Below are 57671 nucleotides of genomic sequence, written 5' to 3' on the forward strand. Positions count from 1 at the left end.
GGGGGCCCCCCCCCCCCCCGCCCCCCCCCCCCGGGGGGGCGGGGGGGGGCGGCGGGGGGGGGGGGGGGCCCGCGGGGGGGGGGGGGGGGGGGCCCCCCGCCCCCCCCCCCCCCCCACCGCGGGGCGTCAGCGCGCGCTGGCCTCGTGCACGAAGGCGACCAGGCGACTGAGCGCGTCCGGGTCCATGGACGGCATCACGCCGTGCCCGAGGTTGAAGATGTGGCCGCTGGTGCCGAGCGCCTGGGCGGCGTGCAGCACCTCGCGGGCCTTGGTCTCCACGACCTTGGTGGGCGCGAACAGCACGGCCGGGTCGAGGTTGCCCTGGAGGCCCTTGCCGGGGCCGACCCGCTCGGCGGCGACGTTCAGCGGCACCCGCCAGTCGACGCCGACGATGTCCGCGCCGGCCTGGCCCATCAGCCCGAGCAGTTCGCCGGTGCCGACGCCGAAGTGGATCCGCGGCACCCCGTAGGAGGCGACGGCGTCGAACACCTTGGTGCTGGCCGGCATGACCGAGCGGCGGTAGTCGTCGGGCGCGAGCGAGCCGACCCAGGAGTCGAACAGCTGGACCGCGGAGGCGCCCGCCTCGATCTGCACCTTCAGGAAGGTGGAGGTGATGTCCGCGAGCCGGTCCACCAGGGCGGCCCACAGCTCGGGCTGCCCGTACATCATGGCCTTGGTGTTCTCGTGGTTCTTGGACGGCCCGCCCTCGACCAGGTAGCTGGCCAGCGTGTACGGCGCACCGGCGAAGCCGATCAGCGGGGTCTCGCCCAGCTCGTCGACCAGCAGGCCGACGGCCTCGGTGATGTACGGGACGTCGTCGGGCTCCAGCGGGCGCAGCCGCCCGAGGTCCTCGAAGGTGCGGATCGGATCGGCGATGACCGGACCGACGTGCGGCTTGATCTCGACATCGATGCCGACGGCCTTGAGCGGCACCACGATGTCGCTGAAGAAGATCGCCGCGTCGACCTTGTGCCGGCGCACCGGCTGCAGGGTGATCTCCTTGACCAGCTCGGGCCGCATGCAGGACTCCAGCATGGGGATGCCCTCGCGGACCTTCAGGTACTCGGGCAGCGAGCGGCCGGCCTGGCGCATGAACCACACCGGCGTGTGCGGCACCGGCTCGTGCCGGCAGGCGCGCAGGAACGCGGAGTCGTGCGCGGCGCCGCGGCGCGCGGGGGTGGATCGGCCGTCGGGGGTGGCCGCCGTCGGGTCTGCCGTAGTCTCGCTCACGGGCAAATCTTCGCATGCGCCGGAGCCGCGCCTCCTCGGCCGGTCTCGTCGGTTCCTCCAAGATCTGGCCGGGTTTGCCGTTCCGGCACGCCGCTCGGACGGAAATTGCGGCGATAACCCGGGTTTTCGACCTAGTCTTCGGGTCATGGCAGCGGTCGGCGGGCACCCCGCACAGGGTGGCGGAACAGGTGGCGGAACGGGTCGGGAGGGGGCGCCGAGCGAGTTCCGGGCCGCCGTGGAGGCCCTCGAAGGGGCGCGGCTGCGGCCGGAGCTCCAGCTCTCCCCCGCGCCGGCCCCGCGCCGGCTCGCCCCGTACGCGTTCGCCCTGACCGCCGCCGTCGAGGTGGACGGCGAGGAGCTGGCCGACGGCCGGCTGGTGCTGCTGCACGACCCGGCCGGGCAGGAGGCCTGGAACGGGGAGTTCCGGGTGGTCACCATGACCCGGGCCGAGCTGGAGCCGGAGATGGCCGGTGACCCGATGCTCTCCGAGGTCGGGTGGGCCTGGCTGCTGGACGCGCTGCAGGCGCACGGCGCCGGGTACGCGGAGCCGTCCGGCACGGTGACCCACTGCGCCTCGCAGTACTTCGGCGGCCTGGCTGACCGCCCGTCCTCGACCGAGATCGAGATCCGGGCCTCCTGGACGCCGGCCGACGGCCGGTTCGAACGGCACCTGGCGGCCTGGGGGGACCTGCTCTGCATCAGCGCCGGGCTACCGCCGGCCGCTCCGTCCCCGCAGGGCCCGTCCGAGGTCACGTCACTCGGTGGAGTGGTCCCGATGCCCGCACGGCGACGCCCGCGGTCGCACTGACGGGTGGCGTCCGGGCCGGACGGCACCTTGCGCCCCGACGCCACCCCCAGGACTGACGGAGTGTGCCTTCGGTCCTGCTCTGCGTCAATAAAGTGGTCAGAGTCGACCGATCCAGGACGAAACTGATCGATTTTGTGCGAATTCCGGGCATGTCTCATCAGTCATATGCGCGATTTGTCCGTATTGTTACTCACTAGATCGTGATCTTTCGCTAAAGCCGGGCACGGTAGCTGCCGAAGCAGACTGTGACCCTTTCCGAACGCGGAACACTCCGACCGCCCCCTCGGGGTTCCGTCCGCCACTCCCCGCAGGAGGCCTGGTGTCGGTCCTTCTTGAGCATCCCGCAAACGTGGTCGCCTACCGGCCGACCAAGCCCACCGCCATGGTGGTCATCGCCGATCCCCGCGTCCGAAACACCGTCACCCGTCACCTGTGGGCGCTAGGCGTCCGCGACGTGATCGAGGTGTCCTCGATCGCCGAGGCCCGTCCCCGGGTCTCCACCCCGCGCGACATCTGCGTCGCCGACGTGCACCTTCCGGACGGTTCCGGACTGACCATCCTCGCCGAGACCCGCGCCGCGGGCTGGCCCAACGGCCTGGCCCTGTCAGCCGCCGACGACATCGGCGCGGTCCGCAGCGCACTGGCCGGCGGCGTCAAGGGCTACGTGGTCACCGGCACCCGCACCAATGTCGCGATGCCCGGCCGCCCGGGCCTGCCGCTCGGCGCCGGACTGGCCGGCCGGATGCGCCGCCCCGGGATGCCAGGCATGCCGGGTGCCGCAGGAGCTCCGGGCGCGCCCGGGGCCCCCGGTGCACCGAGCCCGCAGCAGACCGCCTACCGCGAGCTGTCCGGCCGCGAGGTCGAGGTGCTGCGGCTGGTCGCCGAGGGCCAGTCGAACAAGGCGATCGGCGTGGCGATGGGCCTGTCGGCGCTCACCGTGAAGAGCCACCTCGCCCGGATCGCCCGCAAGCTCGGCACCGGCGACCGCGCCGGGATGGTGGCGGTCGCGCTGCGCACCGGCATCATCCACTGAGCCGACCGGGGCCGAACCGCTCTCCGGAACCACGGCGGCCCAGGAGGAACGTTCCTCCTGGGCCGCCGCACGCGCGCGTGCGCGGGGTACCTGACCAGTCCGACAACACTCCCAGTTCCGGGGACCGTCGTACCCTTGGGGGGTGACCGACGCCGTAGCAGCCATCCCAGAAGAAGCAGCCCCGGTCCCGCTCCTCGAGCCGAAGGAGGGGATCCCGCCCGTCGTGGCGGACGAGCAGGCGCTGGCCGCCACCATCGCCGCCTTCGCCGCGGGCACCGGACCGGTCGCCGTCGACGCCGAGCGCGCCTCCGGCTACCGCTACGGGCAGCGGGCGTACCTCATCCAGCTGCGCCGCGCCGGCGCCGGCTCCGCCCTGATCGACCCGATCGCCTGCCCCGACCTCAGCGGGCTGGGCGCCGCCATCGCGGACGCCGAGTGGGTGGTGCACGCCGCCACCCAGGACCTGCCCTGCCTGGCCGAGGTGGGCATGAGACCCACCCGGCTGTTCGACACCGAGCTCGCCGGGCGGATCGCCGGTTTCGCCCGGGTCGGACTCGGGCCGATGACCGAGAACGTGCTCGGGCTGAGCCTGGCCAAGGAGCACTCGGCGGTGGACTGGTCCACCCGCCCGCTGCCCGAGCCCTGGCTGCGCTACGCGGCTCTGGACGTCGAGGTGCTGGTCGAGCTGCGTGACGCACTCGAACAGGAGCTGGACGCCCAGGGCAAGCTGGACTGGGCCCTGGAGGAGTTCGCCTCTATCGCCGCCGCGCCGCGCCCGGCCCCGCGCACCGACCCGTGGCGCCGCACCTCGCAGCTGCACAAGGTCCGCCGGCGCCGCCAGCTGGCCGTGGTGCGCGAGCTGTGGCTGACCCGCGACCGGATGGCGCAGGAGCGCGACGTCTCCCCCGGGCGGGTGCTCTCGGACGCCGCGATCGTCAACGCCGCGCTGGCCATGCCGCTGAACATCGCCGCCCTCCAGGCCGTGCAGGGCTTCGGCCCGCGGCTGCACCGGCGCCAGTTGGACCAGTGGCTGGCGGCCGTGCAGCGCGGCCGGGAGGTCCCGGAGGACCAGCTGCCGCCGGCCGCCGCGCCGCACGACGGACCGCCGCCGCCGCGGGCCTGGGCGGAGAAGGACCCGGTGGCCGCCGCCCGGCTCTCCGGCGCCCGCGCCGCGGTCGGCGAGCTGGCCGAGCGTCACCACCTGCCGGCCGAGAACCTGATCACTCCGGACCTCGTGCGCCGGGTCTCCTGGGAGCCGCCGGCCGAGCCGAGCGCCGAGGGCGTGGCCGCCGCGCTGCGCCGGCTCGGCGCCCGGCAGTGGCAGGTCGATCTGGTGGCGCCGGTGATGGCCGCCGCGTTCGCCACCGCCGTCGCCACGGCCCAGGGCTGATCCGCCCGGCCGACGCCGACCGGGCTCCGAAAGGGGATGTTGTCCGTACGGACGGCATCCCCTTCGGCGTTCCCGGGGAGGCTTCCTGGTCGGACGTGCCGTCGGACGTGTCGCGGGACACATGGTCAGAACCCTCCGAGGGGCCTGGGCAGGCTGGTTACCGACCGGTAGCATGGCCGTGACGCGGCGCCGCTCGGATGTTTCCCGGCGGCAGCCTGCCCACCTCGAAATGTTGGTCCCTGGGAGGAGAGCCCCCGTGCCTCGTACCGCGAGGGACGTCGTCTTCGTCGATGGCGTCCGCACCCCGTTCGGCAAGGCCGGCCCGAAGGGCATCTACCACGAGACGCGCGCCGACGACCTCGTCGTCAAGTGCATCCGGGAGCTCGTGCGCCGTAACCCGAACCTGCCCGTCGAGCGCATCGACGAGGTCGCCGTCGCGGCCACCACGCAGATCGGCGACCAGGGCCTGACCATCGGGCGCACCGCCGCCCTGCTGTCCGGTCTGCCGAAGTCCGTCCCCGGTTACGCGATCGACCGCATGTGCGCCGGCGCCCTGACCGCCGTCACCACCACCGCCGGTGGCATCGCCTTCGGCGCGTACGACGTGGTCGTGGCCGGCGGCGTCGAGCACATGGGTCGCCACCCGATGGGCGAGGGCGTGGACCCGAACCCGCGCTTCGTCTCCGAGAAGCTGGTCGACGAGTCCGCCCTGTTCATGGGCATGACCGCGGAGAACCTGCACGACCGGTTCCCGCACCTCACCAAGGAGCGCTGCGACGCCTACGCCGTGCGCTCCCAGGAGAAGGCCGCCAAGGCGTACGCCAACGGCGACATCCAGCCCGACCTGGTGCCGATCTCGATCCGCAACACCAACCCCGAGGTCGGCGAGACCGGCTGGGGCCTGGCCACCGTGGACGAGCCGCTGCGCCCGGGCACCACGATGGAGTCGCTGGCCAACCTGAAGACCCCGTTCCGCCCGCACGGCAACATCACCGCGGGCAACTCGGCCGGTCTGAACGACGGCGCCACCGCCTCGCTGCTGGCCGCCGAGGAGGTCGCCGAGGAGCTCGGCCTCCCGATCAAGATGCGCCTGGTCTCCTACGCCTTCGCCGGCGTGGAGCCCGAGGTCATGGGCATCGGCCCGGTGCCGGCCACCGAGAAGGCGCTGGCCAAGGCCGGTCTGACCATCGACGACATCCAGGCCTTCGAGGTCAACGAGGCCTTCGCCGTCCAGGTGCTGTCCTTCCTGGACCACTACGGCATCGCGGACGACGACGAGCGGGTCAACCCGTACGGCGGGGCGATCGCCTTCGGCCACCCGCTGGCCTCCTCGGGCGTGCGCCTGATGAACCAGCTGGCCCGCCGTTTCGAGCAGCGCCCGGACGTCCGCTACGGCCTCACCACGATGTGCATCGGGTTCGGCATGGGCGGCACCATCATCTGGGAGAACCCGCATTGGAGCGGAGCGGAAAAGTCCTCCGAGCTCGAGGGTGGTAAGTGACCATGAGCAACACCACTGAGCTGCTCCAGCACGGCGCCGAGCTGTTCCCGGGCGAGGTCGTCACGACCGCGCACGTGCGCCACCTGGACCTGCCGCTGCAGGCCGGCAAGCTGGCCCTGATCACCCTGGACAACGGCTTCGACCACACCAAGCCGACCACCTTCGGCCCGGGCTCGCTGCTGAAGCTTTCCGAGGCGCTGGACCAGGTCGAGGCCGAGGCCGCCGAGGGCAAGATCGTCGGCGCCGCGATCACCGGCAAGCCGTTCATCTTCGCCGTGGGCGCCGACCTCAAGGGCGTCGAGCTGCTCAAGCAGCACGCGGACGCGCTGGCCATCGGCAAGGGCGGCCACGAGGTCTTCAAGCGGATCGCCGCGCTGCCCGTCCCGACCTTCGCCTTCTACAACGGCGCGGCCATGGGCGGCGGCGTCGAGGTCGGCCTGCACTGCGACTACCGCACGGTCTCCGCGGGCGTTCCGGCCTTCTCGCTGCCCGAGGTCTTCCTCGGCCTCGTCCCCGGCTGGGGCGGCTGCACCATCCTGCCGAACCTGATCGGTGCCGGTAAGGCCGTCAAGGTCATCATCGAGAACTCGATGAACCAGAACAAGCAGCTCAAGGGCAAGGACGTGTTCGAGCTGGGGATCGCCGACGCGATCTTCGAGCCGGCCGACTTCCTGGAGCAGTCGCTGCTGTGGGCCGCCAAGGTCCTCAAGGGCGACGTCGTCGTCGAGCGCGAGGCGATCGACCGCGGCAAGGCCTGGGACGACGCCGTCCTCTGGGGCCGCATGGTCGCCGACGGCAAGGTGCACGGCGCCGCTCCGGCCGCCTACAAGGCACTGGACATCATCGCCGCCGTCAAGGACGCCGACCTCGCCGACAAGGCGAGCCTCCAGGCCGGCTTCGACGCCGAGGACGCGGCCCTGGCCGACCTGATCATGAGCGGCGAGCTGCGCGGCGGCATCTACGCCTTCAACCTGGTGCAGCGTCGGGCCAAGCGCCCGGTCGGCGCCCCGGACAAGTCGCTGGCCCGCCCGGTCTCCAAGGTCGGCGTCGTCGGCGCCGGTCTGATGGCCTCGCAGCTGGCGCTGCTGTTCGCCCGCCGTCTGGAGGTGCCGGTGGTCCTCACCGACATCGACCAGGAGCGCGTCGACAAGGGCGTCGGCTACGTCCACGCCGAGATCGACAAGCTGCTCGGCAAGGGCCGGATCGGCCAGGACAAGGCCAACCGCCTCAAGGGCCTGGTCACCGGCTCGCTGGACAAGGCCGCCGCCTTCGGCGACGCGGACTTCGTCATCGAGGCCGTGTTCGAGGAGATGGGCGTCAAGCAGACCGTCTTCGCGGACCTGGAGGACGTGGTCTCGCCGACCTGTGTGCTGGCGACCAACACCTCCTCGCTGTCGGTCACGGAGATGGCCTCGAAGCTGAAGCACCCCGAGCGGGTCGTCGGCTTCCACTTCTTCAACCCGGTCGCGATCCTGCCGCTGCTGGAGATCGTCCGCGGCGAGCAGACCGACGACGCGTCGCTGGCGACCGCCTTCGCCGTGTCGAAGAAGCTGAAGAAGACCTCGGTGCTCTGCAAGGACGCCCCGGCGTTCGTGGTGAACCGGATCCTGACCCGCTTCATGGGCGAGATCCAGAACATCATCGACGAGGGCACCCCGATCGCCAGCGTCGAGAAGGCCGTCGAGCCGCTCGGCCTGCCGATGTCCCCGATCATGCTGCTGGAGCTGGTCGGCCCGGCCATCGCCCTGCACGTCTCGGAGACCCTGCACGGCGCCTTCCCGGAGCGGTTCACCGTCTCCGAGAACCTCGGCAAGGTGGTCAAGGCCGGCAAGCGCGGCTTCTACACCTGGGTGGACGGCAAGCAGGTCCTCGACCCCGAGGTACTGGAGCTGCTGACCTTCGGCGACACGGTGCTCACCGAGGAGCAGGTCCTCGGCCGCGCCCTGGAGGCCGTGGCGCAGGAGATCGGCCTGATGCTGGCGGAGGGTGTCGTCGCCGAGGCGCAGGACATCGACCTCTGCATGATCACCGGCGCCGGCTGGCCCTTCCACCTGGGCGGGATCACCCCGTACCTGGACCGCGAGGGCATCTCGGAGCGGGTGAACGGCAAGAGGTTCCTCGCCCCCGGCGTGGCCTCGGTGCCCGCGTAAGGCGCGGCGCAACGCGTGGAGCCCCCGGCGACCTGGTCGCCGGGGGCTCCTTCGTGCGCGGGGCCGTCGGGCCTCAGTGCTTGAGGCGGTAGACGACGGTGTCGCCGATGACGCCGATCATCTCGTAGTGGGTGTCCAGCAGGTTCTCGATCCGGGGGACCAGCACCGGCTGGTACGGGGCGATGCCGGAGTCGTCCACGAAGACCTCGGGCAGGCCGTTGGCGAGCTCCTTGTCGAAGGTCTGCCAGGCGTTGTTGACGCTGAACTGCTCGCCCACGTTGGCGCTGCCGTCCTTGCCGCCGCTGTAGTTGGTGAGGAAGCCGGCCGTCAGATAGCGGCTGGCGGGCTTGCGGTCGGCCAGCCAGTACAGCTCGGGGTGCATGCCCCAGACCAGCACGGTGTCCTTGGGGGTGGTCTGGGCGGCGACCGCGGTGGCGACCTCGGTGTTGCGGCTCATCTGCTCCCCCGGCCAGGCCAGCGCCAGGCCCCAGAACACGGTGGCGGCGACCGTGGTGTACACCAGGACGGGCTTCCAGCGGATCGCCGAGGTGGCGACCGCGCCGGTGCCCAGCAGCACCAGTGGGGGCATCAGCTGGAGGTAGTAGTGGCCGAAGAAGTGGAAGCCCACGCTGACAGCGACGGCCGAGGAGAGCAGCCAGACCCACAGGTCGGTGGTCGAGCCGTACTCCTCGCCGGCCACCGGCAGCGGGCGGTGGCGGTACTTGAACCAGAGCCGGCGGCCCACCGGGTACAGGAAGCCGAGGCCCGCCGCGGCCAGGATGCCCAGGTTGCCGAAGGCCCGGCCGAGCATCTGCAGCCAGGCGCCGCCGAAGGAGGCGTAGTCCCCGCTGCCGGTGACCACCCAGAAGAGGAAGCCCTTGGGCTTGGTCAGGATCACCGCCACCAGGGCTATCGGCACCGCGAAGCCGAAGCCGATCTTGAACAGCGCGGACGGCCAGCGGACCCCTCGTCGGCGGGCGTCCTGCAGCAGCATCCAGAGCACCGGCAGCAGGACCGCCCCGCCGGTCTGCTTGGTCAGCGAGCAGAGCGCGACCGCGATGCCCGCGGCCAGCCAGCGGCGGCGCTCGGCGTAGCGGAAGGCGGCCACCATCGCGGGCAGCATGAAGACCTCGAAGGTCGCCGCCTGGGTGTCCTCCGGGGAGAGCCCGATGGAGACCAGCAGGTAGAGCAGTCCTGCGCCGGCCCCGGCCCGGTTGCCCCAGCGGCCGCGGGCGATCGAGGCCAGCAGGATCGCGGTGACCAGGTGGGCCACCACCGCGAGGGTGCGCAGCGGCCACAGCGAGGCGGAGCCGAAGAGGGCGAAGCAGGCCTGGTAGAGCCAGGGCAGCAGCGGCGGCTTGCGGTCCACGACGGTGTCGTAGAGCACCCCGCCGTCCGCGAGCATCCGGGCCTGGGTGGCCAGGAAGCCCTCGTCCGGGCTCCAGACCGGCCGGGCGAAGGACGGGACGTGGGTGGCCAGCGCGACCAGCGTGAGCAGCGGCACCAGCCTGGTCCAGTACCCCTGACGAAGATGGGTACGGGCGCGCTCGGGCAGGCGGTCGGCCAGGCCGGCGAGGCGGCGGCGGGTGGGGGTCGGCACGGTTGACAACCTACCGGGCGGGATCGGCGCGGACGGCGCCGGTCCCGCCATTCAGTGCGATTGTCAGCTTGTTCCGCGACGAACTGTTACGGAGTTACGACGAACAGTCGTCGGCGGAACGGGCCAGGGCGAGGTGCGCGGCCGTGGTCCGTTCCGCCGACCGCCCTCTCAGGCCTTGACCGGCGCCGCGTCCAGCTTGGCGACCAGGGCGGCCACCCGCCGGGCGATGTCGGGGGCGTTCAGGCCGATCTCGGCCAGGATCTCGTTCCGGCTGGCGTGGTCCAGGAACTCCTGCGGGATCCCGAAGTCGCGCACCGGCAGGTCCACGTCCGCGTCCCGCAGCGCCTGCGCGACGGCTGCGCCGACGCCGCCCACCCGGCCGTTGTCCTCGATCGTGACGACCACCCGGTGCTCGGCGGCCAGCCCTGGCAAGGCCGGGTCCACCGGCTTGACCCAGCGCGGGTCCACAACGGTGGCGGTGATCCCCTGGGCGGCCAGCAGGTCGGCGACCTCCAGGCTGGTCGGGGCCATCGCACCGACCGAGACGATCAGCACGTCGGCGCGGTGGGCGCCGGAGGACTCCTCGGCGGCGCGCAGCACGTCCATGCCGCCGACCCGGCCGACCGCCGGGACGGCCGGGCCGACCGTGCCCTTGGAGTAGCGGACCACCGTCGGTGCGTCCAAGACCTGGACGGCCTCGCGCAGCTGGGCGCGGACCTGGTCGGCGTCGCGCGGGGCGGCCAGCCGGAGGCTCGGGATGACCTGGAGGATCGACATGTCCCACATGCCGTTGTGCGAGGCGCCGTCCGTACCGGTGACCCCGGCCCGGTCGAGCACGAAGGTGACGCCCAGCTTGTGCAGGGCGACGTCCATCAGGACCTGGTCGAAGGCCCGGTTCAGGAAGGTCGCGTAGACCGCGAACACCGGGTGCAGCCCGTTGGTGGCCAGGCCGGCGGCGCTGGTGACGGCGTGCTGCTCGGCGATGCCGACGTCGAAGATGCGGTCCGGGAACTCCTTGGCGAAGGGGGCCAGGCCGACCGGGTGGAGCATCGCGGCGGTGATCGCGACGATGTCCTCGCGCTCGTGGCCGAGCGCGACCATCTCCTCACCGAAGACCGAGGTCCAGTCCTTGCCCGAGTTCTTGACCGGCAGACCGGTGTCCGGGTGGATCACGCCGACGGCGTGGAAGCGGTCCTCGTCGTTGTTCTCGGCGGCGTGGTAGCCGCGGCCCTTCTCGGTGAGGCAGTGCACGATCACCGGGCCGCCGAAGCCGCGCGCCTTGGTCAGCGCGGACTCCAGGGCGGTCAGGTCGTGGCCGTCGATCGGGCCGATGTACTTCAGGCCGAGGTCCTCGAACATGCCCTGCGGGGCGATGAAGTCCTTGAGGCCCTTCTTGGCGCCGTGCAGCGTCTCGAACAGCTGCTGGCCGACCACCGGGGTGCGCTGCAGGGCGTCCTTGCCCCAGGAGAGGAAGCGCTCGTAGCCCTGGGTGGTGCGCAGCGTGGCGAGGTGGTTGGCCAGGCCGCCGATGGTCGGCGAGTAGGAGCGCTCGTTGTCGTTGACGACGATGACGACCGGGAGGTCCTTGGCGTCGGCGATGTTGTTGAGCGCCTCCCAGGCCATGCCGCCGGTGAGCGCGCCGTCACCGATCACGGCGACGACCGGGTCCGCCTTGCCCTGGATCTTGTTGGCCTTGGCCAGGCCGTCGGCGTACGAGAGGACCGTGGAGGCGTGCGAGTTCTCGATCACGTCGTGCTCGGACTCGGCGCGGGAGGGGTAGCCGGACAGGCCGCCGCTCATCTTCAGCCGGGAGAAGTCCTGGCGGCCGGTGAGCAGCTTGTGGACGTAGCTCTGGTGGCCGGTGTCGAAGAGGATGCGGTCGCGCGGCGAGTCGAACACCCGGTGCAGCGCGATGGTGAGCTCCACCACGCCGAGGTTGGGGCCGAGGTGGCCGCCCGTCTTGGAGACCTCGGTCACCAGGAAGGTCCGGATCTCCTGGGCCAGTGCGGCCAGCTGTCCGGGCGTGAGCCGGTCGAGATCGCGCGGTCCCCGAATGCGGGTCAGCAGGGCCACCCGTTCCTCCTCGTTCAGTGTTCGCGGACCACGGACGGTCCGACGGGCGTCGCTGCCCGGTCCGGCGGCAGGCCGGTGGTCGCGGCCGGTACCGACCGGTCGAGTCTAATGTCCGCTTGCCGGGCACCGAGCGGCGCGCCCGGTGCCACCGACCGGTTACCGCCATTCCGGGAGGTCGGTCGGGGGGTCAGGGTCAATCCGTGTTGACGAACGGGCGTTCCGGTCGGGGGTGGTCGCCGGTGAACCGCCGAGTCCTTCCGTTCAGTGGCGGCCGAGGGCACCGGACTCGCCCATCTCGCTCATCACCAGGGCCAGCGCGCCGAGCACCTCCGCGCGGCCGCCCAGGGTGCCGGGGACGACCGACAGCTGGCGGGCGGCGCTGGGGATGGCGTAGCGGGCGACCGAGTCCCGGATGGGGGCGAGCACCAGCTCACCGGCCTCGGCGAGGTCGCCGCCGAGGATCACCCGGCGGGGGTTGAGCAGGTTGCACAGGGTCGCCACGCCCGTACCGATCTGGCGGCCGGCGTCGGCGATCACCCGGCGGCAGCCGAGGTCGCCCTGGTGGGCCAGTTCGACCACCCGGGGCAGCGAGAGGTCCGGACCGAGGGTGGAGGTGAGCAGCGAGAGCAGGTAGCGGGAGCCCACGAAGGTCTCCAGGCAGCCCCGGTTGCCGCAGCGGCAGACCGGGCCCGCCTCGTCCAGGGTGATGTGCCCGATCTCACCCGCGGTACCGCCCGGGCCGCGGTAGATCTGGCCGTTGACCACCAGGCCGGCGCCCACCCCGCTGGCGACCTTGATGTACGCGAGGTCGCTCAGGCCCCGGCCCGCGCCCCAGACCAGCTCGCCGAGCGCGCCCAGGTTGGCGTCGTTGTCCACGTGCACCGGCATGCCGAGCCGCTCCGCCAGCTCCCGGCCCGGGGCGATGCCCGTCCAGCCCGGCAGGATCGCGGTCGAGCCGAGCGCGCCGGTCTCCACGTCGATCGGGCCCGGCACTCCGAGGCCCACGCCGATCACCTTCTCCGGGCGGAACCCGGCCTGCTCCAGCAGTCGCTCGACCATCGCCTCGGCCCGGTCGAAGCCCTGGGCGGCGGAGACGTCCACGTCGATCGGGGCGCTCTCCTCGGCCAGCACCCGGTGCGCGAGGTTGCCGACGGCGACGCGGAGGTGGGTGTGGCCGAAGTCGATGCCGACCACGATGCCGGCGTCACCGCTGAGGGAGACGCTGCGGGCGCGGCGGCCGCCGGAGGAGGTGTCGGCGACCACGACGGTGCCGCTCTCCTTCAGTTCCCGCACGATGTTGGAGACGGTGGCCGCGGAGAGGCCGGTGCTGCGGGCGATCTCGGCCTGGGTGAGCGAACCTGCCATCCGTACCGCGCGGAGCACCCGTTCCAGGTTCGCCCGGTGCAGGGACGACTGTGAGCCCGGTGTGTCCGTCGACATGATCCACCCTCCCAGGGTGGGGAACCCTCCGCCGGGTGTCCCCTTCAACTCCTGAAGCCTACGGCTCGGGGGGTTCGGTGGGGTGGGGGGTGGTTGTCGGGAGGCTCTCGGGAGGGCGGGTGGCCGGGGCGCGTCCCTCTCGCCTGGGTCGGGTGAGGGGGGAGGGGGAGGGGGCTGGCGTGGGGGGGGGGGGGGGGGGCCCCCCCCCCCCCGCCGCGGGGGGGGGGGGGGGGGGGGGGGGGGGGGTGGGGGGGGGGGGGGGGGGGGGGGCGGCCGCCCGCGGGGGGGGGGGGGGGGCCAGTGAAGGTGTTGCGTGGTCAGGGTGTGTCGGAGTGGGGCGGGCGGTCCTGGCAACGGCTGAAAACCCACCCGCCACTACCATGGTGCCGAATCTCACCCGTCCCACCGGACCGTGGACGGTATCGGCAGGGGGACGCTTCCAGACATGACGGGGAATCAGATGGCAGGGGATCACCCTACGCCGGGTGCGGGCGACGCATCCGGCAGCGGCCCGCAGGACAACCGGGGCGTTTCGTTCGGGCGCCCGGCAGGCGGCGTGGATCCCGCCGCCGTCGCGGACCAGATGACACAGCTCGACGGCTCGGCGGTCCCGGGTCAGGCCGGGCCCGTCGGGCCGCCGCCGCCGGCCCAGCCGCCCGCGCCGCCGGCGCAGCCGCCGATGGGTGGTGCCGACTACGCGGCGTACGCGCCGACCGCGGCCGGCGGGTTCCCCGCGCAGGCGCCGCCGCCCGGTGCGCCGATCGGTCCGTACGACCCGGTGCCCGGTTACACCCCGGCGGACCCCTCCCAGGGCTACGGGTACGAGTACCAGCAGCAGGCCGGGTACACCTACCCGGGCATGCCGGTGCCAGCGGCGCCCAAGCAGCGCAACCCCGTGATGCTGTGGGGCGGGATCATCGGCGGCGTGCTGGCGATCGCCATCGTGGTCGGGCTGGTCGTCCTGCTCAAGAACGACCCCAAGCCCGCCCCGGGCCCGGGGCCGGTGGCCGACTCGGGCAACTCCAGCACCGTCTCGGGCGGCACCAGCGGGACCGTCACGCCGGACGACAACAACAACAAGACCAAGGCCACGTTCAACGTCGCCTGGTCCGCTCCGGCGCCCGCCAACACGGACGCCACCAACCAGATGCTCGGCATCTGGGGCACCGACAAGTACGCGGTGCGCGTCGACGGTGACGGCGTGAAGGCCTTCAACCTGACCGACGGCAAGCCCGCGTGGAACATCCCGGCCCCGGCCGGCAGCAAGGAACTGTGCAGCGCCTCGTACACCGCCAACTCCAAGAACATCGCGGCGGTCTCCTTCAACACCGGTGACAGCGACTGCTCCACGGTCGGCGCCGTCGACCTGTCCTCGGGCAAGCTGCTCTGGACGGTCAAGGCCACGGCCGACCGGTTGTCCCAGCCGACCCTGAGCGTGACCGACAACGTGGTCGTCGTCGGCGGCAACGCGGTCGCCGGGCTGAACGTCTCCAACGGCCAGCCGGCCTGGCAGTACCAGCCCCGCGACAAGGACTGCACGATGCGCGCCCGTGCGGCCGGCAACCAGATCGCGATCAGCGACCGGTGCTACATGACCAGCGGCCCGAAGTCGCAGCTGGTCATCGTGAACGCCGACACCGGCAAGCCCGTGAGCAGCCCGGTCACCCTGACCGGCAGCATCGAGGAGGTCGACTCGGTCATCCAGGACAAGCCGCTGGTCCTGCTGATCACCAACGGCCCGAACGGCGACTACATCCTGCCGTTCGACAAGGACAACAAGCCGGGCAACCAGATGTCCGTCAAGGAGCCCGGCTCGGACAGCCTGCGCCTGTCCGGCCAGGACAACGCCTTCACCCGCAACGTGGTCAGCGGCACCACGCTGTACGTCCAGGTCAACCCCACCAAGCCGGCCATCAACGCCTACGACCTGACCACCGGCAAGCGCCTGTGGGCGGCCAGCCCGGGCTCGGCCAGCGGCAGTGACATCCGGCTGGTCACCGGTACGGACAAGGACGGCAAGGTCCGCGCCATGGTGTCGCAGGGCTACGACAAGCCGGCCCGCCTGGTGACGCTCTCTCCGACCGACGGTTCGATGACCGACATCGGCACGGTCGCGAACCCGAACGGGAAGTACGACCTCGACATGAGCACCTCGGTGTACTACGTGTCGGACGACGGCAACGCGGTGTACGCCTTCCGCCGCTACACCGGCACCGACGGTCCGCTGACCAAGTGGAAGAAGTGACGTCGGGACACTGACGGCTCGTGGTGGGCGGGGCGGGCGCGGACTTCGGTCCGGGCCCGCCCCGCCTCCCGTTTTCCGGCCGGAGGGGTTGTCGGGCATGCGAGGATTCGGTCCATCAGCCTGACGAAGGAGTGCAGCGAGTGCCCGGCACCAACCTGACCCGCGAAGAGGCCCGTACCCGGGCCGACCTCATCCGGGTGGACGCGTACGACATCGAGCTCGACCTCGGCTCGGCCCGTGACGGCGGCACCTTCCGGTCCACGACCGTGGTCCGGTTCACCGCCACCACCCCCGGCGCCGACAGCTTCATCGACCTCGTCGCCCCCGGCGTCGAGGAGATCACCCTCAACGGCACGGCGCTCGACCCGGCGAGCTTCGCCGACAGCCGCATCCCGCTGCCCGGCCTGGCGGCCGAGAACGAGCTGCGGGTGGTCGCCAACTGCGCGTACAGCAACACCGGTGAGGGCCTGCACCGGTTCGTCGACCCGGTCGACGGCGAGACCTACCTGTACACCCAGTTCGAGGTGCCGGACGCCCGGCGGGTCTTCGCGAACTTCGAACAGCCGGACCTGAAGGCCACGTTCGCCTTCACCGTGACCGCCCCGACCGGCTGGGTCGTGGTCTCCAACTCGCCCACCCCCGAGCCGGTCGGCGAAGGCGCCACCCAGGTCTGGAAGTTCGAGCCGACCGGCCGGATCTCCAGCTACATCACCGCGCTCGTCGCCGGCCCGTACGTGGGGGTCTTCGACAGCTACGAGAAGGGCGAGCAGCGGGTGCCGCTGGGCGTCTACTGCCGCCCCTCGATGCGCGAGTACCTGGACGCCGAGGCGATCTTCGAGGTCACCAAGCAGGGCTTCGACTACTTCCAGGAGAAGTTCGACTACCCGTACCCGTTCGCCAAGTACGACCAGCTCTTCGTCCCGGAGTTCAACGCCGGCGCGATGGAGAACGCGGGCGCCGTCACCCTGCGCGACCAGTACGTGTTCCGTTCCAAGGTCACCGACGCCGCGTACGAGGCGCGCGCCGCGACGATCCTGCACGAGCTCGCCCACATGTGGTTCGGCGACCTCGTCACCATGGAGTGGTGGAACGACCTCTGGCTCAACGAGTCCTTCGCGACCTTCGCCGAGGCCGTCTGCCAGGCGGAGGCCCCCGGCTCCAAGTGGCCGCAGTCCTGGACCACGTTCGCCAACCAGATGAAGACCTGGGCCTACCGGCAGGACCAGCTGCCGTCCACCCACCCGATCATGGCGGACATCAACGACCTGGAGGACGTCCAGGTCAACTTCGACGGCATCACCTACGCCAAGGGCGCCTCGGTGCTCAAGCAGCTGGTGGCGTACGTCGGCCAGGACGCCTTCTTCGAGGGCGTGCGCGCCTACTTCAAGCGCCACGCGTGGGGCAACACGCGGCTGAGCGACCTGCTCGGCGCCCTGGAGGAGGCCAGCGGACGCGACCTGAAGGCCTGGTCCAAGGCCTGGCTGGAGACCGCGGGCATCAACGTGCTGCGGCCGTCCATCGCGCTGAACACGGACGGTGAGATCGAGTCCTTCGCCGTCCTCCAGGAGGCGCCCGCGCTGCCGGCCGGCGCCAAGGGCGAGGCCGTGCTGCGGCCGCACCGGATCGCGATCGGCCTGTACGAGCTGGTCGACGGTTCGCTGGTGCGCACCGACCGGATCGAGCTGGACCTCGACGGCGCGCGCACCGAGGTGCCCGAGCTGGTCGGGCGCCACCGGCCGGCCGTCGTGCTGCTGAACGACGACGACCTGTCGTATGCCAAGATCCGCCTCGACGAGGACTCGCTGGCCGTCGTCACCGAGAACCTCGGCGGCTTCACCGAGTCGCTGCCGCGCGCGCTGTGCTGGGCCTCCGCCTGGGACATGACCCGCGACGGCGAGCTGGCCGCCCGCGACTACCTGTCGCTGGCGCTGTCCGGCATCGGACGGGAGACCGACATCGGCGTCGTGCAGTCCGTGCAGCGCCAGGTCAAGCTGGCCCTGGACGCCTACACCGACCCGGACTGGCGCGAGCAGGGCCTCGCCCGCTGGGCCACCGCCGCCGAGGAGCACCTGCGCGCCGCCGAGCCCGGCAGCGACCACCAGCTGGCCTGGGCCCGCACCCTCGCCGCGGTCGCCCGCACGGACGGTCAGCTGAACCTGCTGGCCGGGCTGCTGGACGGATCGGTGGAGATCAAGGGCCTGGCCGTGGACACCGAGCTGCGCTGGACGCTGCTGTCCCGGCTCTCCGCCACCGGCCGCGCCGACGAGGCCGCAGTCGTCGCGGAGCTGGAGCGGGACAACACCGCGGCCGGCCAGGAGCACGCGGCCACCTGCCGCGCCTCCCGCCCGACCGCGGAGGCGAAGGCGCAGGCCTGGGCCTCGGTGGTGGAGTCCGACAAGCTGACCAACTACGTGCAGGAGGCCGTGATCGCCGGCTTCCAGCAGTCGGACCAGCGGGAGCTGCTGGCGCCGTACGCGGAGAAGTACTTCGCCGTGGTGAAGCACATCTGGGAGACCCGCAGCCACGAGATCTCGCAGCAGATCATCGTCGGGCTGTACCCGGCGCTCCAGGTCTCCGAGGCGACGCTGGCCGCCACGGACGCCTGGCTGGCCTCGGCCGAGCCGGCGCCGGCGCTGCGGCGCCAGGTGGTCGAGGCCCGGGCCGGGGTCGAGCGGGCGCTCAAGGCCCAGGTGGTCGACAGGGCCGCCGGGGCGCGCTGACCGCTCCGTCGAGGGCGCGGAGCTGAATGCCCGAAGGGGCGCCGGATCGTCCGGCGCCCCTTCGGGGTTGTGCGGGTCCTTGGTGGACGTCGAGTCCGGTGGACGCGGCGTTACTTCTTCTTCTTGCCGTACGGCATGGCCGCCAGGGCCGCGATGATCGCGAACGCGGCGAGCGGGATCACCACGTACAGGCCGACGGTCTGGCCGACGCTCAGGCCGGTACCCGGGTCGTCACCGTCGTCCCTGGTGAGGGCCATGGCGGGCGACGACAGCAGCATCATCAGCGTGACCGTTGCGGAGACCGCGCCGGCTCGCAAAGCGTTCCTCTTGTCCACGTTTCCAACTTACCCGCCACTTACCGGAGGGCGCGCGTCGGGGTGGGGCTGTCCGTTCCGGTCACGGGTTCCGGCTACCGGTTCCGTGGGGGTTGGGCGGGGCCAGGAGGTGGGCGAGGAGGCGGGCGGCGGGGGCCGCGGCGAGGCGGTCGAGGGTGACCGGGGCACCCGTGCCGTCGGCCACCGGGAGGCGCCAGTTCGGGTACTGGTCCCAGGTGCCGGGCAGGTTCTGCGGGCGCGGGTCGCCGACCAGGTCCGGCAGCCAGACGCCGACCAGCTCCGCCGGGGTGGAGCGGAGGAAGCGGTAGAGCACCGGCATCGACAGCGGCTCGTCGGGGGCGAGCAGCCCCCGGCTGGTCAGTTCGGCCCGCCAGTCGGCCAGCTCGGCGGCCGCCTCCTGCTGCTCCTCCCCCAGCGGACGCGCCAGCAGGCCGAGGCGGTGCCGCAGCTCGACGTGCTCGCCGGAGAGCCGGGCCGCGGTGCTGGGCAGGTCGTGGGTGGTGAGGGTGGCCAGGCAGCCGGGGCGCCAGCGTTCGGGGGGCAGGATGCCGCCGTCGGCCTGCCAGTCCCGTTCGAACCAGAGCACGGAGGTGCCGAGGATGCCCCGGTCCGCCAGCTCCTCCCGTACGCCCGGCTCGACCGTGCCCAGGTCCTCGCCGATCACCGCCGTACCGGCTCGGTGGGCCTCCAGGGCGAGCACGCCGAGCATCGCCTCGGCGTCGTAGCGGACGTAGGCGCCCTCGGTGGGAGGGTGGCCGTTGGGGACCCACCAGAGGCGGAAGAGGCCCATCACGTGGTCGATGCGCAGGGCCCCGGCGTGGCGCGTGACCGCCCGGAGCAGCTCCGCGTACGGGGCGTAGCCGGCCGCGGCGAGCGCGTCCGGGCGCCAGGGCGGCAGGCCCCAGTCCTGGCCGTGGGCGTTGAAGGCGTCCGGCGGGGCGCCGACCGAGATGCCGCCGGCCAGGACGTCCTGGAGCGCCCAGGCGTCGGCGCCGTCCGGGTGGACGCCGACGGCGAGGTCGTGGATCAGACCGACCGGCATGCCGGCCTCGCGGGCGCTGCGCTGGGCGTCGGCGAGCTGCTGGTCGACCTGCCAGGCGAGCCAGCGGTGGAACTCGACCCGGGCTTCGAGTTCCTTGGCGGCCTGTTCGATCTGTGGGCCGTTCGGGTGACGCAGGCCCTTGGGCCAGTGGTGCCAGTCCGCGCCGTGGGCCTCGGCCAGGGCGTTCCAGAGGGCGTGCCGGCGCAGCCACTCGCCCTCGCGGCGCTGGAACGCCTCGTAGGCCGCCTGGCGGCCGGGGCCGCGCGGGACCTCGTGGAGGATCTCCAGGGCCTCGTGCTTGAGCTCCCAGACGGCGTCGCGGTCGACCAGGCCGTCGTGGGCGAGCACCTCCTGGCGCAGCCGCGCGGCCCGGCGGGTGAGGTCCTCCGCCTCCGTCCGCTGTTCCGCCGTCAGGTAGGCGTACTCGGGGACGGCCTCGATCCGCAGGTGCACCGGGTCGGCGAAGCGGCGGGAGGACGGGCGGTACGGGGACGGGTCGGAGGGGGTGCCGGGCGTCGCGGGCAGTCCTCGGTGCAGCGGGTTGATCTGCACGAAGCCCGCGCCGAGGCCGGTGCCCGCCCACTGGGCGAGTTCGGCGAGGTCGCCGAGGTCGCCCATGCCCCAGGAGCGTTCGGAGAGGACGGAGTACAGCTGGGCAAGGAACCCCCAGCTGCGGCCGGGGAGTTGGGGCAGCTGCTGGGGGGCGACGATCAGCGGTGCCTGTTCCTTCCTGCTGTTGCTCTCCGCCTTGAGGGTGTGCCGCCCGAGCGGCAGGTCGGCGGGCAGCCAGTGGGAGTGGCCGCGCGGCAGCTCCCAACTGCCGCCGTCCTCCAGCTCGACGTGCAGCCAGGCGTCGGCCGGCACGTCCAGCGCGGTGCGCCGCCCCTGCCGGGCCACCACGCAGGGAGGCAGCAACTTGTCCTGCTGCTCGGAACGGTGACGCTCCAGCGCCTCCCGCACCTCCTCCGGCGACCCCGCCGCCACCCCCAGCGCCCCCAGCACCGCCACCAGCGTCCGCGCCCCCACCGCCTGCCCGCCCGGCCCCGGGTACCGGGCGTCCACCCCGTACGCCTGCGCCAGCGCCACCAGTTCGGCCGGCGGTGGCGGCGCGTCCTGCGCCGGCACCTTCAGCCCGTCGGCTCCGTCACTGTCGTGGTAAGCGGCCACTCGCGGCTCCCTGCGATGTCTCGGCAACGCCCGGTCAGGACTCCCAAGTCCTACCCGCGTGACGGGGTGATGACGCTGCGCGACACGGGCGCGCGGGGTGGAACGACGGAGGCTCGCGAGGGCGGCGGTGCGAAAAGTGATGGATGGTCAGTAAAATCGGATATTTCATCGCAAATTAGGCATAGCCGTCGGTGACGTTGACACCGGGTTGGGTAGCTGGTGGGGTTGCTCGCGTTGTGGTCCAGGCCTGGCGAGGAGGCCCCTGTGCAAGCCCGTGTGTCCGTTGTGGCCGGGCGGCGGCTGCGGCAGCAGTTGGAGCAGACTCCGGCGCTGCGCGAGGTGCTGCACCATCCGGCTGCGCTGGCGGCGCGGCGGGCGACGGCGCGGACGTGCCGTCAGCTGGCGCCGCGGACCGCGGACCGGATGATCGCCGACCTGAAGGGGACGGAGCCGCTGTTGGCGTCGGTGCGGGCGGAGCGTGCGGCCGGGCGGCCGGGGCGGCGGGCGATGCAGATCGCGGCCGGGGTGGTGACCGCGGCGGTGGTCGGCGGGCTGCTGGCCGGGCCGCTGCCGTCGACGGCGTACGCCGCGACGCCCGGGCCGGACGTGGTGAGCACCGCGCCGCAGACGCCGCTGGGCAGCGTGACCAACCCTCAGGTGTTCCCGCACCCGCAGGAGCAGACCGTGGCGGGCAAGCCGGTCACCGTGCCGACCGCCGTGACGCTGGTGACCGCGCCGAAGGTCGACCGTGGCGCGGTGGACGCCGTCCGCGAGGTGCTGACCATCGCCGGGGCCACCGACGTGACCCCGCAGGCGGACGGTGGGACGCCGGCCGCCGGCTCGCTGGTGGTGTACGTCGGGGGGCCCGCCGAGGGCGCCGAGGGCGAGGTGGACCGGACGCTGCGCCAGCTGGCCGCCGCGGCCGGCGGCAAGGACGGCTCCGCGCCCTCCACCGCGGGCATGCCGCCCGGCGGCTACGTGCTGTCGACCGGTCAGCTGCCCGCCCAGGGCGGCGGGACGTACGGCGCGGTGGTGCTGGCGGGCGTGGACGCGGCCGGCACCTTCTACGCCGCGCAGAGCCTGCGCCAGCTGCTCGCCGCCGTACCGGCCGGGCAGGCCCAGGGGCCGGGCGCGGCCGGGCTCGGTCTGCCCGGGATCACGCTGCGGGACTGGCCGAGCGGCGCAGCGGTACGCGGCACCGCGGAGGCGTTCTACGGCACTCCGTGGACCGCCCAGCAGCGGCTCGACCAAGTGGACTTCCTGGGCCGCTCCAAGCAGAACTTCTACCTGTACGCCCCGGGCGACGACCCGTTCCGGCTCAACCGCTGGCGCGACGCCTACCCCGCCGACCAGCAGTCCGACCTGCGCGAACTGGGCGACCGGGCCCGGCAGAACCACGTCACCCTCGGCTACGCGATCGACCCCGGGCAGTCCCTCTGCTTCACCGACGACGACGACGTCGACGCGCTGGTCAAGAAGCTGGACGGGCTGCGCAAGCTGGGCTTCACCGCGTTCCAGCTGCAGTTCCTGGACGTCAGCTACGACGAGTGGCACTGCAGCGACGACCGCGCCAAGTACGGCACCGGCCCGGCCGCCGCCGCCAAGGCCCAGGCCGCGCTGGTCAAGAAGGTGCAGGACCGGCTGATCGCGAAGAACCCGGGCCTGGCGCCGCTGTCCGTCGTCCCGACCGAGTACCACAAGCAGGGCTCCACGCCGTACCGCAAGGCGCTGGCCGACGCTCTGCCGGGCGGCGTGCAGGTGGCCTGGAGCGGTGGCGGGGTGATCCCGGAGAAGATCACCGGCGCCCAGACCTCGGACACCGGCACCCTGTACGGGCACCCGCTGGTCACCATGGACAACTACCCGGTCAACGACGCCAGCCCGGACCGGCTCTTCCTCGGCGCCTACACCGGTCGCGACCCGGAGGTGGCCACCCGTTCGGCGGTGCTGCTGACCGGTGCGATGCAGCAGCCGGTGGCCTCCCGGATAGCGCTCGCCACGGCCGGCGACTTCGCCTGGAACCCGGCCGGCTACAAGCCCGACGAGTCCTGGCAGGCCGCGGTGCGCTCGCTGGCCGGGCCGACCGGCGCCGCCGCCACGCCCGCCGGCTCGGCGCTGTCCGCCGTCACCGCGCTGGCCGGGAACAGCACCTCCTCGCCGCTGTCCAAGCAGGAGTCCGGCTACCTTCAACCGCTGCTGGACCAGTTCTGGGCCAACGCCGAGCCCACCTCCGGCGCGGCCCCCGACCTCAACAAGCTGATAGCGGCGGCGGCCCCGCTACGGGACGCCTTCACCGCGATGGCGGGCGCCCAGCAGACCCTGGCCGGCACCCAGGCCACCGCCCAGCTGGCCGCCGAGGCCGACCCCTGGCTGGGCCCGCTGCGCGACTACGGGCTGGCCGGGCAGGCCGCGCTGGACATGCTGCTGGCCCAGCACGGCGGCGACGGCACGGCGGCCTGGAAGGCCCGGGTGCAGCTCAACCGGCTGCGCGCGCAGCTCGCCCAGGCTCCGGCGACCATCGGCTCGGGCGTGCTCGGCCCGTTCCTGGACCGCGCCGTGCGCGCCGCCGACAACTGGTCCGGCGTGGTCAGCGGCGGGGTCACCCCGACCACCAGCATGGGCACCGCGCACGACCACATGCCCGGACTGATGGTCGACGGCCAGGCCGACACCTTCTACTGGAGCTCCGCTCCCCCGCAGGCCGGCGACTCGGTCGGCGTCGACCTCGGCGCGGGCCGGCCGATCACCGGCGTCACCGTGCTGATGGGCGGCTGGGGCGACGGCCCGGACGCCCAGAACGCCGTGGACGACTACATCCGCGACGGCGTGCTGGAGTACAGCACCGGTGAGGGCGGCTGGAAGCAGCTCGCGGTGGTGAAGAACCAGAAGACGGTCGGCGCCCAGCTGCCGGTCGGCACCGTGGTGCGGGCGGTGCGGCTGCGGGCCACCACCGCGCAGAAGACCGCCGTCGCGGTGCGCGAGTTCACCGTGACCGCCCCGGACGAGTCCCCGGCCAGCGTCTCCGGCGGGCCGGCCGCGCTGCCCGGCTCCTCGGCCGCGGCCGTGCTGGACGGCAACCCGGACACCGCGTACCGGGCCGCCAAGGCGCCCACCGCGCTGGACGAGCCGCTCGTCGTCGAACTCGGCAGCGCCCGTCCGCTGGACCGGCTCACCGTGCTGACCGATCCGAACGTGCGCGCCACCGCCACCGTCGCGGTGCGCCGCTCCGACGGCAGCTGGGTGGACATCGGCACCGTGCAGCCCGGCTACAACGAGCTGCCGGCCGGCGGGCAGGCCGCCGACGCGTTCCGGCTGACCTGGAAGCCGGGCGGCGACCCGCCGGTGGTCAACCAGGTGATCCCCTGGTACGCGGACTCCCCGGCGGCCCGGCTGAGCCTCACCGACCCGGCCCTGGACGTGGTCACCGGCGCCGCCGCGCCCGCCAAGACCCAGGCCACCGTCGAGGCCGGCCGCCCGGAGGGCACCACCGGCGAGCTGCGCACCGAGGTGCCGGCCGCCGCCAAGGGCCTGACCGTCACCCCGTCCGGCGCGGTGACCGTGCCGCGCGGCGGCCGGGTGGGCGTGCCGCTGCTGGTCAGCGCCGCGGCCGGGACGCCGTCCGGGACGTACCAGGTGCCGGTGTCGTACGTGGCGGGCGGCACCACCGTGAAGCAGGTGCTGCAGGTGCACGTGGTGCCGCCGACCGGCGGGCCGGACCTGGCGGTCGGCGCGCAGGCGAGCTCCTCGGGCGACGAGACGCCGGACTTCCCGGCCTCGGCGGTCGCCGACGGCGACCCGAAGACCCGCTGGTCCTCGCCGGCCAAGGACGACGCCTGGGTGCAGCTGGCGCTGCCGCAGGCAGCCCACCTGGGGGCGGCGGTGCTGCACTGGCAGTCCGCGTACGCCTCCTCGTACAAGATCCAGGTCTCGGCGGACGGCAGCAGCTGGACGGACGCGGCGACGGTGGACAACGGCAGGGGCGGCGACGAGACGGTGCGCTTCGACGCGCCGAACGTCCGGTACGTCCGGATGCAGGGCGTGGCGCGGGCCACCAAGTTCGGCTACTCGCTGTACGGCATCGAGCTGTACGCCGTCACGGCTCCGGCTGCCCCGCCGCAGCCGCCGGCCAACCCGTCGGGGCAGCCGGTGGCGCCTGGGGCACCGGTCGCGCCGGTCCCGCCGCCGGCGACGAAGCCGTAGCGGAAGCGGTAGCGGTAGTCGTGGTCGTAGGAGGCGAGTCGGCTCCCGGCAGGGGCAGGACAAGCGGCGGGCCGCCGGCTCCCCTTCGCGGGGGGCGCGGCGGCCCATGAGGCGCGTACCGGCGATGTGACGGGCGGGCCCTTTGTGTCGCTTCGGTCAGGCGGAGAGCGGTTCGGGCTGCTCGCCGCGGCGGACGGGGGCGGGGTGGGCGGCGTGCGCCCGGCCTATCGGGACGGAGTGGGTCGGCTCGGTATGGTCGTGGTGCTCGTACTCGCCCCACTGCGGGGCGCGCAGCTGGTCACCGCCGCCGTACGGCTCCAGGTAGGGCCGCCAGCGCGGGTCCTTGATCCCGGTGCCGATGATCCGCCAGGCGAGGCCGCTGGGCGGGGCGGGTGGTCGTTTCATCCGCCAGCCGAGTTCGGTGAGGTGGCGGTCGGCCTTGGTGTGGTTGCAGCGGCGGCAGGCCGCCACCACGTTGTCCCACCGGTGCTGGCCGCCCCGGCTGCGCGGGATGACGTGGTCGACGCTGGTGGCGGCGGCCCCGCAGTAGACGCAGCGGCCGTGGTCGCGGGCGAACAGCGCCCGGCGGGTGAGCGGGACGGGCCCGCAGAACGGGACCCGGACGAAGCGGGTCAGACGGACGACGGACGGCGCCGGTAGGGCGCTGGTGGCGCTGTGCAGAGTGACTCCCGTGTCCTCCAGGCTGACCGCCTTGTGGTTGAGGACCAGGATGAGTGCGCGGCGCATCGATACGACGCCGAGTGGCTCGTAGGACGCGTTGAGGACCAGGACATGCGGCACGGATGCCTCCTTGGACGCCTGCGGCGCGTGGCTCGCGCCGGGACGAGCGGTTGGATCGCGCAACGAGTGCGCGATCTCCCCCAGTGTCGCCTTACGCATTCGTACGGCGCCACCACTCCTGTGTAACGGACCTGATGTGAACTCCGGGTGTGGTGTCTGTCATAGCCGGTATGCCCGGGGGAAGGTCCGGTTTCACCCGGGTGCCGCCGGGGCGGGGCGCGCGGGCCGGGTGGGGAGCGCGGCTCGGCCGGTCGGAGCAGCCCGCTGGGCCGTACGGCGGCGGGGCGGCGGCCGTTCGGGGTGGCGGGGCCGGTGGTGCGGGGGTGGTGCCGGGGCGGGCCCGGGGAGGGCCCGAGGGGAGCGCACCGGGGCGTTGACGGGGCGTCCGCGGTGCGCCGTGCGCCCGCCGGCCGGTCCTGACAGGCGTTCGGCGCGGATAGGCTAGCCAGCACGGTCCGCGGGCCGCTTGCGCGGCGCGGGCCGGTCACGCCCCCAGCAAGGAAGGTCCCGCACGTGTTCCGCTCCGGCGCCACCGGTCCGATCGACGCGTCCTCGACGCTCTCCACCCCGACGCCGGCCCCCTCCCCCACCGCGTCCCCCACCGCGCCGGAGCTGCCGCAGCTGCGGATCCCCACCAGCGCGCAGGAGGTCACCGACACCACCAAGCAGGCGGCCAGCTGGTTCGACACCCACTGGCAGAGCTGGCTGGCGGGCGGCCTGCAGATCGTCCTGATCATCGTGCTGGCGCTGGTGCTGCGGGTCGTGGTGAGCAAGCTCATCACCCAGTTGATAGCGCGGATGGCGCGCAGTCACGACCACCACGAGGAGAGCCGGCTCGGCGGGCTGCTGGCCAACCACGGGGTGGTGAACCCGGAACGGCGCCAGCAGCGCTCGGAGGCGATCGGCTCGGTGCTGCGCAGCATGGCGTCCTTCACCATCCTGGGCACGGCGGCGCTGATGGTGCTCTCCGCACTCGGGATGAACCTGGCGCCGCTGCTGGCGAGCGCCGGTGTGGCCGGTGTGGCGATCGGTTTCGGCGCCCGCAACCTGGTCACGGACTTCCTCTCCGGAGTCTTCATGATCATGGAGGACCAGTACGGCGTCGGCGACGAGATCGACACCGGGGTGGCCACCGGCACGGTACTGGAGGTCGGGCTGCGGGTGACCAAGCTGCGCGGGGCCAACGGCGAGATCTGGTACATCCGCAACGGCGAGGTGAAGCGGATCGCCAACATGAGCCAGGGCTGGGCGACCGCCTCGGTGGACGTGCAGGTCGGGTACAAGGAGGACCTCCAGCGGGTCGAGGACCTGATCCAGGAGACCGCCGAGGGGTTGTCCAAGGAGGCGCCGTACGACGAGCTGGTCTGGGCGCCGGTGTCGATCCTGGGCGTGGAGTCGGTGGCGGCGGACTCGGTGATGGTGCGGGTCGAGGCCCGGACCGCGCCGGGCAAGGCGCCGGTGGTCTCCCGGGCCCTGCGCCAGCGGCTGAAGACGGCCTTCGACCAGGCCGGGATCAAGGTCAAGGAGGAGGCCCCGGCGGCGGCCACCGGGGTGTCGATCACTTCGGTGGAGCCCGCGCCGCCCTCCGCCCTGTCCGACCCGACCTCGCCCCGCTACCGGGCGACCGAGCCGATCCCGCTGCCCAAGCCCCCGACGGACGACCCGACGACGATCGCGAAGCCGTAGCGGTTCCGTCGCCCGAGAGCCCCGCTCCCACTCCGGTGGGGCGGGGCTCTCGGCTTTCCCCGGGGGCGGTCCCGCGCCCCGGTGGCGGTCCGGCGGCCGGTAACGCTTCGGCATCTGCCGCGCGACCGGCCATTGACACCCCGCTGACGCGGACCGTACGGTCCTCCAAGCGACTGGAAAGTTTCCTAACAGTTCACGTCGATCGGTGGGAAGGGGAGGATTCCGGCCATGACCAAGAGCACCGCCAAGGCTCCCCGCGCCGGCACCCCCAGCCTGTTGCGCGCCATCAACGACCGCGCCGCCCTCGAACTCCTGCTGGAGAACGGCCCGCTCTCCCGCACCCAGATCGGCGCCCTGACCGGGCTGTCCAAGCCCACCGCCTCCCAGTTGCTGTCCCGACTGGAGGAGGCCGGGCTGGTCCTGCCGGTCGGCACCACCGAGGGCGGGCCGGGCCCCAACGCGCAGCTGTACCAGGTGAATCCGGCCGCCGGGTACGTCGCCGGGCTGGACGTCACCAACAGCGGGATCAGAGTCGCCGTCGCCGACATCACCGGCAGCACGCTGGCCGAGCACAGCGTGTCCACCAGAGGCGTCCCGGCCGCCGGGACCGTGCCGGGGGTGGCCGCGGCCGTCGCCGAGGCGGTCCGCGCCGCCGGGCTGCCCCGGGGGAGCCTGCGCACCGTCGCGATCGGCGTCGGCGGCGCCCCCGACCCGGTCACCGGCAAGCTGCACTACGCCTCCCACCTGCCCGGTTGGCACTCGCCCCGGCTGGTGGCCGAGCTGACCGAGGCGATCGGCGCGCCGGTGTCGATCGAGAACGACGTGAACCTGGCCGCGGTCGCCGAGCAGGCCTCGGGCGCGGCGGCCGGGTTCGAGGACTTCGTCCTGCTCTGGGCCGGGGCCGGCGTCGGCGCCGCGATCGTCCTCGCCGGGCGGCTGCACCGCGGCTTCACCGGCGGCGCCGGTGAGGTCGGCTACATGCCAGTGCCCGGCTCACCGGTCGAGTGGGACGCCCGCCGCCGCAAGTTCGGCGGCTTCCAGGCCCAGGTCGGCGCACCCGCCGTCCGGGCCCTGGCGCGCGAGCACGGGCTCGGCGCGCCCAGCGCGGAGGAGTCGATCGCCAAGGCCCTGGAGACCCCGGGCGCCGGTGACGCCTTCCTCACCGAACTGGCCGGACGGCTCGCCGTCGGGTTGTCCGTGATCGTCGCCGTGGTCGACCCCCAGCTGGTGGTCCTCTCCGGCGCGGTGCCGAGTGCCGGCGGCGAACGCCTGCGCGCGCTCGTCGAGGACGAACTCGCCCGGATCTGCCTCGCCCGTCCGGAGATCCGCAGCAGTGCCCTGCCCGGCTCGCCCGTCCTGCTCGGCGCGCTGCAGCGCGCCCTCTCGGACGCCCGCGAGGCGGTCTTCTCCACCCACTGACCCACCCACCGCGCTCCACCCACCGACGCTCCCCCTGTCACCTCAGTTCACCTGCACCCACCTCTCCCCGATCCCCTACGCGGGCCCCGAGGCAATGACGCCTGCCCGCGCACCCCCAGGAGGACCTCGAAGTGCACGCCACCACCTCCCGCGGAGGCCGCCACGCGATGGCCGCCGTCGCCGGCACCGCCGTCCTGGCCCTGTTCGCCTCCGCCTGCACCGGTTCCAGCGAGTCGGGCGGCAGCGACGACTCCGCCGGCGGCAAGGACGTCACCATCAGCTTCTGGCACGGCTGGAGCCAGGACAGCGAGGTGAAGGCGATCAACGACACCATCGCCGCCTTCGAGAAGGCCCACCCCAACATCCACGTCAAGCCGGTGGGCAACGTCGCGGACGACAAGGTCAACCAGGCCCTGCGGGCCGGCGGCGACGACGCCCCGGACGTGGTGTCCTCCTTCACCACCAACAACGTCGGCATGTTCTGCTCGACCAAGGCCTTCATCGACCTCAAGCCCCTGCTGCAGAAGAGCGGCATCGACGCGGCCAGGACCTTCCCGGCCGCGATGCTCGACTACACCCGGTTCCAGGGCAACCAGTGCTCGCTGCCGCTGCTCGGCGACGCCTACGGCCTCTACTACAACAAGAAGGCCTTCGCCGCGGCGGGCATCACCGCCCCGCCCAAGACCTTCAGCGAGTTCGCGGCGGACGCCAAGGCGCTGACCGTCGCCGACGGCGACTCGTACAAGCAGCTCGGCTTCATGCCGCTGTACCACGGCTACGAGTCCACCACCGAACACTTCCTCGGCCAGTACGGCGCCACCTACTTCGGCGCGGACGGCAAGTCGAACCTCGCCACCGACCCCAAGGTCGCGGCGATGCTCAGCTGGCAGAAGGGCATGGTCGACCAGCTCGGCGGCTACGCCAAGCTGGACAAGTACCGCGCCACCTTCGGCGAGGAGTTCAGCGCCAAGAACCCCTTCCAGACCGGCCAGGTCGCGATGGCCATCGACGGCGAGTGGCGCACCGCCTCGCTCGCCGAGAACAAGCCCGACTTCGACTGGGCCACCGCGCCGTTCCCCGTCCCGGACGACCAGGCCGCCACCTACGGCCGCGGCTACCAGACCGGCACCATCGTCGGCATCGCCAGCACCAGCAGGAAGCAGGCCGCGGCCTGGGAGTTCGTCAAGTTCCTGACCACCGACACCGACGCGGTGGTCACCTTCGCCAACGCGATCCACAACGTGCCCAGCACCTTCGACGCGCTCGACTCGCCGAAGCTGGTCAGCGACCCCAACTTCAAGACCTTCCTGGACGTCGCCAAGAACCCGAACTCGGGCACCACCCCGGCGAGCGTCAACGGCGGCGGGTACATCGTCTCCCTGCAGAACCTCGGCTACGACGTCGAGTCCGGCAAGCAGACCGACATACCGGCGGGCCTCGCCGCCACGGCCAGGCAGATCGACACCGACATCGCCCAGGCGAAGTAGCGGGAACGGTCCACGGAGCTCCCCATGTCACTCGCGTTCGGCACCCGCAGGGGCAGTGGGGCGACCGACCCGGCGGCGCCCTCCACGCAGCACCCGCTGCGCCGGAAGCGCCGCCGGGAGACGGCCCGCACCCTCGCCTTCCTCTCCCCCTGGCTGATCGGGTTCAGCGTCTTCTTCGTCTACCCGCTGGTCTCCACCGCCTACTTCTCCTTCACCCAGTACAACGGCTTCGGCGCCCCGGCCTTCAACGGCCTGAAGAACTGGGACTACGTCCTCGACCAGCTGCCGACCTTCTGGCAGGGCCTGCGCAACACCCTGTGGCTGGTCCTGATCATGGTGACCCTGCGGGTCGCCTTCGGCCTCGGCATCGGACTGCTCATCACCAAGGTCAAGACCGGCGCCGGCTTCTTCCGCACCGTCTTCTACCTGCCCTACCTGGCCCCGCCGGTGGCCGCCACGGTGGCCTTCGCCTTCCTGCTCAACCCCGGCACCGGCCCGCTCAACCACCTGCTCGGCGAGCTCGGTCTGCCGCAGCCCGGCTGGTTCGCCGACCCGAACTGGTCCAAGCCCGCGCTCACCCTGCTCGCCATGTGGGGCATCGGCGACCTGATGGTCATCTTCATGGCCTCGCTGCTGGACGTCCCCAAGGAGCAGTACGAGGCGGCCGAACTGGACGGCGCCGGCCCGTTCCAGAAGTTCCGGTACGTCACGCTGCCGAACATCTCGCCGATCATCATGTTCGCGGTGGTCACCGGGGTCATCCAGACCATGCAGTACTACACCCAGGCGATCGTCGCCGGGAAGGTCGCCAGCGGCATCGCGGGCAACTCCGGCCAGCAGTTCGAGCCCGGTTTCCCCCAGGGCTCCACCTGGACCCTGCCGCAGATGGTCTACAACCTCGGCTTCCAGCGCTTCAACTACGGCGCGGCCTGCGTCGTCGCCCTGGTGCTGTTCGCCATCTCCATGGCCGTCACCTCGATCCTTCTCCGCCGCAAGTCCGGCTTCATGGCGAGCGACGACTAGCGGCCCCTGAGGACTCCACCATGACTCTCAGCTCCACTCCCACGCTCACCGGGGCAACGGCGCCCTCCCGCACCGGCACCGCCGCCGCCCGGGCCGCCCGGCGCCGCGCGCTGCTCAACTGGGTGGCCGTGCACTCACTGGCCATCGCCGCCGCGCTGTTCTTCCTGCTGCCCTTCGTCTTCGTCTTCCTCACCTCGGTGATGGACGACCAGCAGGCGCTCACCACCGACTACTGGCCCACCTCCTGGAACTGGGGCAACTACGGGAAGGTCTGGGACACCCCCGGCTTCCTCACCTGGTGGCGCAACACCCTGGTGTACGCCGGCGCCGGCACCCTGCTCACCGTCGTCTCCAGCCTGCCCGTCGCCTACGCGCTCGCCAAGTTCCGCTTCCGCGGCCGCAACCTGGCGCTGATGGCGGTCATCGCGATGATGATGCTGCCCCCGCAGGTCACCGTCATCCCGATGTACCTGTTCTGGGCCAAGCAGATGGGCCTCGGCGGCTCGCTCTGGCCGCTGATCATCCCGATGGCCTTCGGCGACGCGTTCTCGATCTTCCTGCTGCGCCAGTTCCTGATGACCATCCCCAAGGAGTACATCGAAGCCGCCCGGATCGACGGCTGCGGCGACCTGCGCACCCTGCTGCGGGTCGTCCTGCCGATGGCCAAACCGGCCATCGCCGCCGTCGCCCTGTTCCAGTTCTTCTACTGCTGGAACGACTACTTCGGCCCGCAGATCTACGCCAGCAACAACCACGAGGCCTGGACGCTCAGTTACGGCCTGGAGTCGTTCAAGGCCGCCCACCACACCAACTGGAACCTCACCATGGCCGCCACCCTGCTGGTGATGGCCCCGGTGATCGTCCTCTTCTTCTTCGCACAGAAGGCCTTCATCGAAGGCGTGACACTGACAGGGGTCAAGGGCTGATGGCCGTCACACTCGAGTCCGGTACTTCCTCGCTCAAGCTGGCCGTCGTCGGCGGCGGTTCGACGTACACCCCCGAACTGATCGACGGCTTCGCCCGGCTGCGCGACACCCTGCCGATCGGCGAACTGGTGCTGATCGACCCGGCCGCCGAGCGGCTGGAGCTGATCGGCGGCCTCGCCCGGCGGATCTTCGCCAAGCAGGGGCACCCAGCCACGGTGTCGGTGACCACCGACCTGACGGCGGGCGTCGCGGACGCCGACGCCGTACTGCTCCAGCTGCGGATCGGCGGACAGGCCGCGCGCAACCAGGACGAGACCTGGCCGCTGGAGTGCGGCTGCGTCGGCCAGGAGACCACCGGCGCGGGCGGGCTCGCCAAGGCGCTGCGCACCGTGCCGGTCGTCCTCGACATCGCCGAGCAGGTCCGCCGGACCAACCCGGACGCCTGGATCGTCGACTTCACCAACCCGGTCGGCATCGTCACCCGGGCCCTGCAGCTCGCCGGCCACAAGTCCGTCGGGCTGTGCAACGTCGCGATCGGCTTCCAGCGCAAGTTCGCGGCCCACCTGGGGGTGGCCCCGGAGCTGGTCCGGCTGGACCACGTCGGCCTCAACCACCTCACCTGGGAGCGCGGGGTGACCCTGCTGGACGCGCCGGGTGCCGTGAGCGGGCGGGAGGTGCTGCCCTCGCTGCTCAACGACTTCGGCAAGGAGATCGCCGACGACCTGCACCTGCCGCAGGCCTTCGTCCGGCGGCTCGGCGTGGTGCCCTCGTACTACCTGCGGTACTTCTACCAGCACGACGCGGTGGTCGGGGAACTCAGGGCCCAGGGCTCGCGGGCAGCGCAGGTCGCCGAGATCGAGCGGCAGCTGCTGGAGCTGTACGCCGACCCCGCGCTGGACACCAAGCCCGAGCTGCTCGGCAAGCGCGGCGGCGCCTTCTACTCGGAGGCCGCCGTGCAGCTGATCTCGGCGCTGCTGGGCACCGGCGGCGGGACGTCCGTCCAGGTGGTCAACACCCGCAACGACGGGGTGCTGCCCTTCCTGCCCGACGACGCCGTCGTCGAGGTCCCGGCCGAGGTGGACGCCGACGGCGTCCGGCCGCTGCCGCAGCGGCCGGTCGAGCCGCTGTTCGCCGGACTGATCGCCGCCGTCACCTCGTACGAGCACCTCGCGCTCGACGCCGCCCTGCACGGGGGACGCGACCGGGTCTTCGACGCCCTGCTCGCCCACCCGCTGGTCGGCCAGATCGACCTCGCCGACCAGCTCACGGACCGGCTGCTCGCCCACAACCGCGAGCACCTCGCCTGGGCCTGAGCGCCCCGTACCCGGCCCCCGAGACGGCGGGCCGGGCGCGGCGAGGAGACCGACCACCCCCGGCCGGGGCTCCACGGCCGGGCCACGTACGAGCCCGGGGACCAGATGACCCACCAGCCCGAACCACTCCTGTCCGGCGTCCTCGCCATCGACGCGGGCAACTCCAAGACCGACGTCGCCCTGATCGGCGCCGACGGCACCGTCCTCGGCACCGCCCGCGGCGGCGGCTTCGCTCCCCAGAAGATCGGCGGCGCGGCGGCCGTGGCCGGCCTCGCCCCGCTGGTCGAACAGGCCGCCGCGGCCGCCGGCCACCCCGGCTTCACCGGCCTGCTCACCAGCCACGTCAGCGCCTGCCTCGCCAACGCCGACCTGCCGATCGAGGAGGAGGCGCTGCGCGCCGCCCTCGAATCGCACCCGTGGGGGCTCAGCAACACCGTCGTCAACGACACCTTCGGCCTGCTGCGGGCCGGCACCGACGGCCCGCGCGGGGTCGCGGTGGTCTGCGGCGCCGGGATCAACTGCGTCGGCCTGCTGCCGGACGGGCGCACCGCCCGCTTCCCGGCGCTCGGCGAACTCACCGGCGACTGGGGCGGCGGCGCCGGACTCGCCGTCAACAGCATGTGGCACGCCGTCCGCGCCGAGGACGGGCGGGGCGGGCCCACCGCCCTGGCCCGGGCGATCGCCGAACACTTCGGCCTGCCCAGCGCCGGGGCCGTCGCCGAGGCCGTCCACCTCGGGCACCTGCCGGCCTCGCGGCTGCACGAGATCGTGCGGGTGCTGTTCGCGGTCGCGGTCGAGGGGGACTCCGTCGCCCTGGAACTGATCGACCGGCAGGCCGACGAGATCGTCCGGCTCGCCGTCGTCGCGCTCGGGCGGCTGCAACTGCTGGACGCGCCCGCGCCGGTGGTGCTCGGCGGCGGGGTGATCGCCTCCCGGCAGCCCCTGCTGCTCGACAACCTGACGGCCCGCCTGGCGCAGGCCGCGCCGCTGGCGGAGCCGCGGGTGGTCGTCGCGCCGCCGGTGCTGGGTGCGGCGCTGCTCGGGCTCGACCACCTGGGCGTGGACGGGGCGGCGCAGGCGCGGGTGCGCGAGGTGTACGAGGCCCAGCGGACGGTCGCGGCCTGACGCCGTCGTCCTTCGCCTGGGGCCGCCGTCCTTCGTGAGGCCGTCGTCCTTCGCCTGAGACCTCCCGCCCCCGTCGGATCCGCACATCCGGCGGGGGCGGGAACCGTTCGGCGCGCGCCCAGCGCGTACCCCGGTGCCGACCACCGCCGCCGCCCGGGGAGACTGGTGCCATGGCCGTGCCCCGCATCCTCCTCGCCGCCGCCGTGCTGACCGCGACCGCCCTGGCCGGCCTCACCGGCTGCACGCCCGCCGACTCCCGTCCGACGGTGGCCGCCGCCTCCTCCGCCGCGGCCCTCGCCGACGACGGCGCGGACGACCCGCTGGGCGACGACGACGACATGGTCGACGACCTCGCCGACGACGGCGCCTACGCCGCCGGGCCCGTCGCCGCCCCGGCTGACCCGGCGAACCCCGCGGCTCCTGCGGCCCCCGCGGAGCCCGCGCCGGAGTGCACGGCGCCCGCGACCGTCCCCGGCCACCAGGTGATGATCGTGGTCGCCGCCGGCCCGGCCGAACTCACCGCCCAGCCCGCCCGCCACACCTGCGCCCCGCCCCGCTACGAGGCCACCGGCACCCCCGTCCACTACGGCTTCGCCGCGGCCGGCGTCACCGCCACGCTGGTCGACCGCCCGCACGAGGAGGCGGCGAAGCCCGTCCAGCTGGACGAACTGGTCACCCACCTCAACGACTGCCTCGCCGAGCGCGACCCGGCCGACCCCTACGGCTGCTACGGCAACGCCTACGACGTCCTGCTGGACTCGCACGGCCGGATCATGCGGATCGCCGAGGTCGAAGTGCCGACACCGTAGGGCACCGGGCCGGGGGTGGGAAGGGGGCCGGGGTGGGCGATCCGTGCAGGTCATGGGGAGGGCAATACGGTGTAAAAGGCCCCTTCAACTGTTGAGATTCGCCTTCGCTACGCGCATCAACGCGCTGCCAGCTGGGGGTTTTTGACTTTCCATACCTCTTTCGGGGCCGTACTTGGGGTTGGTCTTACTATCGGCGTCGTTGACCCGGTTTCGGCGGCGGTGCTTTGCTTCCCGCCGTCGGCAGTGAACCGGTCCCCCATCCCCGCTTCGCTGACTGTTCATGACGAACGGTCGGTGGCACCCGGCTTGCCTGCCGTCGCTCCTCCCCATTTGTCCCCCACGGTGTCGTCGCGCCCTACCGGTGCGCGGTCGGCATGAGAGAGGAACCCTCACGATGGGCATGTCCCCCACCTCCCGCAAGGCGCGAGTCCGGGCCCTGACCGGGCTCAGCGCGCTGGCGCTGGCCGCCGCCGGTTTCGCCGCCGCCCCGGCCGCCCAGGCCGACCAGCCGGGCAGCGAGTTCGCCGGGCAGAGCCACCCGTACCGGCACGGCGCCGTCCCCACCAAGGAGGCCGCCGAGCACGCCAACGCCAACTCCGCTGCCACCACCCGCACCTCGAACCTGCGCTACGGCGGTGGGGTCGACGGCATCGGCGTCACCACCGGCGCGCCGAAGGTCTACGTGATCTTCTGGGGCTCCCAGTGGGGCACCGCGGGCACCGACGCCAACGGCTACACCACGCTGTCCGGCGACCCGTCCGGCGAGGCCGTCCGCGCCCAGCAGCTGTACAAGGGCCTCGGCACCAACAACGAGACCTGGTCCGGCGTCATGACCCAGTACTGCGAGGGCGTCGCCAAGGGCGCCACCAGCTGCGGGTCCACCGCCGCGCACGTCGGCTACCCGACCGGCGGCGCGCTGGCCGGCGTCTGGGTGGACAACTCCGCCGCCGCCCCCGGCCAGGCCACCGGCAACCAGATCGCCAACGAGGCCATCAAGGCCGCCGGGCACTTCGGCAACACCACCTCGGCCGCCAACCGCAACGCGCAGTACGTGGTGCTCTCGCCGACCGGCACCCACCCGGACGGCTTCAACACCTCGACCGGCAACTTCTGCGCCTGGCACGACTGGAACGGCGACACCACGCTGACCGGCGGCGCGGCCACCTCGCCGTACGGTGACGTGGCGTTCAGCAACGACCCGTACGTGACCGACATGGGCACCTCCTGCGGCCAGAACTACGTCAACAGCGGCAGCGCGGGCCTGCTGGACGGCGTGACGATGGTGTTCGGCCACGAGTACGCGGAGACCGTCACCGACCAGAACCCGGCCGGCGGCTGGACCGACTCGACCGGCTACGAGAACGCCGACAAGTGCGCCTGGAAGGGCGTCGGCGGCACCGGCGGCTCGCAGAACGTCGCCTTCGCGACCGGCTCGTTCGCGATGCAGGGCACCTGGTCGAACGCGGTCAGCGGCTGCCAGATCTCGCACGCGATCGTCCCCTGACCCGAAGGCCTCCGGGCAGCGTGGGGCGGCTCGGGGACCGGATGATCCGGCGGATCCGAACGGCCTGAGGGGTCATGTGCCCTGAGGATCCGATGCCGGGGAAGCGCCGGGGTGGGCTGTGTGGGCCCGCCCCGGCGCTTCGTGCCGTCCGCGGCCCTCCTCGGCGGGCTACGACGGCGCGACGAGGCCGAACTCGTAGGCGTGGATGACCAGGTGGACCCGGTCGCGGGCGTCCAGCTTGGTGAACAGCCGGGCGACGTGCGCCTTGGCGGTGGCCACGCTGATGGTCAGCTCCTCGGCGATCTCCGTGTTGGACAGGCCGCGGCCGACCAGGGTGAGCACCTCGCGCTCGCGTTCGGTGATGCCCTCGACGGACTTCCGGGGCCGGGCGGAGGCGTCCGGCCGGGCGGCGAACTCGCCGATCAGACGGCGGGTGATGCCGGGGGCGAGCAGGGCATCGCCGGCGGCGACCACCCGGACGCCGTCCAGGATGGTCTCCAGGGCGAGGTCCTTGACCAGGAAGCCGCTCGCCCCGGCACGCAGCGCGCCGTACACGTAGTCGTCGTCGTCGAAGGTGGTGAGGACGAGCACGTGGGTGGGCAGCTCGGGGTCGGCGAGGATCCGGCGGGTGGCCTCGATGCCGTCCATGCCGGGCATCCGGATGTCCATCACGGCGACGTCCGGGCGCAGCCGGGTGACCAGTTCGACCGCCTCCGCTCCGTTGCCGGCCTCGCCGACCACCTCCAGGTCGGGAGCGTCGGCGATGAGCACGCGCAGGCCGGTGCGGATGAGCGGCTGGTCGTCGACCAGGACGACGCGGATCACGGTCCCACCTCCAGGGCGGCTGCTTCGGGCTTCCCGGGTGCTTCGGTCGGATGGGGGACCGGCAGTCGGGCGGCGACCCGGAAGCCGCCCCCGGGGCGCGGGCCGGCGCTGAACTCGCCGCGCAGCAGGGCGACCCGCTCGCGCATGCCGGACAGGCCGTAGCCGGTGCCGGGGGTGTGGGCGGAGGGGCCGGCACCCAGGTCGACGACGGTGACGGCGAGTTGCTCCGTGCCGTACTCGACGGTGACGTGGCAGTCGCGGGTGCCGGAGTGCTTGACCACGTTGGTGACCGCCTCCTGGACGATCCGGAAGGCGGCGAGGTCCACTTCGGGCGGCAGGGCCCGCGCCTCGCCGCCGCGGGTGAGCGCGACCCGCACCCCGGCACCCGCCGTCTTCTCCACCAGGCGGTCCAGCTCGGCCAGCCCCGGCGCGACTTCGAGCGGCACCGACTCGCCCTCACCCTGCCGCAGCGCACCCAGCATCCGGCGCAGCCCGGCCAGGGTTTCCCGGCTGGTGGCCTCGATCGCGTCCAGCGCCTTGCGGGTCTCGGCGGGCTGGGTGTCCATGACCCGGCTGCCCATGCCGGCCTGGATCGCGATGATGCCGATGTTGTGGGCCACCATGTCGTGCAGCTCGCGGGCGATGCGCAGCCGTTCGGCGGTGACGGCCTGCTCGGAGGCGCGGCCGCGCAGGGCCTCGGCGTGGGAACGGCTCTGCCGGACGGTGTTGCCGATCAGCCAGGCGATCAGGACGGTCGCGGCGAGGCCCAGGTAGGCGTACGGGTTCACGGGGTAGCCGTTGACCGCGCCCCAGACGAACAGCCCGGCGAGCAGCGCCAGGGGCATCCCCGCCGCGATCGTGGACACCAGGCGGGAGCGGGTGACCACGCAGTAGGCGACCACCGCCTCGGCGATCAGGAACTGTACCGGGGCCGTCTCCGGGACCCCCCACATCCCGAGCGTGTAGACGCCGCCGGTCAGCGCCACCGCGACGGCCGCCAGCGGCAGTCGGACCATCAGGAAGGCCACCAGGGTGGTGACCACGGCCGTGACCACCAGGGGCATGTCCTCCACGTTGCCGTGGTAGTCGAAGAGCAGGCGCATCTCGTCGGCCCGGGTGAAGAACCGGAACACCACGATGGTCATCCAGAACGCCGCCACCCACAGGCCCGCGGGCAGGCGCCTGAGCAGGGGCGGGCGGGGTTCGGTGATCATGACGCGATGGTAGCGGCGGGCCGTGCACAGGCGCATTGGCCCGCGGGCGTAATCCCGGGGGCGGGGTCGGCCGCTCCCGGTTGTGTCCCGCCGCCCGATGCCCGCCCACGCCCCCGACCGGCACCGTTGTCCCCGTGATCGAGATCGAGCGACTGACCAAGCGGTACGGCGCCACCACGGCCGTCGACCAGTTGACCTTCACCGTCCAGCCGGGCGCCGTCACCGGCTTCCTCGGCCCCAACGGCGCGGGCAAGTCCACCACGCTGCGGATGGTCCTGGGCCTCAACACCCCCACCGAGGGCACCGTCACCGTCGACGGGGTGCCCTTCGCCGGCCGGCCGCGCGGACTGCGGCACGTCGGTGCCCTGCTGGACGCGAGCGACGTCCACGGCGGGCGCAGCGCCAAGGCCCACCTGTCGGCGCTCGCCCGCAGCAACCGGATCCCGCTCGGGCGGGTCGACGAGGTGCTGGCCGAGGTCGGACTGGGCAAGGCTGCCGGGCGGCGGATCGGCGGCTACTCGCTGGGCATGAAGCAGCGCCTCGGCATCGCCGGAGCCCTGCTCGGCGACCCGCCGGTCCTGCTCTTCGACGAGCCGCTGAACGGGCTGGACCCGGAGGGCGTGCTCTGGGTGCGCGGGCTGTTCCGGCGGCTCGCGGACGAGGGGCGGACGGTCTTCGTCTCCAGCCACATGATGGCCGAGATGGAGCACACCGCCGACCGGCTGGTGGTGATCGGCCGCGGCCGGCTGATCGCCGACGAGAGCCTCGCCGAGTTCTCGGCCCGCAACGCGGAGTCCGACGTGGCCGTGCGGACGCCGCAACTCTCCCTGCTGGCCGACGCCCTGCGCGCCGAGGGCGCCGAAGTCGGCCAGGTGGAGCCGCAGTTCGCGGTGGTCACCGGAATGCCCGCCGAGCGGATCGGTGAACTCGCCCGGCGCCACGGTGTGGTGCTGCACGAGCTCGTCACCCGCACGTCGTCCCTGGAGTCGGCGTTCATGTCCCTGACCGCCGACAGCGTCGAGTACCTGGCTGGAGAGGCCCAATGAGCACCATGACCCTGATCCGCGCGGAGGCCGCCCGCGCCACCGAGCCGACCCCCCGGTTCACCGACCTGCTCGCCGCCGAGTGGATCAAACTGCGCTCGCTGCGGTCGACGTACTGGCTGCTGGCGCTCGCCTCGCTGGTGGCGATCGCGATCAACATCGACTCCGTCCACAGCGACCTGACGTACATCGACCACCCGTCCGCGCCGATGCCCGGCGTGACGCCGTACAAGTACGACCCGCTGTTCCACGGCCTCGGCAACGTCGCCGGCGACCTGATGATGATCGCGGCCGGCAGCCTCGGCGCGATCACCGTGTTCGGCGAGTACACGACCGGCATGGTCCGCACCACCTTCGCCGCGGTGCCGGACCGGCGGGGCGTGATCGCGGCCAAGGTGCTGCTGATCGGCGGGATCGCCGGGCTCGCCGGCCTGGTGGTGTCGGCGGTGTCCTTCTTCACTATCAACGCGATGCTGGCGTCCCGGCACGTCGGGCTCTCCATCACCGACGACGGCTGCCTGCGCGCCGTTCTCGGCTACGCGGCGATCGTGCCGGCCTGCGCGCTGATCGGGATGGCCCTGGGCGCGGTGCTGCGGCACGCCACCGCCTCGATCGTGTCGCTGGTGCTGCTGTTCTTCATCATGCCCCTGATGTTCGGCGGGGACCGCTACCGCTGGCTGAAGGAGATCGGCACCCACCTGCCGTCGGCCACCGTGAGCCGGCTGACCATCAACCCCAACTCGACGACGACCATGGGGAAGTACGCGCCGAGCGTGCTGGACTCCTGGATCACCATGGGGGTGTGGGCGGCCGTCTCGGTGACGGTCACGGTGATCGTGGTCCGGCGGCGGGACGTGTGAAGTCCCTTCCGGCCCAGGATGTCGAGGCGCCACGGGGTGAGGCCGGGTTACGGAACGAGCTGGGCGCCGATCACCCCGCGCCCGGTCTCGACCACATGCCCGAGCAGACCTGGGAGCGGCCCCGGACAGCGGGCCTTCACCGAGGCCTCAGGTCGCCGGCACTGCGGCCTTGGCGCGGAAGGCGGTGAGGGTGGTGGCCGGGATGCCGCAGGCGGGCAGGAAGGAGGCGGCGCCGCCGTGGCGGGTGCGGACGTGGGCGAGGAAGACGGACATCGCTTCGGCGGGGGCCTGGAGGAGGGGGGCCGGGATGGTGAGGTGGCGGCCCTGGGGGTCGGTGACGCGGGTGGAGCCGTGGCCGTTGAGCGCGGTGCGGTGGCGCTCGGCGAGGTTGGCGAAGATCTGCGGGAGGGCGTCGGCGGTGCGGGCGTAGTCGTCGACGATCCGCTCGGCCGGGACGCCGAGGAGGTCGAGCAGCAGGGCGGTGAGCAGGCCCGTGCGGTCCTTGCCCGCGGCGCAGTGGAGCAGGACGGCGCCGGGGCGGGTGGTGGCCTCGACGGCGGCGGCGACGGCCTCGGGCGCGGATTCGGCGAGCAGGAGGTAGAACTCGCCGAGGTCGGCGGCGGTGGTCATGGTCGCCATGCGGGCGGTGAGGGCGTCGGTGGCGGGGTTGACCGGGGCGGCCACCACGGCTATCCCGGCGGCTTCGGCGGCGGCCCAGTCGGCGGGCCGGGTCTCGCGGGGGTCGCGCAGGTCGACGATGGTGCGGATGTCGCAGGAGCGCAGCTGGGCGACGACGGCCCCGTCGGCGGCCGGGTAGGGCTGGGCGGAGCGGTACAGCACACCGGGGCGGATCCGCAGGCCCTCGGGGTCGCTGAGAACGGCGGAGTCGCGGAAGTTGACCAGGGACATGCGAGGGGCCTTTCGGTGAAGCCGCACACAGGAGGAAAGGACATCCAGTAGGACATCTAGACGTCTAGATGTCCAATCCCTCGGGTGGATGCGGAGACCCTTCCATCCCACCGCCGTCGGCCCACCACGGCTACCCGGAGCGGTGCCGCCCGCTTCGTAGGATCAGGACTGTGGCGACCAACCTCCCGAACACTCCCCCGAACACCCCGCTGTACCGCCGGCTCGCCCGCCGGCTCCAGGAGCGGATCGACGCCGGCGGCTACCCGGCCGGCGCCCGGCTGCCGAGCGAACCGGAGTTGAGCGCCGAGTTCGGCGTGAACCGGCTGACCGTGCGGCAGGCGGTCGCGGAGCTGGAACGGGCGGCCGTGGTGGAGATCCGCCGGGGCGTGGGCACCTTCGTCCGCCCGCCCGCCGTCCGCGTCTCGATCGCGGTGGACCCGCGCAGCCAGCGCTTCGACCTGGGCAGCGTGCACGAGGCCCTGCCCGAGGGGACGCAGGGGGACGGCGAGTTCGTGGTCGCCGCCCCACCGGTGACCGGCTCGGCCGAGGACGAGGAGGCGGCCCGCCAGCTCGACCGGGAACCGGGCGGGCTCTCCCGGCTGGACTCGGTGATCCGCCTCGGCGGGCGGGCCCGAGCCGCGTGCAGCTACTGGGTGCCGTTCGGGCCGCTGCCCGCCGAGCTGGTGCGGCCCGGCCACACCGGGAACCTGGTGCGGGACCTGGCCCGGGCGGCCGGGGTGGAACTGGAGTACGACTGGCGGGCCTTCGGCGCGATCGGCGCGGACCTGGCGGACGCCGAACTGCTGGGCGTCCCGGCGGGCACCCCGCTGCTGGTTCGCGAGGGCGTCAGCTGCACCCCGGACGGCACCCCGGCGCTGTACGTCCGGCGGCGGATCGACGGCAGCAGCGCGCGCTTCGTCCTGCACTTCCGCGAGCGGTAGCGCACGGCGGTAGCGCGCAAGCCCTCCCACCGTAAGGATCCTGATAAGGTTCACCGCCGAAAATTCAGGCCGCACGGGGGTTGGCAGGACACGGTGACCGACACGAACGACTGCGACATACCCACCGAGCTGGCCGAGGCGTACCTCGCCCTGCTCGCCGACGTCTCCCGCACCGGACGCCTGCCGCGCCGGGACGAGCTGGAGGGGCTGCGCCGCCTCGGCGAGCAGTGCGCCGAAGCCGGCTACGGGCTGCGCGAGGTGGTCTCGCACTGCCTGGCCGCGGCCCGGCGGGCCTGGCAGAAGCTGCCCGGGACGACGGCCGCGAGCAGCGTCGGCGAACTGCGCCGGATGGGCGACGCGGTACTGGCCGCCACCGACGCCGCACTGGCCGCGCTCGGCGAGGGCCACGAGCGTTCGCAGCGTCTGGCGGTCCGTCAGGAGGAGTCGGCCAGGCTGGAGTTCATCGACGACCTGCTGCACGGCCGCGGCGACCTCGGTCTGCTCGCCGAGCGCGCGGAGCGGTTCGGGCTGCGGCTGGCGGGCGCGTACACGGTGGCGGTGGCGGTCGGCGACGAGCCGTTCGCGGCCGTCCATCCGATGGTGCACCGGGTGGAACGGGAGCTGGCCGGGCGGTTCGGCGAGCGGGACGTGCTGCTGGCCAGCAAGGACGGCCGGCTGGTGTGCATCGCCCCGGACTCCGAGCGGGCCGTGCTGGACGCCTTCGCGGACCTGACGCTGCGCCCCGGCCCCGGCTACCGCCCGGTCCTGCGAGTGGCCACCGGGCGCCGGCACTCGGGCGCGAGCGGGGTGCTGCGCAGCTACGACGAGGCGCTGGACGCGCTGGACTACGCGCAGCGGCTGGACCTTCCGGCCCGCCGGCTGAAGGCCGAGGAGCTGCTGGTCTTCCCGGTGCTGATGCGCGACCGGGCGGCGATGGCCGATCTGGTGCGCAGCGTGCTCGGTCCGCTGACCGAGGCGCGCGGCGGGGCCCGTCCGCTGCTGGACACCATCGCGGTGCAGGCGGAGGCGGCGTACGTGAACGCGGAGGCGGCGCGCCGGCTGGGGCTGAGCGTGCGCACGCTCGGCTACCGGCTGGAGCGGATCAAGTCGCTCACGGGGTACGACCCGGCGGACGCGTTGCAGCGCTTCACCCTGGAGACGGCGGCCATGGGGGCGCGGCTGCTGAACTGGCCGGAGCAGCCGCTCTGACCGGCCTCCGGGGCTGGGGCCCGCCCGGCGGATGACCCGCCCGGGGCCGTCCTGTTGCCGGACTGTTGCAGTGTCACGGGGAACGCACGTACCAGGGTGTCAAGAGGCCGTAAAGATTGCCGGATCCTGGCAATGTGCGGGCGCCTCCCCCGCTGCCATGATCTCCCCGGCGCCGATGTGCGGTGCCGGGGGAAAGGCGGGGGGCATGGCCGGGACGGGGGACTTCTTCGCGGCCGCGCTGGCCTTTCCGACGGCGCTGTTCAGCTTCGCGCTGGTGGTGGTCATCGGGTACTGGCTGCTGATGCTGATCGGCGGCCTGGGCTTCGACGCCCTGCACGGGGGGCACGGCGTCGGGCACCACCTGGGTGCCGGGCACGCCGGGCACGTGGGCCCGGTGGGTCACGTCGGACACGGTGCCGGGGGGCACGGTGTCGGGGGGAGCGTGACCCACGGGCCGTCCGGCGGGCACGGCGCGCACGGGGAACACCCCACCGGCCACCACGCGGGCGTGCTGGACGCGCTGGGGCTGGGCGGGGTGCCCGCGACGGTGGCGGTTTCGCTGCTGGTCGCGCTCGCCTGGTTCGTCAGCCTGGCCGGCACCGTCCTCACCTCGGGGGCACCCGCGCGCGGCGGCGTGTTCGCCGTCGCGCTGGTCGCCTCCTGGGCGGGCACCTTGGTGCTCGTCCGACCGCTGCGGCGGCTGTTCCCGGAGGACCGGCCGGTCACCCGGGGCGACTTCGTGGGCCGGGTCTGCGTGATCCGCACCGGCCGGGTGACCGCCGACTTCGGGCAGGCCGAGGTGACCGCCCCGGACGGCTCCACCGCGACCGTCCAGGTCCGCACCCCGGACCCCGAGCCGGGGCTGACGGCCGGGCGCACCGCGCTGATCTACGACTACGACGCGGACGGCGAGCACTTCCTGGTCGCGCCGTTCGACCCCTCCCCGCCGGGTCCCTGACGGACCGCCGGCTCGCCGGGTTCCGCGAATCCACACACACCGCTTCGCACCACCATCTCGTCAAAGGACTCCGTGATGGACACCATCGCCGTGGGTTTCGGCGTACTCGTCGCCGTCGTGCTGCTCATCCTGCTCGCCGTCCTGCTCTTCGTGGGCCGCCTGTTCCAGAAGGTCGAGCAGGGCAAGGCCCTGATCGTCTCCCGGACGAAGAAGGTGGACGTCACCTTCACCGGTGCGATCGTCCTGCCGATCCTGCACAAGGCCGAGCTGATGGACATCACGGCGAAGACGGTGGAGATCCACCGGGCCGGCCGGGACGGCCTGATCTGCCGGGACAACATCCGGGCGGACATCCGGATCTCCTTCTTCGTCCGGGTGAACAAGACCGTCGAGGACGTCGTCAAGGTGGCGCAGTCGATCGGCACCGTCCGGGCCAGCGACCCGCAGGCGATCCAGGAGTTCTTCGCGGCCAAGTTCGCCGAGGCGCTCAAGACCGTCGGCAAGCAGCTGGACTTCACCGACCTGTACACCCACCGGCACGAGTTCCGGGACCAGATCATCGCGGTCATCGGCACCGACCTCAACGGCTACACCCTTGAGGACGCGGCCATCGACCACCTCGAACAGACCCCGATGAACCAGCTGGACGGCGACAACATCCTGGACGCCCAGGGCATCCGCAAGATCACGGAGCTGACCGCGATCGAGCACGTGCGCACCAACGAGTACCAGCGCAACGAGGAGAAGGAGATCACCCGGCAGAACGTGGACGCCCGGGAGACCGTCCTGGAGCTCGAACGCCGCCAGGCCGACGCCGAGATCCGCCAGCGCCGCGAGATCGAGACCCTGCGGGCCAAGGAGGACGCGGTGATCGCCCGGGTGCAGGAGGAGGAGCGGCTCAACGCCCAGACCGCCTTCCTGCGCACCGAGGAGCTGCTCGGGGTTCAGCGGGAGAACCAGGCCCGCGAGGTCGCGGTGGCGCAGAAGAACCGCGAACGGGTGATCGCGGTGGAGAACGAGCGGATCGAGAAGGACCGCCTGCTCGAGGTCGTCGGCCGCGAGCGGGAGACGGAACTCGCCGTGATGGCCAAGACCAAGGAGGTCGAGTCGCGCCGCCGGGAGGTCGCCGACGTGGTCCGCGAGCGGGTCGCGGTCGAGCGCACCGTCGCCGAGCAGGAGGAGGCCGTCAAGACCCTGCGGGCCACCGAGGAGGCCGAGCGGGTGCGCAAGGCCGTGGTCATCCAGGCCGAGGCGGAGGCACAGGAGAAGCTGGTCAAGGACATCAAGGCCGCCGAGGCCGCCGAGCAGGCCGCCTCGCACAAGGCCCGCGAGTCGCTGGTGCTGGCCGAGGCCCGGCAGCAGGCCGCCGAGCTGGACGCGGCCGCCAAGGTCAAGCTGGCCGAGGGCGTCCGGGCGGAGGCCGCCGCCGAGGGGCTGGCCCGGGTGCAGGTGCGGGAGCAGGAGGCCGCGGCGGTGGAGAAGGTCGGCCGTGCCGAGGCCGCGGTGCAGGCCGAGAAGGCCAAGGCGGCCGCGCTGGAGATCGGCGCCAAGCTGAAGGCGGAGGCCGAGGGCCTGACCGAGAAGGCCGCGGCGATGGCCAAGCTGGACGAGGCCTCGCGCGAGCACGAGGAGTACCGGCTGCGGCTGGCCGCCGAGAAGGACGTCCGCCTCGCCGGGCTGGAGGCCCAGCGGCAGATCGCCGAGGCGCAGGCCGCACTGGTCGCGACCGGCCTGGAGAAGGCGAAGATCGACATCGTCGGCGGGGACTCGGTGTTCTTCGAGAAGCTGGTGCAGTCGGTGACGGCCGGCAAGAGCGTGGACGCCTTCGTCGGCCACTCGCAGACCGCCCAGGCCCTGGCCGGGCCGTGGCTGGACGGACGGGCCAGCTTCACCGAGGACCTCACCCGGGTGCTGTCCTCGGTGTCCACCGCGGACGTGCAGAACCTGACGGTGTCCGCGCTGCTGCTCAAGCTGATCGGCAGCGGCGGCGAGCAGACCGGGCAGCTGCGGCAACTGCTGGACTCTGCCACGGCGCTGGGGATCGCCGAGACGCCGATCGGGGCGCTGTCCGCCGCTTCCGTGAACGGTTCCAAGTAACGACCCGCTGAGCACCCGAGGAACTGATCGTGGACGCCTCCGACACCCGGCTCGACGCCGGCACCTACGAGGTCCTGCGCGACCGGCTCGCCCGGGCCGCCGCCGAACTCGCCGACCGCGCAAGGGCCTTGAACGCCCGCCGGGTCGATGAGTTCGGCGGCGGGGAGCTGCGGCTCACCGGCACCGGCCGGCTCACCACCGCCCGGCCCTGCCTGCCGCAGGACCTCACCGCCGCCGGCGGGATGCTCCTGCTCGGCACCCGGCCCGAAGCCTCCGCCGACGGCGCCGACACCGCCGAGGCCGCCGGGGACGTCCTCGGCCTCCACCACCCCGACCTGTCCCCCGCCCCCACCGAGGGCACCCTGCTGGACGACCCCCGGCTGCGCCAGGACCTCGCCGACCTGCGCCGCTACTTCCGCGACGCCCGGCTGGAGCGGCTGCGCCCGGTCGGCGGCCGGCTGCTCGCCGTCTTCCGCACCGGCCCGGCCGCCGCGGACGTCCGGGTGCTGCGCTGGCGCCTCGACGACGACCGGGTCGACTATCAGGACGGGCGCGGCGAGCGCGACCACGCCCCCGCCGAGGGCCAGCAGCTCGACTGGACGCCGCTCACCCGGGACGACCAGCTGCCCGCCGCCCCCGGCGCCGCGCCGCGCGCCGGCCTCGCCGGGGAACTCCACCTCGGCGTGGACGGCGGCCGGCTCACCCTCACCACCCCCGACGGCCGCGAACTCCACCACGAGCCGCTCGCCGAGGCCCTGCAGACCCTCGCCGACGCCCAGGTCGCCCACGCCCGGCTCGCCACCCTGCTGCTGGTGCGGGTGCGCCCGTACCAGGAGGAGACCGTCCGGCACCTGGTGGTCCACCTGCCCACCGGCCGGGTCACCCGGATCGACGCGCTCGGCCAGGCCTGCCTGCGGCTGCCCGCCGACCAGGGCGTGGCCTTCCCCGGCGGCTGCCACCTCGCCGACGGCACCGTGCGCGTCTTCGACCAGCCGGTGGACGGCCTGCTGTACGAGCGCACCCTCCTCTCCCCCAACGGCGAGGACGTGCTGTACGAGTTCCGCTCCCCCGCCGACGGGCGCGCACTGCTCCAGCCGTACAACTCCGTCCGCCAGGAGGCCGCCGCCCCGCTCCCCTGCCAGGGCTACGCGCTGCTCGACGACGGCACCCTGATCGCGCTGCGCCCGGCCGGGGACGGCCCCACCCGGCTGCACCCCGTCCAGCTGTGGCGGACCCCGTTCACCAGTGAGCGCCACGCCGCCCGACAACCGCCCGGCACCGGCCCGTTGGCCCGGATCGGCAACGCCGACCTGGTCCGCGGCCTGGCCGACTGCCTGGCCCTGGCCCGGCTGGCCGCGGCCGGCGCCGACACCCCGGCCGGACACCGGGCCGTGCTCGCCGCCTGCACCCGCACCACCGACCGGCACCACTGGCTCGGCCAGGACGGCCTCGGCGACCTCGCCGCCCCGCTCGCCGAGATCCGCGACACCGCCCGGCGAGTGATCGCCGAGTACGAGGCGATCGCCCAGCTCACCGCGCACGCCGCGGCCCGCACCGAGGAGACCGCCGAGCACGTCGAGGGCCTGCTGCGCACCGCGCGCGGCGAGACCCTCGCCGACGCCGCCGAGTGGGTCGACCGGCTGGCCGCACTGCGCCGCGCCCAGGGCCGGGTCGAGGCGCTGCGCGACCTGCCGCGGGTGGACCGGCAGCGGATCGACGCGCTCGCCGAGCACCTCGCCGGGGGGCTGGCCGAGGCCGCCGACCGGGCGGTGGTCCAGCTCGCCGAACCCGCCGCCTTCGAGCCGCACCGGCGCCGGGCGGGCGAACTCGCCGAGCACTGCGCGGCCATCGCCACCGCCGCCGAGGCGCAACCGCTGGCGGAGCGACTGAGCGAGCAGAGCGAGGCCCTGCAGACCGTCTCCGAGCTGGTCGGCACCCTCGACCTGGCCGACGCCACCACCCGCACCGCGATCCTGGACCGGCTCGCCGACGTGCTCGCTCTGCTCAACCGGGCCCGCACCACACTGGCCGTCCGCCGCCGGGAGCTGCGCACCCGCGAGGCCGCCGCCGAGTTCGCCGCCGAGACCGCGCTGCTCGCCCAGGCCGTCACCGCGGCCCTCGCCGCCGCCGACACCCCCGAGGCCTGCGACGACCAGCTCGGCCGGCTCCTGCTGCGGATCGAGCAGCTGGAGACCCGCTTCGCCGACGCCGACCCGGCGCTCGGCGAACAGCTCGCCGAGCGGCGCACCGAGATCCACGACGCGCTCACCGCCCGCCACCAGCACCTGCTGGAGGAACGGGCCCGCCGGGCCGACCGACTGGCCGCCTCCGCCGAGCGCGTCCTCGACACCCTGCACCGGCGCCTCGCCGCCCTCGGCACCGCCACCGAGATCGACGCCGCCCTGGCCGCCGATCCGACCGCCGTCAAACTCCGCGACCTCGCCCGGCAGTTGACCGGACTCGGCGACCGGGTGCGGGCCGAGGAGCTGACCGGACGGCTGCGCGCCGCCCGCGGCCGCGCCCACCGCGCCCTGCGCGACCGCGCCGAACTCGCCGGGGACGGCCCCGGCACCCTGCGGCTGGGCCGCCACCTGTTCACGGTCACCACCCAGCGCCCCGAACTCACCCTGCTGCCCTGGCGCGGCCGCCCCGCCTTCACCCTCACCGGCACCGACTACCGCTCCCCCGTCACCGCCCCGGCCTTCGCCGCCACCGAGCGGTTCTGGGCCCGGCCGCTGCCGTCCGAGACGCCCTCGCTCTACCGCGCCGAGTACCTGGCCGCGAGCCTGCTGCTGGCCGCCTCGCCGGAGGCGTTGTCGGACTCCCTGTCGGACTCGCTGCCGGACTCGCTGTCGGACTCGCTGCCGGCGGACGCGCTGTCGGGCGGGGCCGCCCTGTTGGAGTACGTCCGCCGGGCCGCCGAACAGCGCCCGGACGAGGGCTACCAGCGCGGGGTGCACGACCACGACGCCACCCTGGTGCTCCGCGCCCTGCTCGAACTCAGCGCCGGGGCGGGCCTGTTGCGCCACCCTGCGACCGCCCGGGCGGCGGCCCAGCTGTACTGGGCGCACGGTACCGACGAGCGGCAGCGGCTGGTCTGGCACACCCGGGCCCGCTCGCTCGGCCTGGCCCGCCGGGCGTACGGGCCGGTGCCGGCGCTGGCCGCACTGGCCTCCGAACTATCCGCCGCCGTCGCGGAGTTCACCCCGGAGGGCGCCGGCGCCGGGGACTACCTGGTGGCCGAACTCACGGCCGCCGTACCGACCTTCGCCCATTCGGCGGGTGCGGCCGCACTGCTGGGGAAGTTCCGTGCCGCACCCGAGTCCGCCGGACTGACGGACGCGCTCGCCTCCCTGCCCGAGGAGCCCTCGCTGCTCCCCGTGCGGCGCCAACTGGCTGCCGCCTGGCTGGAGTCGGCCGCCACCGACGCAGACCCGGGCGACCTCGCCGAGGCCGCCGCCGTGCTGCTCTGCCCGTCGCTGCCACGCCGCCCCGCCGAGGGTGCCGTCGCCACCCGGTTGACCGGGTTGCTCGGCGACCACCCGCGGATCCGCGGCGGCTCGCTGGACCTGCGGCTGGACGAACTGCTCGCCCGGGTCCGTGACTTCGAAGCCGTCGAGGTGCCCGGCTACCGCGCCTACCAGCGGCTGCGCGGCGACCTGCTGGCCGCCGAGCGCGCCCGGCTGCGGCTCGACCAGTACCGCCCCGCGCCGCTCAACGGCTTCGTCCGCAACCGGCTGATCGACCAGGTGTACCTGCCGCTGGTCGGCGACAACCTCGCCAAGCAGCTCGGCACCGCCGGCTCCGGCGGGCCGGTCGACCGCAGCGGCCTGCTGCTGCTCGTCTCCCCGCCCGGCTACGGCAAGACCACCCTGGTCGAGTACCTCGCCGAGCGGCTCGGCCTGCTGCTGGTCTCGGTCAGCGGCCCGGCCCTCGGCCACCGCGTCACCTCGCTGGACCCGGCCGGGGCCCCCGACGCCACCGCCCGCCGCGAGCTGGAGAAGCTCAACTTCGCCCTGCACGCGGGCGACAACGTGCTGCTCCACCTGGACGACGTGCAGCACACCTCGCCCGAGTTCCTGCAACGCTTCATCCCGCTGTGCGACGCCCAGCGCCGGATCGACGGCGTCTGGGACGGCGAGGCCCGCGAGCGGGACCTGCGCGGCAAGCGCTTCGCCGTGGTGATGGCCGCCAACCCGTACACCGAGTCCGGCCGGCTGTTCCGGCTGCCCGACATGCTCGCCAACCGCGCCGACGTCTGGAACCTCGGCGACGCCGTCGCCGGGCGCGAGGACCTCTTCGCGCTCAGCTTCGTCGAGAACGCCCTGCCCGCCAACCCCCACCTGGCCCCGCTCGTCACCGCCGAACGCGCCGACCTGGACACCCTGCTCGCCCGGGCCGCGGGCACCCCCGGCGGCACCCTGGCCGGCGCCTGGCCGGCCGCCGAGGTGGAGCGGATGACCGCCGTCCTGGCCGGGCTGCTCCACCTGCGCGCCACCGTCCTGGCCGTCAACCGGGCCTACCTGGCCTCCGCCGCCCAGGACGACCGCGCCCGCACCGAGCCGCCGTTCCTGCTCCAGGGCTCGTACCGCAACATGGCCAAGCTCGCCCAACGCCTCGACCCCGCGCTCACCCGGCCCGAACTGGACGCCCTGCTCGTCGACCACTACCGGGCCGAGGCCCAGCCGCTCGGCGCCGACGCCGAGGCCCAGCTGCTGAAGCTGGCCGAGCTGCGCGGCGCCCTGACACCGGAGCAGGCAGCTCGGTGGGCGGAGCTGAAGCGGACGTGGCGGGGGCACGACTGAGAAGGGTGCAGCTGGCTACACCCCCGGAAGTGAACCCCAGCTCATTGAGCCGACCCCGTCCGGCGCGGTGGGATGGGGATCATGAACGCCACGGACTCTGCCGTCGAACTCCGCTCCGTCCGCCGGACCTACCGGCGCGGGCCCGAGCCCGTCATCGGCCTGGACGGTGTGAGTGTCGGGTTCCCCTTCGGGACCTTCACCGCCGTCATGGGCCCCTCCGGATCCGGCAAGTCGACCCTGCTGAGGTCGGCCGCGGGCCTGGAGGCGATCGACGGCGGCGAGGTGCGGGTCGACGGCACCGTCCTCGGCGGGCTGCGCGACAAGGAGCTGACCGTCCTGCGCCGGGAGCGGATCGGCTTCGTCTTCCAGTCCTTCAACCTGCTGCCCGCGCTGACCGCGGCCCAGAACGTGGCGCTGCCCGCCAAGCTGTCGGGCCGCCGCCCCGCGCCCGCCGAAGTGACCGCCGCCCTGGCCGCGGTCGGCCTCGCCGACCGGGCCGGACACCGGCCGGGCGAGCTCTCCGGCGGCCAGCAGCAGCGGGTCGCCATCGCCCGGGCGCTGATCACCCGCCCCGCGGTGCTGCTCGCCGACGAACCCACCGGCGCGCTGGACACCCGTAGTGGCCGGGAAGTCCTCGCCCTGCTGCGCGGGATGGCCGACGACCCCGGCCGGGCCGTGGTCATGGTCACCCACGACCCGGTCGCCGCCTCCTACGCCGACCGGGTGCTCTTCCTCCGGGACGGGCGGCTGGACGGCTCGCTGGAGCGGCCCACCCCCGAGCAGGTCGCCGCCCGGATGACCATGCTGGAGGCTCTCTCTCCGGAGACCCGCTCGCCGGAGGCCGCGGCGTGCTGACCCTCGCCCTCGCCTCCGTCCGGCTCCGCTGGGCCTCGTTCGTCGGCAGCTTCGTCGCACTGGCCTGCGGCGTCGCGCTGATGGCCACCTCGCTCCTGGTCATCGCCGCCACCGCCGACGTCCCCGACCAGGGCCGCCAGCGCTACTCGCAGGCCCCGGTGCTGGTGAGCGCCGACCTGAACGTCGACTTCACGCCCGCGATCGGCGGCGACCCCCAGCCCACCCCGGTCCCCGCCCAGCCGGGCCTGCCCGCCGCGCTGCTCGCCGCCGTCGCCGCGACCGGCCCGACCGTCGAGGACCACACCTTCTACGCCCAGCTGGCGGGCGGCCCGCGCGAGCAGGTCGGACGCGCCTGGTCCGGGGCGGCCCTCGGCGGCTACCGGCTCACCGCCGGCACCGCCCCCGCCGCCGACGACCAGATCGTCATCGGCGGCGGACGCCCGGAACAGGTCGGCACCCGCGTCCGCTACGTCACCGCCGACGGCCCGCACACCGCGACGGTCTCCGGCGTCACCGAGGCCGAGGCGTTCGAACAGGCCGTCTTCTTCACCGATGCCCAGGCCGCCCGGTACTGCCCCGCCGTCGACGTGCTGGCCGCCTTCGGCCCCGTCGACGCCGTGCGCCGGGCCGTGGACGCGGCCGGCGGCGCGGCCGTCGCCCGGGTGCTCACCGGCGCCGAGCGCAGCCAGGCCGACCCGCACCACGCCGAGGTCAGCGCCCGGCTGGACGACGTACAGACCCCGCTCGGCCTGTCCGCCGCGGTCTCCGGCGGCACCGCCGTGTTCGTGGTGGCCGGCACCTTCGCGCTGTCGATCGCCCAGCGCCGCCGCGAACTCGCCCTGCTGCGCCTGATCGGCGCCACCCGTCGACAGCTGCGCGCCCTGGTCAACCGGGAGGCCCTGGTGGTCGGCGTGCTGGCCTCCGCCGCCGGGTGCGCGCTCGGCGCGGCCGGGGCGGACCCGGCCGGCCGCTGGCTGGTCGACCACGACATGGTGCCGACCGGCTTCACCGTCCCGATCACCTGGTGGGGGCTGCTGGTCGCGGCCTCGATCGGGCTGCTGACCGCGATCGGCGGCGTGCTGCTCTCCTCGGTCAAGGCCGGGCTCATCAGCCCCGGCGAGGCACTCGCCGAGGCTGACGTCGAGCGGCGCTCGCGCCTCGGGCCGGCCTTCCGCTGGGTCAGCGGCCTGCTGGTGCTGGGCGGCGGCATAGCGGCCCTGGTGGTGACGGCCCGCGTCTGGCCCGACGCGGCGGCCAATGCCGCCGACTCGCTCGGCCTGCTGCTGAGCATCGTCGCGGGCTGCGTGCTGCTGGCGGCCGTCCTGGCCGGCCCGGCGATCCGGCTGCTGACCGCGCTGCCCGCGCTGACGGCCCGGCTGCGCGGGCGTCCCGCCGAGGACGGCGGAGGCATCGTCTGGTCCACCGCCCGGCAGAGCTCGCTGACCGCCTTCCGGCGCACCGCCGCGACCACCACCCCGGTGGTGCTGGTCATCGCCTTCGCCGGGTGCCTGCTCGGCAGCATCGACACCATCAACCGCTCGCAGGTCAGCGAGGTCCGCCACCAGCTGTCCGCCGCCGACCTGGTCGTCACCCCGGCCGGCACGCCCGGGCTGAGCCGGGCCGTGGTCGACCGCGTCCGGTCCGTGCCCGGGGTGCGCGCGCTGGCGATCACTCCGACCTCGCTGATGACCGTCGACCCGACCGGCCAGGCCCTGGTGCCGCTCAGCGCCGCCACCGCGGACCCGGCCGCGCTGGCCGAGGTCGACCGCCTGCCGGTCGTCGCCGGCTCGCTCACCGACCTCGGGCCCGGCTCGGTCGCGCTCAGCCGCACCTGGCCCGGCTGGCCCCGGGTCGGTGGGCAGGTGTCGGTCCGGCTGGCCGACGGCACCCCGCGGGCCCTTCGGGTCGTCGCCCTGCTGGGCACCGGCGCCGAGACCGTCCAGGCCTGGGTGAGCGGCCCCGACGCCGTCACCGGCGGCATCGGCGGCCCGGCCCTGACCACCCGGATCGACCTGCGGCTGCTGCCCGGTACCGACCCCCGGCAGGCCGCCACCGCGCTGCACAGCGCCGTGGACGGGCTGGGCGCCCGGCTCACCACGCCCGCGGACATCTGGACGAGCGCCTCCGACAGCACCGAACAGGCCTCCTGGAACGCCCTGTTGATGATCCTCGGACTGGCGATCGGCTACGCGGCCGTCGCGCTGGCCAACTCCCTGGTGATGACGGTCAGCGACCGCCGGCAGGAGTTCTCCCTGCTGCGCCTGGCCGGGGCCACCAAGGCCCAGGTGCTGCGCACCGTCGCCGTCGAGACGCTGATGTGCGTCGCGGCCGGCACCCTGCTGGGCGTCCTCGGCACGGCGATCAGCGTCGGCGGCTCCTGGGCCGCCCTGACCGAGCTGGTCGGGCCGACGCCCGCGGTCCTCCCCTGGACGGTGATGGGCGTGCTCGCCGCCGCCTGCGCGGTCATCGCCCTGACATCGGCGGTGCTCCCCGCGGCGCTGGCCCTGCGCGACCGGGACGGGCAGGGCATCCTTCGCGGCGCGGCCGGGTCGGCCTGAGCCTCGACCCGCGATGTGCCGCCGGCTCTCGGAAGCCGACGGCACGTCGCGCTGCGGGGTGCCGGTCGTACCGTCCCGCCGAGTCCGCCGGGGTGTCCCGGTGAAGCGCTCACCGCACGGACGACGTGTACGTCCCGCAGTCCGACGCCCTGGTGTTCGACCGGCCGCCGGGACACCCGGGTCCCGTGGCAAAAGGGCCCCCTGGTCGGCTGATCAGCCGGTCCGAAGACCGTACGAACCCTCCCGACGGCGCAGCAGCCCGTGGCGCCGCCGGGAGGGGCCGCCGGCCCGCGGCTAGCGTGTCCGCATGGCCGCTCAGGAACTCGACCTCGCCGCGCTGCGCCGGGTGTACGGACGCGCCGGCAGCCGGTGGTTCTACACCCGGGTGGCGCGCAACGCCCGGCACTGGGGGTGGACCGAGCCGGGGCAGTCCAAGTGGCGGCTGTGGCGGGCGCAGCGGCAGTTGGAGGACGTGCTCGGACGCAAGCTGGCCCTGCCCGCCGGATCCCGGGTGCTGGACGCGGGCTGCGGGGCCGGGGTGGTGGCCCGGGCGATGGCGACCCGGTTCGGGCTGCTGGTCACCGGGGTCGACGTGCTGGACTTCCACCTCGCCGAGGCCCGTCGGCTGAGCGCCCGCGCCGCGCTGGCCGACCGGACCGTCTTCAGCTGGGGCGACTACCACGAACTCCCCTTCCGGGACGGAGAGTTCGACGGCGCCTACTCGATGGAGACACTCGTCCACTCCTACCAGCCGGCCCGCGCCCTGGCCGAGTTCCACCGAGTGCTGCGCCCGGGCGGGCGGCTGGTGCTGCTCGGCCCGATGAGCACCGGCCCCCTGGAGGAACTCCCGGAGTCCGCACGGTCGTTGCTCGAACCGTACCTGGACGCGATGGCCATGACCGGTGCCCGGTTCTACCACGCCGGCAACCTGCCGCAGCTGCTCGCCGGGGCCGGCTTCGAGGTCGAGGAGGCGCTGGACGCGACGCCGTACTACACGCCCACCACGGAGGCGGTGCACGCGTACTTCCGCCTGCCGTGGGAGCTGTTGCGCCGCTTCTGCGATCCGGCACGGTGGCTCAACCTCCGTTCGACGGTGGAGATGTACGACGTGCGCGAGTACGTCGCCTGGTACGTTCACACGGCCGTCAAGCCATCGAGGTGACCACCGCCGCGGACGGGCGCTGAGCAGCGGACGCAGCGGCGCCCGCCCGGGACGGTCCTATCCCGCCGGGCCCGAGGATTCGCGGGCGATCGGGGCCGTCGAGGCGGTCGACGCCGCCGAGACGGCCGACGCCACCGAGGCGGCCAGCGACTCCCAGACCGGGTCCGGGAGTCCGGGCACGGACCGCCCCTCCGACTGCCACCGGCGCGCCAGTTCGGCATAGATGGGCGCCTCCGGGTCGGGTTCCGGAGGGTGCCCCACCTGCCCTGCGCAGTGCAGGATCGTTTCTTCGGCTGGCCAACGCCACGCCGCCGACGCCACCCCAAAGCTACTCACATCCACCCAACGCGCCCCCGCGCACCGGGTCACGGGCACGTCAACCGGGCGGCCCGCGCGTCCACCCCGCGCGGGCCGCCGCCCCGCATGCCGACCCCGGGGCCGCGGCCCGGCGCAGGGACCGCGGCTCAGCGCCGCCGACCCGCCGCCAGCAGCTCCGCCACCGTCGCCAGCTTCACCCGCGGCCGCCCCTGCGCCGCTCCCCGCTCGCGCTCCGCCCGGTCCACCGCGCGCAGCTCCTTCAGCCCCACCGCGTCCGGCCGGCGCCTCCGCACCAGCCGCTCGAACTCCGCCCGTCCTGCCGACGGTTCGGGCAGCGCCCGGGCCACCGCGTCGTCCAGCAGCGCGTCCACCGTCTCCCGGGCGCAGGCCCGGTTGGCACCGATCCCGCCGGACGGCCCGCGCTTGGCCCAGCCCACCACGTACGCGCCCGGCAACGCCCGTCCGGAGGCCGGGTCGACGACCCGTCCGCCGCGCTGCGCCACCGTCCCGGTCCGCTCGTCGAACGGCAGCCCCGGCAGCGGCACGCCCCGGTGCCCGATCGAGCGCACCACCAGCCCGGCCCGCAGGGTGTCCGTCTCCCCCGCCACCCCGACCGGCTCGCCGTCCGCCGTCAGCGTGGTCCGCTCGACGGCCAGCCCGGAGACCCGGCCGCCCTCCCCGGTCAGCTCGAGGGGCGCCGACAGGAAGCGCAGCACGATCCGCCGCCCCGGTCCCGGCTCCGCACCCCCGTCGTGCCGCACCAGCGGCAGGCCGGCGAGCAGTCCGGCCCGGGAGTCCGGCGCCGCCGCCTCGATCACCGCCCGCACCTGCGGGTGGTCCTCGACCGCCAGCTCGACGCCCGGGAGCCGGCCCAGCGCCAGGAACTCCGG

The 57671-nt window shown here is 73.5% G+C and carries 39 protein-coding genes (1 of these 39 cut by a window edge); 27 read left to right on the forward strand and 12 right to left on the reverse strand.

Annotated elements, in window-relative coordinates:
- Positions 1-126 precede the first annotated feature (126 nt).
- Positions 127-1140, reverse strand: a complete 1014-nt coding sequence (gene hemE, locus ACH4J0_RS14590; protein ID WP_396239979.1) for a uroporphyrinogen decarboxylase — start codon at positions 1138-1140, stop codon at positions 127-129.
- Between the two features lie 235 nt (positions 1141-1375).
- On the opposite strand from hemE, the gene ACH4J0_RS14595 reads away from it, so the two are divergent.
- The 5 genes from ACH4J0_RS14595 to ACH4J0_RS14615 all read left to right on the forward strand — a co-directional run bounded on the left by ACH4J0_RS14595 (position 1376) and on the right by ACH4J0_RS14615 (position 8112).
- The gene (locus ACH4J0_RS14595) at positions 1376-2038 is read left to right on the forward strand and encodes a DUF3000 domain-containing protein (RefSeq protein ID WP_396239863.1); all 663 of its coding nucleotides are present in this window, start codon (positions 1376-1378) and stop codon (positions 2036-2038) included.
- 319 nt (positions 2039-2357) lie between these two features.
- A complete protein-coding gene (locus ACH4J0_RS14600) occupies positions 2358-3071 on the forward strand; it encodes a LuxR C-terminal-related transcriptional regulator (RefSeq protein ID WP_396239865.1) in 714 nt (237 codons plus the stop codon).
- A 142-nt stretch (positions 3072-3213) separates the two neighbouring features.
- Positions 3214-4461, forward strand: coding sequence for a ribonuclease D (locus ACH4J0_RS14605; protein ID WP_396239867.1), 1248 nt, complete (start codon positions 3214-3216; stop codon positions 4459-4461).
- A gap of 256 nt (positions 4462-4717) precedes the next feature.
- Positions 4718-5962 (forward strand): thiolase family protein, encoded by a 1245-nt coding sequence (locus tag ACH4J0_RS14610; RefSeq protein ID WP_396239869.1) that lies wholly within the window; start codon positions 4718-4720, stop codon positions 5960-5962.
- Positions 5963-5964: 2 nt separating this feature from the next.
- Positions 5965-8112, forward strand: a complete 2148-nt coding sequence (locus ACH4J0_RS14615) for a 3-hydroxyacyl-CoA dehydrogenase NAD-binding domain-containing protein (RefSeq protein WP_396239871.1) — start codon at positions 5965-5967, stop codon at positions 8110-8112.
- 73 nt (positions 8113-8185) lie between these two features.
- Here ACH4J0_RS14615 and ACH4J0_RS14620 read toward each other — a convergent pair whose 3' ends face one another.
- From ACH4J0_RS14620 to ACH4J0_RS14630, 3 genes are all read right to left on the reverse strand, one after another.
- Positions 8186-9712 carry an ArnT family glycosyltransferase gene (locus tag ACH4J0_RS14620; protein ID WP_396239873.1) on the reverse strand — a complete coding sequence of 509 codons (1527 nt, stop codon included), beginning with the start codon at positions 9710-9712 and terminating at the stop codon, positions 8186-8188.
- Positions 9713-9880: 168 nt separating this feature from the next.
- Positions 9881-11785 carry a 1-deoxy-D-xylulose-5-phosphate synthase gene (gene dxs / locus ACH4J0_RS14625; protein WP_396239875.1) on the reverse strand — a complete coding sequence of 635 codons (1905 nt, stop codon included), beginning with the start codon at positions 11783-11785 and terminating at the stop codon, positions 9881-9883.
- Positions 11786-12046: 261 nt separating this feature from the next.
- Positions 12047-13225 carry an ROK family protein gene (locus ACH4J0_RS14630; protein ID WP_396239877.1) on the reverse strand — a complete coding sequence of 393 codons (1179 nt, stop codon included), beginning with the start codon at positions 13223-13225 and terminating at the stop codon, positions 12047-12049.
- 583 nt (positions 13226-13808) lie between these two features.
- Here ACH4J0_RS14630 and ACH4J0_RS14635 point away from each other — a divergent pair.
- Positions 13809-15470: a PQQ-binding-like beta-propeller repeat protein gene (locus ACH4J0_RS14635; RefSeq protein ID WP_396239879.1), complete on the forward strand. Its 1662-nt coding sequence runs from the start codon at positions 13809-13811 to the stop codon at positions 15468-15470.
- Positions 15471-15610: 140 nt separating this feature from the next.
- A complete protein-coding gene (gene pepN / locus ACH4J0_RS14640; RefSeq protein WP_396239881.1) occupies positions 15611-18190 on the forward strand; it encodes an aminopeptidase N in 2580 nt (859 codons plus the stop codon).
- Positions 18191-18300: 110 nt separating this feature from the next.
- Here the strand turns inward: pepN and ACH4J0_RS14645 are convergent, their stop codons facing one another.
- The gene (locus ACH4J0_RS14645) at positions 18301-18525 is read right to left on the reverse strand and encodes a hypothetical protein (protein ID WP_396239884.1); all 225 of its coding nucleotides are present in this window, start codon (positions 18523-18525) and stop codon (positions 18301-18303) included.
- Positions 18526-18586: 61 nt separating this feature from the next.
- Positions 18587-20692: a 4-alpha-glucanotransferase gene (gene malQ, locus ACH4J0_RS14650; RefSeq protein ID WP_396239981.1), complete on the reverse strand. Its 2106-nt coding sequence runs from the start codon at positions 20690-20692 to the stop codon at positions 18587-18589.
- 306 nt (positions 20693-20998) lie between these two features.
- Between malQ and ACH4J0_RS14655 the strand changes: the two genes are divergently transcribed.
- The gene (locus ACH4J0_RS14655; RefSeq protein ID WP_396239886.1) at positions 20999-24934 is read left to right on the forward strand and encodes a beta-N-acetylglucosaminidase domain-containing protein; all 3936 of its coding nucleotides are present in this window, start codon (positions 20999-21001) and stop codon (positions 24932-24934) included.
- A 156-nt stretch (positions 24935-25090) separates the two neighbouring features.
- On the opposite strand, the gene ACH4J0_RS14660 is transcribed toward ACH4J0_RS14655, so the two are convergent.
- A complete protein-coding gene (locus ACH4J0_RS14660) occupies positions 25091-25735 on the reverse strand; it encodes an HNH endonuclease (protein ID WP_030287845.1) in 645 nt (214 codons plus the stop codon).
- A gap of 513 nt (positions 25736-26248) precedes the next feature.
- Here ACH4J0_RS14660 and ACH4J0_RS14665 point away from each other — a divergent pair.
- The 9 genes from ACH4J0_RS14665 (at position 26249) to ACH4J0_RS14705 (ending at position 37027) form a co-directional block, all read left to right on the forward strand.
- On the forward strand, positions 26249-27421 hold the full coding sequence (locus ACH4J0_RS14665; RefSeq protein WP_396239888.1) for a mechanosensitive ion channel family protein: 1173 nt from the start codon (positions 26249-26251) through the stop codon (positions 27419-27421).
- A 228-nt stretch (positions 27422-27649) separates the two neighbouring features.
- Complete coding sequence (locus tag ACH4J0_RS14670) at positions 27650-28840, forward strand: ROK family transcriptional regulator (protein WP_396239890.1); 1191 nt, start codon at positions 27650-27652, stop codon at positions 28838-28840.
- A gap of 167 nt (positions 28841-29007) precedes the next feature.
- Entirely contained in the window at positions 29008-30327 is a 1320-nt protein-coding gene (locus ACH4J0_RS14675; protein WP_396239983.1) for an ABC transporter substrate-binding protein, read from the forward strand.
- A 24-nt stretch (positions 30328-30351) separates the two neighbouring features.
- Positions 30352-31350: a carbohydrate ABC transporter permease gene (locus tag ACH4J0_RS14680; protein ID WP_396239892.1), complete on the forward strand. Its 999-nt coding sequence runs from the start codon at positions 30352-30354 to the stop codon at positions 31348-31350.
- Between the two features lie 20 nt (positions 31351-31370).
- A complete protein-coding gene (locus tag ACH4J0_RS14685) occupies positions 31371-32276 on the forward strand; it encodes a carbohydrate ABC transporter permease (RefSeq protein WP_396239894.1) in 906 nt (301 codons plus the stop codon).
- Entirely contained in the window at positions 32276-33589 is a 1314-nt protein-coding gene (locus ACH4J0_RS14690; RefSeq protein ID WP_396239896.1) for a 6-phospho-beta-glucosidase, read from the forward strand. The genes ACH4J0_RS14685 and ACH4J0_RS14690 overlap by 1 nt, the downstream gene beginning before the upstream one ends.
- 105 nt (positions 33590-33694) lie before the next feature.
- Positions 33695-34714, forward strand: coding sequence for an N-acetylglucosamine kinase (locus tag ACH4J0_RS14695; protein ID WP_396239898.1), 1020 nt, complete (start codon positions 33695-33697; stop codon positions 34712-34714).
- Between the two features lie 170 nt (positions 34715-34884).
- The gene (locus ACH4J0_RS14700; RefSeq protein WP_396239900.1) at positions 34885-35523 is read left to right on the forward strand and encodes a hypothetical protein; all 639 of its coding nucleotides are present in this window, start codon (positions 34885-34887) and stop codon (positions 35521-35523) included.
- Positions 35524-35917: 394 nt separating this feature from the next.
- Positions 35918-37027, forward strand: a complete 1110-nt coding sequence (locus tag ACH4J0_RS14705) for a hypothetical protein (RefSeq protein ID WP_396239902.1) — start codon at positions 35918-35920, stop codon at positions 37025-37027.
- 168 nt (positions 37028-37195) lie between these two features.
- On the opposite strand, the gene ACH4J0_RS14710 is transcribed toward ACH4J0_RS14705, so the two are convergent.
- Together ACH4J0_RS14710 and ACH4J0_RS14715 are read right to left on the reverse strand one after the other, a co-directional pair.
- Complete coding sequence (locus ACH4J0_RS14710) at positions 37196-37852, reverse strand: response regulator (protein ID WP_396239904.1); 657 nt, start codon at positions 37850-37852, stop codon at positions 37196-37198.
- Complete coding sequence (locus ACH4J0_RS14715; RefSeq protein WP_396239906.1) at positions 37849-39066, reverse strand: sensor histidine kinase; 1218 nt, start codon at positions 39064-39066, stop codon at positions 37849-37851. Before ACH4J0_RS14715 ends, ACH4J0_RS14710 begins: the two co-directional genes overlap by 4 nt.
- 134 nt (positions 39067-39200) lie before the next feature.
- Between ACH4J0_RS14715 and ACH4J0_RS14720 the strand changes: the two genes are divergently transcribed.
- On the forward strand, positions 39201-40112 hold the full coding sequence (locus ACH4J0_RS14720; RefSeq protein ID WP_396239908.1) for an ABC transporter ATP-binding protein: 912 nt from the start codon (positions 39201-39203) through the stop codon (positions 40110-40112).
- A complete protein-coding gene (locus ACH4J0_RS14725) occupies positions 40109-40969 on the forward strand; it encodes an ABC transporter permease (RefSeq protein WP_396239910.1) in 861 nt (286 codons plus the stop codon). The genes ACH4J0_RS14720 and ACH4J0_RS14725 overlap by 4 nt, the downstream gene beginning before the upstream one ends.
- Positions 40970-41116: 147 nt before the next feature.
- On the opposite strand, the gene ACH4J0_RS14730 is transcribed toward ACH4J0_RS14725, so the two are convergent.
- On the reverse strand, positions 41117-41878 hold the full coding sequence (locus tag ACH4J0_RS14730) for a tyrosine-protein phosphatase (protein ID WP_396239912.1): 762 nt from the start codon (positions 41876-41878) through the stop codon (positions 41117-41119).
- Between the two features lie 170 nt (positions 41879-42048).
- On the opposite strand from ACH4J0_RS14730, the gene ACH4J0_RS14735 reads away from it, so the two are divergent.
- From ACH4J0_RS14735 to ACH4J0_RS14770, 8 genes are all read left to right on the forward strand, one after another.
- Entirely contained in the window at positions 42049-42819 is a 771-nt protein-coding gene (locus ACH4J0_RS14735) for a GntR family transcriptional regulator (RefSeq protein WP_396239914.1), read from the forward strand.
- Between the two features lie 93 nt (positions 42820-42912).
- Positions 42913-44028 (forward strand): PucR family transcriptional regulator, encoded by a 1116-nt coding sequence (locus ACH4J0_RS14740; RefSeq protein WP_396239916.1) that lies wholly within the window; start codon positions 42913-42915, stop codon positions 44026-44028.
- Positions 44029-44233: 205 nt separating this feature from the next.
- Positions 44234-44986: a hypothetical protein gene (locus ACH4J0_RS14745; RefSeq protein WP_396239918.1), complete on the forward strand. Its 753-nt coding sequence runs from the start codon at positions 44234-44236 to the stop codon at positions 44984-44986.
- Positions 44987-45061: 75 nt separating this feature from the next.
- On the forward strand, positions 45062-47083 hold the full coding sequence (locus tag ACH4J0_RS14750; RefSeq protein ID WP_396239920.1) for a flotillin family protein: 2022 nt from the start codon (positions 45062-45064) through the stop codon (positions 47081-47083).
- Positions 47084-47112: 29 nt separating this feature from the next.
- Positions 47113-51888, forward strand: a complete 4776-nt coding sequence (locus ACH4J0_RS14755; RefSeq protein WP_396239922.1) for a DNA repair ATPase — start codon at positions 47113-47115, stop codon at positions 51886-51888.
- 81 nt (positions 51889-51969) lie between these two features.
- Positions 51970-52743, forward strand: coding sequence for an ABC transporter ATP-binding protein (locus ACH4J0_RS14760; protein WP_396239924.1), 774 nt, complete (start codon positions 51970-51972; stop codon positions 52741-52743).
- Complete coding sequence (locus ACH4J0_RS14765) at positions 52737-55301, forward strand: FtsX-like permease family protein (protein ID WP_396239926.1); 2565 nt, start codon at positions 52737-52739, stop codon at positions 55299-55301. The genes ACH4J0_RS14760 and ACH4J0_RS14765 overlap by 7 nt, the downstream gene beginning before the upstream one ends.
- 307 nt (positions 55302-55608) lie before the next feature.
- Positions 55609-56463, forward strand: a complete 855-nt coding sequence (locus ACH4J0_RS14770) for a methyltransferase domain-containing protein (RefSeq protein ID WP_396239928.1) — start codon at positions 55609-55611, stop codon at positions 56461-56463.
- Positions 56464-56520: 57 nt separating this feature from the next.
- On the opposite strand, the gene ACH4J0_RS14775 is transcribed toward ACH4J0_RS14770, so the two are convergent.
- Positions 56521-56643, reverse strand: a complete 123-nt coding sequence (locus ACH4J0_RS14775) for a hypothetical protein (RefSeq protein ID WP_396239930.1) — start codon at positions 56641-56643, stop codon at positions 56521-56523.
- 284 nt (positions 56644-56927) lie between these two features.
- Positions 56928-57671 carry the 3' end of an FAD-dependent oxidoreductase gene (locus tag ACH4J0_RS14780; protein ID WP_396239932.1) on the reverse strand. 918 nt of this gene lie beyond the right edge of the window, so the window shows 744 of its 1662 coding nt (coding positions 919-1662); the start codon falls outside the window, past its right edge — the gene reads right to left on this strand; the stop codon is at positions 56928-56930.

Origin of the sequence: Kitasatospora sp. NPDC017646, assembly GCF_044329365.1 — a bacterium.
GTDB lineage: Bacteria > Actinomycetota > Actinomycetes > Streptomycetales > Streptomycetaceae > Kitasatospora.

Coding starts and splice junctions, on each gene's coding strand:
- ACH4J0_RS14595 (WP_396239863.1), top strand. CDS start 1,376: ATGGCAGCGGTCGGCGGGCACCCCGCACAGGGTGGCGGAACAGGTGGC.
- ACH4J0_RS14615 (WP_396239871.1), top strand. CDS start 5,965: ATGAGCAACACCACTGAGCTGCTCCAGCACGGCGCCGAGCTGTTCCCG.
- ACH4J0_RS14630 (WP_396239877.1), bottom strand. CDS start 13,225: ATGTCGACGGACACACCGGGCTCACAGTCGTCCCTGCACCGGGCGAAC.
- ACH4J0_RS14635 (WP_396239879.1), top strand. CDS start 13,809: ATGACACAGCTCGACGGCTCGGCGGTCCCGGGTCAGGCCGGGCCCGTC.
- ACH4J0_RS14670 (WP_396239890.1), top strand. CDS start 27,650: ATGACCAAGAGCACCGCCAAGGCTCCCCGCGCCGGCACCCCCAGCCTG.
- ACH4J0_RS14675 (WP_396239983.1), top strand. CDS start 29,008: ATGGCCGCCGTCGCCGGCACCGCCGTCCTGGCCCTGTTCGCCTCCGCC.
- ACH4J0_RS14680 (WP_396239892.1), top strand. CDS start 30,352: ATGTCACTCGCGTTCGGCACCCGCAGGGGCAGTGGGGCGACCGACCCG.
- ACH4J0_RS14685 (WP_396239894.1), top strand. CDS start 31,371: ATGACTCTCAGCTCCACTCCCACGCTCACCGGGGCAACGGCGCCCTCC.
- ACH4J0_RS14690 (WP_396239896.1), top strand. CDS start 32,276: ATGGCCGTCACACTCGAGTCCGGTACTTCCTCGCTCAAGCTGGCCGTC.
- ACH4J0_RS14695 (WP_396239898.1), top strand. CDS start 33,695: ATGACCCACCAGCCCGAACCACTCCTGTCCGGCGTCCTCGCCATCGAC.
- ACH4J0_RS14700 (WP_396239900.1), top strand. CDS start 34,885: ATGGCCGTGCCCCGCATCCTCCTCGCCGCCGCCGTGCTGACCGCGACC.
- ACH4J0_RS14705 (WP_396239902.1), top strand. CDS start 35,918: ATGGGCATGTCCCCCACCTCCCGCAAGGCGCGAGTCCGGGCCCTGACC.
- ACH4J0_RS14715 (WP_396239906.1), bottom strand. CDS start 39,066: ATGATCACCGAACCCCGCCCGCCCCTGCTCAGGCGCCTGCCCGCGGGC.
- ACH4J0_RS14725 (WP_396239910.1), top strand. CDS start 40,109: ATGAGCACCATGACCCTGATCCGCGCGGAGGCCGCCCGCGCCACCGAG.
- ACH4J0_RS14730 (WP_396239912.1), bottom strand. CDS start 41,878: ATGTCCCTGGTCAACTTCCGCGACTCCGCCGTTCTCAGCGACCCCGAG.
- ACH4J0_RS14745 (WP_396239918.1), top strand. CDS start 44,234: ATGGCCGGGACGGGGGACTTCTTCGCGGCCGCGCTGGCCTTTCCGACG.
- ACH4J0_RS14750 (WP_396239920.1), top strand. CDS start 45,062: ATGGACACCATCGCCGTGGGTTTCGGCGTACTCGTCGCCGTCGTGCTG.
- ACH4J0_RS14760 (WP_396239924.1), top strand. CDS start 51,970: ATGAACGCCACGGACTCTGCCGTCGAACTCCGCTCCGTCCGCCGGACC.
- ACH4J0_RS14770 (WP_396239928.1), top strand. CDS start 55,609: ATGGCCGCTCAGGAACTCGACCTCGCCGCGCTGCGCCGGGTGTACGGA.